The organism is Sulfitobacter sp. UBA1132 (assembly GCF_002311545.1).
In the GTDB taxonomy this organism is placed as follows: Bacteria; Pseudomonadota; Alphaproteobacteria; order Rhodobacterales; family Rhodobacteraceae; genus Sulfitobacter; species Sulfitobacter pontiacus.
On the sequence record NZ_DCAN01000019.1, the window covers coordinates 379,754 to 436,731 of the forward strand.

A 56,978-nucleotide genomic window follows, 5' to 3' on the forward strand; every position below is an offset into this window, starting at 1 on the left:
CATTTCGGCTTCGCGGGCTTCCTGTCCAAGGATGCGATCATCGAAAGCGCCTGGGGCGGCGGGTCCATGTATGGCTTCTGGATGCTGGTGATCGCCGCTGCGATGACAAGCTTCTACAGCTGGCGCCTGATGTTCCTGACCTTCTTTGGCAAGGCGCGCGGCGACAAGCATACCCATGACCACGCACATGAAAGCCCGATGGTCATGCTGGTGCCGCTTGGCGTGCTAAGCCTTGGCGCGATCTTTGCGGGTATGATCTGGTACAACAGCTTCTTTGGTCATGCCGAGGATGTGGGCGAGTTCTATGGCATCCCCATGGCCGAGATGGCCGCCGGTGGTGAAACCCATGTTGAAGGGGCGGAAGACAGCCACGCCGACGCAGGCGACCACGCTGAAGACGGCCAAGGTGCCGATGCCGGTCACCACGGTCCCGCCTTCGCCGGTGCACCGGGCGAGGGGGCATTGTATATCGCACCGGACAACCACGTTCTGGACGACGCCCACGCCGCACCGGCATGGGTCAAGGTCAGCCCGTTCATCGCGATGGTCTTTGGCCTTGTGATGGCCCTGTGGTTCTACATCTGGAACCCGACCCTGCCGTCGCGTCTGGCGGCGAACCAGCGGCCGCTTTATCTGTTCTTGCTGAACAAGTGGTATTTCGACGAACTTTATAACGTGATCTTCGTCAAACCCGCGATGGCCATCGGTCGCTTCTTCTGGAAGCGCGGGGACGGCAATGTGATCGACGGCACGCTGAACGGTGTCGCTATGGGGATCATCCCGTTCCTCACCCGACTGGCAGGGCGCGCGCAGTCCGGCTATATCTTTACCTACGCCTTTGCCATGGTGATCGGCATCGCGGTCCTTGTGACCTGGATGACGATGAGCGGGGGGGCACACTAATGGATCATCACTTGCTTTCCATCATTACCTTCATGCCCAGCTTTGCGGCGCTTATTCTGGCTGTGTTCCTGCGGGGCGATGACGCCGCAGCGGGGCGCAATGCAAAGTGGCTCGCACTGATCACGACGACGGTCACCTTTCTGATCTCGCTGTTCATCCTGTTCGACTTCGACCCGTCCAACACCGGGTTCCAGTTCGTCGACGAGGCGCAGTGGCTGATGGGCCTGAAATATCGCCTGGGCGTTGACGGGATTTCGATCCTCTTCGTGATGCTGACCACCTTTATGATGCCACTGGTCATTGCCGCCAGCTGGAACGTAGAGACGCGGGTTAAGGAATATATGATCGCCTTCCTGCTGCTGGAAACGCTGATGCTCGGCGTGTTCATGGCGCTGGATCTGGTGCTCTTCTACCTCTTCTTCGAAGCGGGTCTGATCCCGATGTTCCTGATCATCGGCATCTGGGGCGGGGCGAACCGCATTTACGCTTCGTTCAAGTTCTTCCTCTATACCTTCCTCGGCTCTGTCCTGATGCTGGTGGCGATGGTGATGATGTACGCGGATGCCGGCACGACCTGTATCGGCGGGTGCGAGGTCAGCTTGCTGACCCATACCTTTGCCTCCGACAGCTTCTCGATTGCGGGGATCACGGTGGTCGGCGGGCTGCAGACCATGATGTTCCTGGCGTTCTTTGCCAGCTTTGCGGTGAAAATGCCGATGTGGCCGGTGCACACATGGTTGCCTGACGCACACGTTCAGGCGCCGACAGCCGGTTCCGTGGTGCTGGCGGCGATCCTGCTGAAAATGGGCGGCTACGGCTTCTTGCGCTTCTCGGTGCCGATGTTCCCTGTGGGGGCAGACGTGATGGCCCCGCTGGTGCTGTGGACGTCGGCGATCGCGATTGTCTATACTTCGCTGGTGGCGCTGGTGCAGGAAGACATGAAAAAGCTGATCGCCTATTCCTCGGTTGCGCATATGGGTTTCGTGACCATGGGTATCTTTACCTTTAACCAGCAGGGTCTGGATGGCGCGATCTTCCAGATGATCAGCCACGGCTTCATCTCGGCTGCGTTGTTCCTCTGTGTGGGCGTCATCTATGACCGGATGCACACCCGCGAGATTGACGCCTATGGCGGTCTGGTGAACCGGATGCCTGCCTATGCGCTGGTGTTCATGTTCTTCACCATGGCCAACGTCGGTCTGCCGGGGACATCGGGCTTTGTCGGGGAGTTCCTGACGCTGATGGGCACGTTCCAGGTGAACACCTGGGTCGCGGCGGTAGCTACCTCCGGGGTGATCTTCTCGGCGGCCTATGCGCTGTGGCTCTATCGCCGCGTGGTGATGGGCGATCTGATCAAGGAAAGCCTGCGCACCATCACCGACATGTCGCGCCGCGAACGCTGGATCTTTGCCCCGCTGGTGGCAATGACGTTGCTGTTGGGTGTCTACCCGGCGCTGGTGCTCGACATGATCGGGCCATCGGTTGCCGCCCTTGTTGATAGCTATGATACGGCCCTGGAGGCGGCAGGTGCCGCTGTCCAGACGGCCTCAGAATAAAGGACCGCGCGATGATTTCCGCTGATCTGAATGTCATCCTGCCCGAAATCCTGCTGGCGCTTTTCGCGATCCTGGCACTGCTTGGGGCGGTTTACACCAACAAGGACGCCGCCGCGGGGGTGATCGTCTGGGCCACAGCAATCGTGATGACGCTGCTGGCGATCTGGATCGGTATGACCAGCGGTGGCACCACGCGCATCGCCTTTAACGGTCTGTTCGTCGAAGACAGCTTTGCCCGTTTTGCCAAGGTCACCATGCTGCTCAGCGCGGCGGCGGTGCTGGCGATGTCCGAAGCCTATATGAAAAAGCGCGGGCTGCTGCGGTTTGAATATCCGGTGCTGATCGCGCTGAGCGTCGTCGGCATGATGATGATGGTCAGCGCGGGCGACCTGATGACCCTTTACATGGGCCTCGAGCTGCAATCGCTGGCGCTTTATGTCGTCGCCTCTCTGCGTCGTGACAGCGTGAAATCGACCGAAGCGGGTCTGAAGTATTTCGTTCTGGGCGCTTTGTCCTCAGGTCTGCTGCTGTACGGTGTGTCGCTGGTCTATGGCTACGCCGGTACCACGCAATTCGCGGGCGTCATGAGCCTTGCGAGCGCAGGGCAGACATCGATTGGCCTGTTGTTCGGGATCGTCTTTGTCGTCTCCGGTCTGGCGTTCAAGGTGTCGGCCGTGCCGTTCCACATGTGGACGCCCGATGTCTACGAAGGCGCACCGACGCCGGTTACAGCTTTCTTCGCCACAGCCCCCAAAGTTGCCGCGATGGCGCTGTTTGCCCGCGTGCTGCATGACGCCTTCGGCAATGCTGTCGCCGACTGGAGCCAGATCGTCGCGCTGCTGTCGGTCCTGTCCATGTTCCTTGGTGCCGTCGCCGCGATTGGTCAGACCAACATCAAACGCCTGATGGCCTATTCCTCGATCGCCCACATGGGCTATGCGCTGATCGGCCTTGCCGCCGGGACTGAGCTGGGTGTCAAATCCATGCTGGTCTATCTGGCGATCTACGTGACCATGAACATCGGCACCTTTGCCTTCATCCTCGGGATGGAGAAAGACGGCCAGCCGGTCACCGATATCTCGGCGTTGAACATGTATTCCAAACGCGCGCCGGGTAAGGCGCTGGCGATGCTGGTGCTGCTGTTCTCGCTTGCTGGTGTGCCGCCGATGCTGGGCTTCTTCGCCAAGCTGGGTGTCTGGCAGGCGGGTGTGGATGCGGGGCTGGTCTGGCTGGTTGTCGCCAGTGCCGTCGCCTCGGCCATCGGTGCCTATTATTACCTGCGTATCGTTTTCCTGATGTATTTCGGTGCCGAAGGCGATGACCGTCTGGATGAAGGCAAAAGCAGCCTGCTGTCGGGGTTCGTTGTTGCCTCTGCCGTGATCATGGTCGTGGGGATCCTGAATATGTTTGGCGTCGAAACTGCTGCGATCTCTGCAGCGGCGACGCTGATCAACTGATCTGCCGGTGACATCGGTGAACAATGGCGCTTCCACCGCGGGAGCAACGGGGGCCAAGGCGCAGAACGCGTCTTGGCCCGATGGCTATGGGCGGCAGGTTTTCGATAGCGTCGATTCCACGCTGAGCGAGGCGGCACGCCAAGCGAGCGAGCTGACGGGGTCCACATGGATCCTCGCGCAGGAGCAGACCGCCGCACGCGGTCGGCGCGGGCGGTCCTGGGCCACGCCACGGGGCAATTTTGCAGCGACGCTGATGATGCGCCGGTCCGAAAGCCCCTCGACCGCGGCGCTGCGCAGCTTTGTCGCCTCGCTTGCCCTGCGCCGCGCCTTTGTCGCCACCACGCGGGACGAGGGGGCCTTTACCCTGAAGTGGCCCAACGACGTGCTGCTGAATGGCGGTAAGGTCGCGGGCATCCTGCTGGAAAGCATCGGTGATTTTCTGGCCATCGGAATCGGGGTGAACCTTGCCCATGCGCCCGGTGCCGATCAGGTCGAGGCAGGGGCCCTACGCCCCGTTTCCGTCGTGGCAGAGACCGGCAAGGTGGTCCCGCCCGAGGTCTTTCTAGATGCGCTGGCGGCGGAATACGCGCAGTTGGAAACCCAGTTCCAGACCTATGGTTTTGCCCCCATCCGTACCGCGTGGTTGTCCCATGCCGCGCGTTTGGGCGAAGAGATCGTCGCGCGCACCATGAAGGACGAAACCCGTGGTGTGTTCGAAGACGTGGACGCGCAAGGCAACCTGATCCTGCGTACCCCCAAAGGCCGCGTGCCCATCACTGCGGCGGATGTATTTTTCTAAGCGCGAGCGGAGGGATGTGCCATGCTGTTGGCGATTGACTGCGGAAACACCAATACAGTCTTTTCGATCTGGGACGGGGCGCGGTTCCTCGGGACGTGGCGGACCTCTACCGAATGGCAGCGTACCTCTGACCAATATTACGTCTGGCTCAGCACCTTGATGAAGTTTCAGGGCGTCGAGGCAGATATCACCGATGTCATCATCAGCTCGACCGTGCCGCGGGTGGTGTTCAACCTGCGCGTTCTGGCGGACCGCTATTTTGACACGCGGCCCATTGTGGTGGGCAAACCCGATTGCCTGCTACCGGTGGATGTCCGCGTTGACGAAGGCACCGCCGTGGGGCCTGACCGTCTGGTCAACACGGTGGCGGGGCATGATCTTTATGGCGGTGATCTGATCATTGTCGATTTCGGCACGGCGACGACCTTTGACGTGGTCGATACGGACGGGGCCTATATCGGCGGGGTGATTGCCCCCGGTGTAAACCTGAGCCTTGAGGCATTGCATAACGCCGCAGCGGCCTTACCTCATGTAGACATCTCGAAACCACAGGCGGTGATTGGTACAAATACCGTCTCTTGCATACAATCGGGCATTTTTTGGGGTTATGTTGGCCTCGTCCGTGAGATATGTGCCCGAATAAAGGCTGAGCGCGGCCGCGAAATGCGCGTGATTGCCACAGGCGGGCTGGCCCCGCTCTTTCAACAGACAGTCGATCTGTTTGATGCATACCAAGATGATTTGACGATGCACGGCCTGACCGTGATTTATAACTATAACAAGGATACCGCTTAGTCATATGAGCAGCGAAAGATTGATCTATCTGCCCCTCGGTGGGGCAGGTGAAATTGGCATGAATGCCTATGTCTATGGATACGGGAAACCCGGTAAGGAGCGGCTGATTGTTGTCGACCTTGGCGTGGCCTTCCCCGACATGGACACAAGCCCCGGCGTGGATCTGATCATCCCCGATATCGCCTGGCTTGAAGAACGCCGCGACCAGATCGAGGCGATTTTCATCACCCACGCCCACGAAGACCATATCGGTGCCGTGGCCCATACCTATGACCGCCTGCGCGCGCCGATCTATACGCGGAAATTCACCGCCAATATCGCCAAGCGCAAGATGGACGAATACGGCCACCCCGACGATGCGGTGACCACCGTGGCCCCTTGGCCGCAGCAAACGACCGTAGGGCCGTTCAAAGTGGGCTTCCTGCCCATGTCCCACTCCATCCCTGAATCGTCGTCGCTGGTGATTGACGTGGCCGGCGATCGGCTGATCCACTCGGGCGACTTCAAAATCGACATGACACCCGGCGTTGGTGAACCCTACGACCCCGAACTTTGGGCCGACGTGTCCAAAGACGGCGTCAAGGCGCTGATCTGTGACAGTACCAACGTCTTCTCGCAGCATGCCGGTCGGTCCGAAGCGACCGTCGGGCCAGAGATTGAAAAGCTGCTCGGCACCGCGCAGGGTATGGTCGTCGCGACGACCTTTGCCTCTAACGTCGCGCGTGTGAAGACGCTGGCGGATGCGGGCGAACGGGCAGGGCGGTCGGTTGTGCTGCTGGGACGCGCGATGAAACGCATGGTCGAAGCCTCGCTTGAAACCGGCGTGATGAAGGACTTCCCCCCGGTCGTGAGCCCGGAAGAAGCCCGCGGCATCCCGCGCGAGAACCTGATGCTGCTGGTGACAGGCTCGCAAGGGGAGCGCCGTGCGGCGTCGGCACAGCTGGCACGCGGCAAATACATGGGGCTGGAGATGAAGGAGGGGGACATGTTCCTGTTCTCCTCCAAAACCATTCCGGGCAACGAGCGTGGGGTGATCAAGGTGATCAACGCATTCTCCGAGATGGGCGTTGATATCGTCGACGACAGCTCGGGTCTGTATCACGTATCGGGCCACGCCAACCGTCCCGATCTGGAAACGCTGCATGACGTGGTCAAGCCGCAGATCCTGATCCCGATGCATGGTGAGCACCGCCACCTGCGTGAGCACACCAAAATCGCCAACGCCAAGGGGATGAAGGGTGTTCTGGCCGTCAACGGCATGATGATCGACCTGTCGGGCAACGAGCCCAAGGTCGTTGAATATGTCGACAGCGGGCGGACCTACCTTGACGGCTCGACCCAGATTGGCGCGATGGATGGCGTTGTGCGCGACCGTATCCGCATGGCGCTGAACGGCCACGTCACCGTGACTGTCATCATGGACGAGAATGACGAAGCCTTGGGCGATCCTTGGGTCGATGCCATGGGTCTGCCAGAGCAAGGGCGATCCAAGACGTCGCTGGTTGACGTGCTGGAAGCCGATCTGGCCCAGTTCCTTGGCCGTGCGAATGCCAAGACCCTGCGCGACGACGACAAGCTGCACGACGGTCTGAAGCGCACTGTGCGTCAGTCCGCCAACGATGAGATCGGCAAAAAGCCCGAGGTTACCATCGTGGTCAGCCGCCTGAGCTAAAATGCTCTCACGCTAAATAGAAGCGCCGCGCAGCCCTCTGCGCGGCGTTTTGCGTTTGTGGGGGCAGGGTGTGGCGCGTCGGAGCGGCTGCAAGGCAAAGCGGTAACCATAAAGAAAAAGGCGCAGAGGATGCTCTGCGCCTTTAATCGTTTCAGTCAGTTGGTGCGCGGGGTTATTCGCGACGCTCGGCAAAGCTCAGGCCGATGAACTCGGGCGTGTGATCGCCCAGACCGACGACGCGGTTGTCGTTGCGGTTGTTCTGCTGACGGTTGTTATCACCGCGCCCGCCACGGCCACCGCGACGGTTGTTGGGTTTGTCGTCTCGAGCAGCGTCTGCCTTTTGGGCAGGGGCCTTGTCTGCGGACTCCTTGGCTGGTTTGTCCGACTTTTTGTCTTGCGGCTTTGCATCAGATTTGGCGTCCGCTTTGGCATCGGGTTTGTCAGCCTTAGGGCTGTCCGCCTGCGCCGTCTCTGTCTGTTCAGCGTCAACCTTAGCCGCATCAGGCTTTTTGCGGCTGCGCGTGCGGGTGCGTTTGGGCTTTTCAGATTTGGCTGCCTCATCGGATTTCGCAGCGGGGGCATCGGTTGTCTTGGCCTCTGCCGCGGTGGCCACTTTTGCCTCCGAACCGCCCAAGGGGTTGTCGAGGCGCGGGATCTCGCGCTGTACCAGACGTTCAACGTCTTCGAGGTTCTTTTCGTCCCGCGGGACGCAGATCATGATAGCCTTGCCATCACGTCCCGCGCGACCCGTGCGGCCGATCCGGTGCACGTAATCCTCGGCATGGGAGGGCACGTCGTAGTTATACACGTGGCTGACCGACGGCACATCAAGGCCGCGCGCGGCCACGTCAGAGGCAACAAGGAAGCGCAGATCGCCGTTGCGGAACCCTTCCAGTGTTTTGGTCCGCTGGCTTTGATCAAGATCCCCATGGATCGGAGCCGCGTCATAGCCGTATTTTTTCAACGACTTAGCGACCGTATCCACATCCATCTTGCGGTTGCAGAAGATGATCGCGTTGGTGCATTTGTCGCCTTCGGCGTCGATCAACGCGCGCAGCACTTTACGTTTTTCCGTCGCTTCGCGGTCCTTGCGCGAGGCTTTGAACATCAGCACGCCTTGCTCGATATTCTCGCTCGTGGTGGCCTGACGGGCCACTTCGATACGCTCGGGCGCAGAGAGGAAGGTGTTCGTAATCCGCTCGATCTCGGGGGCCATCGTGGCCGAGAAGAACAGCGTCTGACGGGTAAAGGGCGTCATCTGGAAGATGCGTTCGATATCGGGGATGAACCCCATATCCAGCATACGGTCGGCCTCGTCTACGACCATGATCTTCACGTCGGACAAGATCAGCTTGCCGCGCTCAAAGTGGTCGATGAGGCGGCCGGGCGTGGCGATCAAAACGTCAACGCCCTTGTCGATCAGCTTGTCCTGCTCTCCGAACGACACGCCGCCGATCAGCAGCGCTTTGGTCAGTTTCAGGTGCTTGGTATAGGTGTCGAAGTTCTCGGCCACCTGTGCCGCCAGTTCCCGCGTGGGGCACAGCACCAGACTGCGCGGCATCCGGGCGCGGGCGCGGCCACGGGCAAGCAGGGTGATCATGGGCAGGGTAAAGCTGGCAGTTTTGCCGGTGCCTGTTTGGGCGATTCCCAAGACATCCTTGCCTTCAAGGGCAGGGGGGATCGCGCCGGCCTGAATTGGCGTGGGGGTTTCATACCCGGCCTCATCAATGGCTTTCAGGACTTTAGGATTAAGGTTTAGATCAGAAAATTTTGTCATGTGTGTCCGATGATAGCGGACATACACTTGGCCCGCGGCAGCATTCATGTCGGCCCGCATGGCCCAAGGGGCGGAGGCTCTCCGCGACATGTTCTGCACCCATTAACAAAGACTCCCCGTCGCGTCAAATGGATGCGCTAAAGCCCTGTGAAACGGGGGAAATGTGTTGCCAGTTGGTTGGGCAGCGCCAGATCAACCTCGCGTAGCAGCCCGTGGTCGCGCAGGCGGCTGCGCAATTCCGGTGTATCTGCGCAGACTTCGTCGAAAAACGCGCGCAACCCGTCCTCTCCGCTTTCACTCTCTATCATCGAGAAAAGGTCGTTGAGCGACAGACCGCCTTGGTCATAGGGGCGGTTGGGGCGCAGTTCGGGGCGGTAGCTGCCCTTGGTGACGCGGTAGCGGTAAGCGGCGATCCAGTCGTCCCATGTTTTCGCATGGGCATGGGCCAGCGTGATGTCGGGCGGGGCGTCGTGACAGTCCAGCATCTCGCCCTTTTGAAAGACGTTGTGGATGCGCAGTTGCATATTCGGCAGCCCCGTGCGGACAAATACCTTGCCCGCAAGATGGCTGAGAAACCCGCCCTTCAAATAAGTGCCATAGGTCGGATAAAGCTCTGCCACAATGCGCGCGCGGTCGGGGCCGGCGGGGATGAACCCCTTGAACGCCGTCGGATCGCCTGAAAGCTGCTCCATCGGGCGGATGCGGGTGGCGGGCGCAGCTTGCGGGATATCGGCCAGAAGGCCAGCGATCGGGCGGTCTGCGACCAGATACTCGTCCGCATCCATGTGGATCAGCCAGTCTACCTCGCGGCGGCGGTTGTAGGCATGGGTCGCATTTGCCGTCTGGCGTTGCTGGTGGGCGTCTGGTCGGTCGCGTTTGCGCTGCTTCCAATAGCGCGCGTCGCAGGTGATGACACGGATCTTGGGATGGGCGTCCAGATGGGCAAAGGCCTCCTCATTGGGCGCATCCAGATAGATGTACAGCCGCTGCGCGCCCGCCGCCAGATGATAGGCGGCGAACTGCAATATGTCGCGCGTCGGTGCCAGAATGGTAGAGGCGATGCCCCATGTCACATCAGTCATGGGGCCAGTTTGCGGTGCGTCGGTCGGGCTGGCAAGCCCAAGTCAGACCATCATTTCCTTGGTCGCGGTCAGGCGCACATCGGGGTAATCGCGGTCCACACGGTCGATATCCCATTGCAGCCGCGTCAGGTAAACGATGTCGCCATCGTGGTCATGGGCGATATGCTGTTTATTGGCTTCTGTAAATTTATCAACGGCTTGTCGGTCACCGTTCACCCATCGCGCCGAGGTGAACTGCGATTGTTCGAACCGCACCGGCAGCCCGTATTCCAGCTCGATCCGGCTGGCGAGCACTTCGAACTGTAGCTGCCCGACGACGCCCACAACAAAGCCCGAGCCGATGGCGGGTTTAAAGACCTTCGCTGCACCTTCTTCGGCGAATTGCATCAGCGCTTTCTCAAGGTGTTTCGATTTCATCGGATCGCCCGCGCGCACGCCCTGCAACAGCTCTGGCGCGAAGGACGGGATGCCACTGACGCGGATCGCCTCGCCCTCGGTCAGGGTGTCACCGATGCGCAGCTGCCCGTGGTTGGGGATGCCGATGATGTCACCGGCCCATGCTTCCTCGGCCAGCTCGCGGTCGGCGGCAAGGAACATCACGGGGTTGGTGACAGACATGGTTTTCTTGGACCGCACATGGGTCAGTTTCATGCCACGGGTAAAGTGGCCCGACGCCAGACGGACAAAAGCCACGCGGTCGCGGTGCTTGGGGTCCATGTTCGCCTGAACCTTGAAGACAAAGCCGGAAACCTTTGGTTCTTCAGGTAAAATCTGTCTTGGCTCTGCCGATTGAATTTGCGGTTCGGGGCCGTAGGTGGCGATGCCGTCCATCAGCTCCTTGACGCCAAAGCTGTTGATCGCAGAGCCGAACCAGATCGGTGTCAGCGACCCTTCGGCCATCAGCGCCGCATCCAGCGGCGGCATCAGCTCGCGCACCATCTCAAGGTCTTCGCGCAGTTTTTCAAGCAGGGCGGCGGGCACGTGTTCGGCCAGCTTCGGGTCATCCAACCCTTCGATTGCGATGCTTTCAGCGACCTTGTTCCGGTCCGCACGGTCCATCAGTTCAAGTCGGTCACGCAGGATGTCGTAACAGCCGATAAAGTCGCGGCCCACGCCGATGGGCCAGCTTGCAGGGGTCACATCAATGGCAAGGTTTTCCTGAATTTCGTCGATGATCTCGAAGACATCGCGGCTTTCGCGGTCCATCTTGTTACAGAATGTCAGGATCGGCAGGTCGCGCATGCGGCAGACCTCGAACAGCTTTTGCGTCTGGCTCTCCACGCCTTTCGCGCCGTCAATCACCATCACGGCCGCGTCAACGGCGGTCAGCGTGCGGTAGGTATCTTCGGAAAAGTCAGAGTGGCCGGGCGTATCCACAAGGTTAAAGCGGAAATTCGTACCCTTGTTCATGAAATCGAACGACATGGCCGAGGCCGAGACAGAGATGCCGCGATCCTTTTCCATCGCCATAAAGTCAGAGCGGGTGCGACGTGCTTCACCTTTGGCGCGGACCTGTCCGGCCATCTGGATCGCCCCGCCGAACAGCAGGAATTTCTCTGTCAGCGTGGTTTTCCCCGCATCGGGGTGGGAAATGATCGCAAAGGTGCGACGCCGAGCGATTTCGGCAGGCAAAGCGGGGCGGTTTGAGGGGGTATCCAACATGGATTGGCATATATCCACGCCCGAACACACGCGCAAGTCTGCTTGGATCAGGCGGGTGGTGGCATTTTCTTGGGGGGTGGCGCGAAACTGCGGTATGATGGGGGCAGATGAAACCTGAGGGGGTGTGACAATGGAATTGAAAGAGATCGCAGATGCGTTGGTAAAAGGCTGCCGCGAGGGCCATGAGGTGGCGAACCTTGATCGGCTTTACGCGCAGGACGCCGTGTCGGTTGAGGGGATGGACCACGGAAACGAGCGCGAGACGCAGGGCCTTGAGGGCATCAAGGGCAAGCATGCGTGGTGGGACAGCGCGATGGAGGTGACGCGTCAGACTGTCAGCGACCCGATGTTCCACGGCGATGACCGTTTTGCCGTCATCTTTGATGTTGCGGCGCGCGAAAAAGACAGCGGCACCGAGATGGAGATGAAAGAGGTCGCCATCTACCACGTGGCCAATGGCAAGATCGTGCGCGAGGAATTCTTTGGCTGATCAGCGCATGCTGGCGCGGCGCAGCAGTTCAGCTGCGTCGGGGCGGTCCAGCAGCGGCTCCGATACATCCAGCCCCGCATGGGGCAGGTCGGAATGGCCGGGGATGACATCGCCCATGGCGTCCGACAGCTCTTGCGGCAGCACGCCTTTGGTCCGGCTGTCGATCAGCATGGATTCCGCCGCGATGCCTTCGGCATAGATGATCTGGTGCCCGTCAAACAGCAGTTGGAAATAGTCGACAAAGCCGCCGTCCTGCACCCGTACCGTATCGCCGTTGACCAGATGGCGGACCTTGACCAGCAGCTCTGACCGGCCGGCACCCAGACGGTCTTCGCGTTGGTAGATGAACAGGCGGTGATCGGGGCTGACGATCAGGTCATTGTCGTTGTTCAACGTGCCCGCGTTGATGCAGATCGGGGCGAATTCGCCAACCGCGCGCACGGTGCTTTGCCCGATCCAGCGGATCGCCTGCACGCCGTCATCGCGGGTCAGGACCTTGTCCCCGACGCAGAGTTCTTCGATCGGGCGCTGCTCACCGGTGGCCATGGTAATGTGCGTGCCGCGTGTGAAGGACACACAGGCGACCTGCGCGAACTTCTGGCGCATCGTCTCGGTGTCGATGCCAACCAGCCGGTATTCCACTTTCGACGACAGCGCGCTGAGCGGGATGAGATAGATTGCTTCGGCATGGCCGTCATCGGCCACTTCGACCAGCAGGATCGCATCGTTGATCTGCCCGTCAGGCGACATGAAGGTCAGTGCGCAATCCAGATGCAGGGCGGCCCCGCTGGTGCCGGTTTGCGTATCGGGCGCGATCGACAGGCTGCCATCCGGTGCCGTCTGGATCGACAGGCGCACTGGTTCCGCCCCATAGGACAGCTCGTACACATCATCCAGCAACAGTTCCGAAGCAAAAGACAGCGCGTCGCCCATATTCGCACCATCTGTCGCCGTGAATTGCGTCGCACGAAAGACAGGGACACTTTGCGGAGGGGAAGGGCGGGGCGAGGTCATGGGGCGGGCCTTTGCGCGCGAAAGGTGAATGATATCGGGGTCGGCAGTCACACAACTGCCGGTGGTTCTTGTGTCCTTGCCATAGGATTGTGTCCCATTCGGGTCAAGCCTTTGGCCTTTTGCTGGCATTGTCCGCAAAGACAGTGCTACGACTTGCGCGAACACTAACCGGGAGAGATCGCTATGGATCTGGGAATCAAGGGAAAACGCGCATTGGTTTGCGCATCGTCAAAGGGCCTCGGCCTGGGCTGCGCAGAGGCGCTGGCCGAAGCGGGTGTGGATCTGGTGATGAACGCACGCGGTGCCGCTGATCTGGAAACAGCCGCCGAACGCATCCGTCAGGACTATGGCGTCGAGGTCACCACCATCGCTGCCGATATCGCCACGGACGAAGGTCAGAAGCTGGTGCTGGAGGCCGCGGGCCAGATCGACATTCTGGTCAATAACGCAGGCGGCCCACCCCCCGGCATGTGGAGCGATTGGGACCGCGAGGATTTCATCAAGGCGCTCGATGCGAACATGTTGGCCCCCATCGCGATGATCAAGGCGCTGGTGCCCGCGATGATGGACCGTGGCTGGGGCCGCGTCGTCAACATCACCTCGCAATCCGTGCGTGCGCCAATCGGCGTTCTGGGGCTCAGCAACTCGGCCCGTACCGGTCTGACCGGCTATGTCGCGGGCACCTCGCGTCAGGTCGCGGGCAAGGGTGTCACGATCAACAACCTGCTGCCCGGCATCCACGCCACCGACCGCGCCGATGCACTGGATGGCGGCGTCGTCAAACAAAAGGGCATCACGCTGGACGAGGCCCGCACCGAGCGCGCATCGACGATTCCCGCAGGGCGCTATGGCACGCGGCATGAATTCGGCGCGGCCTGTGCTTTCCTGTGCTCGCAACACGCGGGATTTATCGTCGGGCAGAACTTGCTGCTGGACGGCGGGGCGACCAATATCACGATGTAAGTGCGAGGGCCGGGCGCTGTGATGTCCGCGCGGCACACGCGCCCGTCTGACATATTTCATCACGTTTACGACAGACCGCCGCGCAACAGATAGCGCGGCGGTTTTTGCTAGGCTACCCATGGACGTTACTGTCCCTTTCAAAGGTATTCCCGGATGTCCTCCATTGTTCTGTTTGTCCTCTTCGGTGCCATCATCGCCGCAAGTCTGCTGGCCGCACCGCGCCGTGCCTCGGTCGAGGGGTTCTTTGGCGGGATGACGGCCCAAGGCGGTGCGCCGGGGCTTTGGACGCTGGTGCTCAGCCAGGTCACCACATGGATTTTCGCGCGCAGCCTGATGAACGCGGCGATCCTGGGATATTATTACGGCATCGCGGGCACGCTGGCCTATGCGGCCTATTACGGGTCTTTCCTGACCGGGGGCTTTATCGTCGGACGTCTGCGCCAGAACGGAGCCATGTCGGTGCAGGATTGGCTGGGCGCGCGCTTTGGCGGGGCGGGCAATGCCTGCTATAATCTGGTCATCGCGTTGCGGCTCTTGTCCGAGGTGTTTGCCAATCTGCTGGTGGTGGGGCTGATCTTTAACGCCGTGCTGGCGGGCAGCGGCACGCCTGCGATCCTGATCGTGGCGCTCGTGGGGCTGGGCTATTCCGCTTGGGGCGGGCTGAGCGCTGCGCTGCGCACCGATGTGGTGCAGATGGTCGTGTTCCTCGTGGTTTTCGGTGTCGCCTTTGTGGCGCTGGTCGTGTCGCCGGGCTTTGATCTGGGGGCGGTTGTCACGGCACCGGGGACAGCAGGGGCCTATAACGGCTGGGTCTTGCTCGCCGTGGCGCTGTTGCAAGTGTTTTCCTACCCCGCGCATGATCCGGTGATGATGGACCGGGGCTTTATCGCCGACCCGGAGGTGACTCGCCGGTCCTTTCTGCATGCCTTCTGGATCTCGACCCTGTGTATCATCGGCTTCGGGTTCTTCGGCATTCAGGCGAGCCTTGTCGGTGCGGCCTACGAGGGCGAGCTGATCGGCACCTGGGCCACGATGTTTCCTGCGTGGGTGTTTGTGGCGCTGATGATTTCGCTGCTGGTCTCAGCGCTGAGCACGCTGGATTCCGCGCTCTCTTCTGCCGCGCGTCTGGTGGTTGAAGAGCTGAAGCTCGCACCGCGTAGCCTGAACGGCGGGCGGATCGTGATGCTGGGCTTTATGGCCGCGGGCACGGTGCTGACGCTCTGGGGCAATGCGACGCTGTTCGACGCGGTGGCTGTGTCGGGTACTGCGTCGATGTTCCTGACGCCGGTGCTGGTGGTCGGGCTGGTGATGCAACGGCAGATCGCCCTATGGGCCTATCTGGCGGCCTTCGGGGCGGCGATGATCGGGGCCTTTGCCTATTTTGCCCGTGCGTGGCCCGCCTTTGCCGCGGTGCTGCCAGAGGGGCATAAATACGAACAGCTTTTGGTGATTTGTGTGGTCGTTCTGGTCGCAGGCTTCGCGGCGGTGCTTGCGGGCGCGCGGCGGGGCTGATAGCGGTCGATCCCGAGCGAATTGATCGGATTAGACTGCGCCCATGACTGAAGTGACTGACGTGCACCCGAGACTGGAAATCAAGAACCTACAGCGCGCCTATGGCGGGCGGGCCGTCGTGGATGATGTCAGCCTGAAAATCATGCCGGGGCAGGTGACCTGCCTTCTGGGGCCATCGGGCTGTGGCAAGTCGACCACCCTGCGGATGATCGCCGGCGTCGAGATGCAGGAGAGCGGTACGATCCACGTTGATGGCAAGCTGATCTGTGACACGGTCTTCCGCGTGCCCCCCGAACGGCGCGAGATCGGGTTGATGTTTCAGGATTTCGCGCTGTTTCCGCATCTTAGCGTGGCCGACAACGTGGGCTTTGGCTTGAAAACCGGCACCAAGGCCGAACGCCGCGCCCGTATCGAGGAACTGCTTGAACGTGTGGACCTGCTGCGATTTATCGACGGCTACCCGCATCAACTGTCGGGGGGCGAACAACAGCGTGTCGCGCTGGCGCGTGCCTTGGCCCCGCGGCCCAAGATCATGCTGATGGACGAGCCGTTCTCGGGTCTTGATAACCGGCTGCGCGATGATATCCGGGACGAGACTTTGGGCATCCTGAAAGAGGAAGGTACCGCCGTCTTGCTGGTCACCCACGAGCCCGAGGAAGCCATGCGCATGGCGGACGAGATCGCCTTGATGCGCGATGGCAAGATCGTGCAGCAGGGGGCCCCCTATAACGTGTATACGCGTCCCGTTGACCGCGCGTCGGTGGCGTTTTTCTCGGACGCGAATGTGCTGCGGGCCGAGGTGTCTGGGGCGCTTGCGCATACGGTCTTTGGCCGGTTTCTGGCCCCCGGCGTGCCGGACGGGACACAGGTGGATATCGTGTTCCGCCCCCAGCATTTGCGCATCGACTTTGACCGTGCGGGCAAGGGGCCGTTGCCAACCTCGACCGATGGCACCGCAGCCCGCGCCGTTGTTGCGCGTGCGCGTTTCATGGGGAATGAAAGTCTCGTGGAGTTTGTCATGGACCATGACGGCAGCACCCTGCGTGCCACCGTGCCCAATGTCTTCTTGCCGCAGCCCGGGGCCGTCATGTGGCTGACCGTGCGCCGCGATCGTTGTTTTGTTTTTCCGGTGCATGCGGCAGGGTAGACCGCTGGCGGCTGCCCCTGTGGCACCGCGGGATGCCTTCGGCGAGGATTTATTCCATTTGGAAGGCGGGCGGCGCGGTGAATAGCGCGGGCAGCGGGTGTGTCGCCTCGATCAGGTCAAGCCGCAGGGTGGTGTTTTGCCCTTTGGTTTCATCCCAACCTGACAGGGTCCAACTGCGGGCGGCATGGCTGAGCCTGTGGGGGTGGAGCACCAGCGTATCAAGCGAGCCATCGTCGGCGTTATAGACGATCCTGAGTTTCTGGCGCGCGCGGATTGCGGCGCGCAGCACGGGCAGATGCCCCATCCCCCGCGCGGCATTGGCGAAAGGGTGTTCGATGCGCTGCCAGTCCTGCGTTGCGGGCTGTGCGGTTTCGGGCAAGGCCGCGTCGATCTTTTGCGCCAGTGAGGTCGCGGCGGCCTGTAGGTCGGGGTCGGTTGTTTCAAGCACAACGGCGAGGGCGAGTTGAAGCGCCTCAATCTCTTCGGGGGAGAGGGATAGCGGCGACAGCACCGTCGCCGGTGTCAGCCGGTAGCCTGCGCCACGGGTGCCGGTGATCGCAACGCCCGACGCCTGCAGCCGCGCAATGTCGCGGTAGAGCGTGCGCAAGGACACGCCCGCTACCTGCGCCATATCCTCGGCCCGGTGAAGCTGGTGGTCGCCCAAGAGGGAGAGCAGGGAAAACAATCGGTCGCTGCGGCGCATGGTTTCTGTTTGCCACGCAGGGGGTCAGGGCGCAAGGCAACTGCCAAAAAACTGTCAGGAGTGTTGGGGCGGTCGTCGGAGGGCGTAAATTTTGCGGGGCCACGCGGCGGGGGAAACGCTTTGGCCCTTCAAGCTGCCAGAGCAGGGGCCTAAAAAGAGACAGAGTTTACCGGCGGGGGCAGTCCCCCTGCCTCACATTCGGATTATGGAGTTGAGACTATGTTGAACAATATCGGCCTTCCGGGTCTTTTGCTGATTGCAGTTGTGGTGCTGGTCCTGTTCGGGCGCGGCAAAATTTCCAGCCTGATGGGCGAAGTCGGCAAGGGCATCACCAGCTTTAAGAAAGGCATCAGCGAAGGCGAAGATGATGTGAAAAACGGCGACAAGGACACTGCCGAGCTGAGCGATGACACCGTTGTTGTCACTGACACGAAGACCGACAAGGACCGGGTGTAAGCTCTCATGTTTGATATGGGGTGGTCAGAGCTGTTGGTCGTTGGCGTTGTCGCGCTGATTGTGGTGGGTCCCAAGGACCTGCCCGTGCTGTTTCGCAAGGTCGGCCAGTTTGTGGGCAAGGCCAAGGGGATGGCGCGCGAGTTCAGCAATGCGATGAATGACGCCGCCGATGACACGGGCATGCGCGAAATGTCGTCCAGTTTGAACAAGACGCTGAAAACCGCGACGAACCCGCTGGGGTCGGCGATGGACGAAGTAAAATCAGCGACCAAATCCCTGTCCAAATTCGACCCCGAAAGCGAGACGGGCAAACTGGCCTCGCAGCGGGCCGAGGATGTCAAGAAGATCCAGGCCGCCACCGCCCGTGCCGGTGCCGAGCGCAAACAGCGTGAAGCTGCCGAAGCGCTGGCACAGGCCGACGCCGCAGAAGCGAAACTCGCGACACCCGCCGCCGCGCCGCAGATCGAGAAGCCGGCGGCGAAAGCTCCTGCCAAGAAAGCGCCAGCCAAGAAGGCAGCCGCCGCCAAAGCGCCAGCCAAAGCCACGCCCGCCAAGAAGCCTGCCGCCAAGAAACCTGCCGCAGCGAAACCTGCGGCCAAGAAAGCCGCGTCCAAAGCGCCAGCGGCCAAAAAGAGTGACACATGAGTGCATCAGACGATATTGACGACAGCGCCGCCCCGCTGATCGAGCATCTGGCCGAGCTGCGCACGCGGCTGATCCATTCGGTGATCGCGTTTATCATCGGCATGATGATCTGTTTTACCGTTTGGAATCCGATCTTTAACTTCCTGACGAACCCTTTGTGTTCGGCTATGGCCGAGCGTGGGCAGGAAGACTGCGGGTTGATCCTGATCAAGCTGCAAGAGGGCTTTTTCGTCGCCATCTCTATCTCTTTGCTGGGCGGGCTGGTGCTGGGCTTTCCGTATATCAGCTACCAGCTGTGGCGCTTCGTGGCACCGGGCCTTTACAAGAACGAGAAGGGCGCGTTTCTGCCCTTCCTGATCTCGAGCCCGCTGATGTTCTTTTTGGGCGCGTCCTTTGCCTTTTATGTCGTGACGCCGCTGGCTTTCGATTTCTTTCTTGGGTTCCAGCAGGCGGGCACGCTTGTCGGCGAGGGGACGGATAACGCAGGCGGGATCGCGGCCATCGCGTTCCAGGGGTCGGCTCAGGAGTATCTGAGCCTGACGATCAAGTTCATCGTGGCCTTTGGCCTGTGCTTTCAGCTGCCCGTATTGCTGACCTTGATGGGCAAGGCCGGTCTGGTCAGCGCCGAAGGGCTTGGCAACGTACGCAAATATGCGGTGGTTGGTATTCTGGTCCTGGCCGCACTTGTCACGCCGCCGGATGTGATCACCCAAGGGATCCTGTTTGTTGTGGTCTACGGGCTTTACGAAATCTCTATCTTTCTTGTAGGGCGGGTTGAACGCAAACGAGAAGAGCAGCTGCGCGCAGACGGGTATTATGACGAGGAATATGATGACCCGATCCTCGCAGAGTTCGAAGAGGATGAGGACGACCTGAAGTGAACCGTGACCCGATGGACCGTATTGCAGCGGCGTTGGAGAGGATGTCTCCTCCGCCGCTGAAAACCCCGGATTTTGATGTAGCGGGGGCCTTTGTCTGGCAGACAGGTCCGGACCATCTGGCACCGGTCGAAACGGTCAGCAAGGTTGATCTGTCGCTGCTGGTCGGGGTGGATCGCGCGCGCGACACGTTGCTGGCCAACACGATGCAATTCGCCGCCGGTCTGCCCGCCAACAACGCCCTGCTGTGGGGCGCGCGGGGGATGGGCAAGTCGAGCCTTGTGAAAGCCGTGCACGCCCATGTCCGAGAGACGCACGACCGTCTGCGCATCGTGGAACTGCAACGCGAAGACCTGCCATCGGTCGGCCGTCTGCTGAGTCTGCTGCGCGGTGCGCGGCAACGGTTTATCCTGTATTGTGATGATCTGAGCTTTGGTCATGACGACGCGCATTACAAATCGCTGAAGGCGGTGCTGGATGGCGGGATCGAGGGGCGGCCAGAGAATGTCGTGCTTTATGCCACGTCGAACCGGCGGCATCTGATGCCCCGTGACATGATCGAGAACGAACGTGGCTCTGCCATCAACCCTGCCGAGGCGGTGGAAGAGAAAGTCTCGCTGTCGGATCGGTTCGGGCTGTGGCTGGGGTTCCACCCCTGCGACCAGAAGCAGTATCTGGATATGATCCGCGGTTATTGCGATGCCTATGGGGTCGAGATTGACGCCAAGACCCTGCACGCCGAAGCGATCGAATGGCAAGCGACCCGTGGCGCGCGGTCGGGCCGTGTGGCGTGGCAGTATTTCGTTGATCTGGCAGGGCGGCGCGGCGTCGCGCTGTAAGCGATAAGCGGCCTGCACAAAAGCAAGCGGCCCCGAAAAGGGGCCGCGTGTTAAAACTGTTCAGCTTTCCAGTTGGTTTAGTTCAGGTAGGGCGTCGGATCGACGCTATCAAAGCCTTTGCGCACCTCGAAGTGTACGAATGAATCATCGCCCGGGCGCAGCTTGGCGATGCTTGCGCCTTTAGAGACGCTATCCCCTTTGGCGACCGACACATTGGCGACATTGGCATATACGGTCAGCAGGTTGTCAGGGTGGCGGATCACGACAATCGGCACGCCCTCGGCGCTTTTGGTGATCGCGGCAACTGTGCCGCTATCGGCGGCTTTGACCGCAGCGCCCGGTGTGCCCTTGATGTTGATGCCCTCGTTCTTGCCCTTGGAATAGGCGCGGATGATGCTGCCCTGTACGGGGGGCGACATGCGGCCGGAAGAGGCGGGCTGCGTCGTCTTGCCCACATCGGCGACAGGCTTGGCTGCGGCGGGTTCAGGCTTTGGCGCGGCGGGCTTTTCATCCACCGGCGGCAGCGGCTTCGCGGCGCTTGGCGGGGTCGGCGTTGGCGATCCGGTGCCGGGCAAGCTGGTCGTTGTCGGCGCGGTGGCCGTCGCGGCGGCTGGCACTGCAGCGCTGCGTTTCGGGGCGGCCTGCTGCGCCACGGGGATCAGCAGGAACTGCCCTTCGCGGACAGAGAAATCAGCGCCAAGCCCGTTCCATTCGGCCAGCGTTTCAACCGGCACGGCATAGAGACGCGCGATGGTATAGGCGGTTTCCCCACGTTCCACCTTGTGGCGCACAGGCTCGATCCCGGTCTGTTTCGCGGGGTTCTCGCGGGTCGTGGTCTGCGCCGAGGGCAGGGTGGTGGTCTGCACGCCGGGGGTGGCGGGTGCCCGGTTGATCGCGCCGCCTGCGATGGTCTGGATATCGACCGCAGCGGTGGTAATCGGACCGGTGCCCGACGCGCCAGTCGCGGGCGAGGGTTCGGCGACGCGGGTCGGTAGGGCGATGATCTCTCCCTTGCGGAGGGGGACAGCGGGGTCGATGCCGTTGTAGCGCGACAGGCTGCCCACATCGGCGCCCACGCGGGTGGCCACGTCAGACAGCGTATCGCCACGCCGCGCCACGGCGACCTGATAGTTGGGGTAGGAAATCACACCGCGGTTGTCCGGTGCGGGGCGTTCATCCAGCGGGCCGGTGGCTGCGTGGGCGGTGGTGAAACCGTCGCCAAAGCCGCCGCGCAAATCCATATCAAGGGGCTGTTCACACGCGGCGAGCAAAAGCGCAGAGCTGCCCGCCAGTACCGTCAGCCTGAGGGTACGGGTCACGTTTGGTTGGGTCATCTGCTCGTCCTCGTCTTCGGTGCCGTCAGCGCCTTGGGGTCCCCGTTCGGGCGGAGTTCCCCTTGCTATACTGCATTTAGCCGTCTTTTCCCAGCCCTTCAAGCAAGGGAACAAAGCGGACCTTGCGCAGCTCGTCATATTCCAGCCCGGTCTCGGTTTTGCGTACACGTATGAGGTGTTGAACCGTGTCCGACTGGCCCACGGGCACGACCATGATGCCGCCCACCTTGAGCTGGGCCAGAAGCGGGCCGGGGGGGTCTTCGGCGGCGGCGGTCACGATGATCCGGTCAAAGGGGGCCTGTTCGGGCAGGCCAAAGCTGCCGTCGCCAATGATCGCCGTGATGTTGGACAGGGCCAGATCCTCGAAGATCTGGCGGGCCTCTACCACCAGCCTGCGGTGGCGGTCGATGGTATAGACGCGCCGCGCTAGTTTGCTGAGGATCGCGGCCTGATAGCCTGATCCGGTCCCCACCTCGAGCACCTTGTCACGCGACGACACATCCAGCGCCTGCGTCATCAGCGCCACAACCGAAGGCTGGCTGATGGTCTGACCGCAGGCGATCGGCAGGGGCATGTCCTCGTAGGCGCGGGACGCGAAAAGGCCGCGGATGAAGGGACCACGATCGATCTGCTCCATCGCGTTCAGGACACGGGCATCGGTGACGCCCTTGGAACGGAGTGCGTAAAGAAATTGCATCTTGCGTGTCGCGTCTGTGATGTCTTCTTCGTCGTTCATGTATTGATGGCTTTTAGCGCGTCAAATGTATCATGAGCGGTGAGGTCGGCGCGCATGGGCGTGACCGAGATATAGCCGTCAAGGTTCAGCGCCGCGTCGGTGCCGTCGTCCGTCGGGATCTGCTGGTCCGCGCCCTTGATCCACAAGAACCGCCGCCCTGACGGCGACAACTGCGGGATCGTGGAAAAGCTGGTATCGCGGCGCATCCCTTGGGGAGCCAAACGGATGCCCTGAACCTCTGCCGCTGCGACGGGCGGGAAATTCACGTTATAAAACAGACGGTAGCCATCCCCATGCGCCGGTGTCGCATCCAGAATACGGCGGATCACATCGGCCCCGTGGCCGGCGGCGGCCTCGAACGGATCATCCAGATCACGGTTGGCAGGGCCGTAATATTGCGACAGCGCCACGGCGGGGATGCCTTGCAGCGCCGCCTCCATCGCGCCACCGATCGTGCCGGAATAGAGCGTGTTTTCGGCCGCGTTGTTGCCGCGGTTCACACCCGACAGCACCAGATCAGGGCGGGCATCCAGCATACAGTCATGCAGTGCCGCCATCACACAATCGGCCGGGCTGCCCTCGACTGAAAAGCGCCGGTCGCTGACCTTTTCGACCATCATCGGCTTGGTGTAGCTGATGCAATGCCCGACGCCGGATTGTTCATAGGCGGGGGCCACGATCCAGACCTCGCCATCGGGTCCGGCCAGGTCGGTGGCAATGCCTTGCAGGGTCTTCAGACCCGGAGCGTGAATACCGTCGTCGTTGGTGATCAGAATGCGCATAAATTCCCCTTTGCGCCTTGATAGGCGACGGGGCGCGGCGCGGCAAGGCAGGAGCCTTCACCGCATCATGTTTTAAGGCTGGGAAACAGCCAGTTGCGCCAGAATTTCAGCGGCTTGCGACTGTGGCGTGTTCAGCGCCTCGCGGTCTTCACCGGGGTGGAAACGCGCGCGTGTCGCGGTTGGCATAGGGGCGGGCGTCATGATGTGGACGCGCGGGCCGATTGCCACGGCTTCGGACTGCCAGCTTTTGGCCAGCGCGATCTGTGCGGCCTTGGTGGCCCCGTAGCTGCCAAAGAACTTGGTTGCCACAACCGGATCGTCAAAGAACACGGCCTGACCCGATTGCCCCAGCAGCGGTGCCACATAGGTGATCAGGGTCGAGGTGGCGGTGACGTTACAGGCGACCGATTTGGCCATGTCTTTGGCGTCGATGTGATCGGTCGGGGCCAAGGGGGCGGCATGGACAGCGGTGTGCAGCCAAAGATCAAGGCTGCCCCAGCGGTCATAGATGCCACGGCACAGGGTCGCCATCGCATCGGCATTGGTGATGTCCATCGGTGCCAACGTCGCGCTGCCGCCGCGGGACTGGATGCGGTCGTCCAGCTCTTCCAGGGCACCGGTGGTTTTGGCGACTGCAATGATGTGATGCGTGTCGCAAAGTGCTTCGGCCAGGGCGGCACCAAGACCGCGGGACGCGCCAGTGATAAGAGCTGTTTTTGTCATGGGGTGGCTTTGCCTGAGCCACCGCGCCCCGTCAAGAGGGGCGCGGCACCCGTGGTCATGTCGCGGGGCGTTTCACCCTTTGGGAAGTTTGAGCGTCACCGTGCGCCCGCGCTGCGCCAGAACTACGCTGTCGTCGCCAATGGCAGCGACGATGCCGTCGCTGATCTTGTCGTTCAAGGTCACGCGGTGGATGCGTCCGCGGCCATCGCGGATCAACGCGCCGGGGTCGGTCAGGCTGCCGAAGGTCCCAATCAGGGCGAGCTTGGGCAGGGACGCCTGCTGCGTTGCCAGATTAAGTGTTTTCTGCGGGGTCGGAGTGCCTTTTTCGTCAGTCGACATGGGTGCCTCTTGCTGCGCTTAGGGGGGCAAAGAATGGTTAGACCGAGGGGCTAACAAAGCTGCCTGACAGCCGAAAGAGGGCGCGGGGGAAGCTGGCAAAGACTGGCTTGCACGTCGGCAAAGCTTTGCCAGCGGCACGTGGGGGCGAAATAGCAAAAGGGCGGGCGAGGGGTTGAACCCTGCGCCCGCCCTTGCGGAACTTGTCGGAAAGCGGCGGCCTTATTCGGCGGCTGGCTTCATCTCGAACCCTTGATTGATCTGGTCGGCAGGGGTGACGGGGTAATCGCCCGAGAAGCACGCATCGCAATATTGAGGGCACTTGTTGTTGCGCCCCTCTGCCTCGCCCACGGCGCGGTAAAGCCCGTCGAGCGAAATGAACTTGAGGCTATCCACTTGCAAATGCTCGCGCATTTCTTCTTCGGACATGGTGGCCGCCAGCAGCTTTTCACGTTGCGGCGTGTCCACACCGTAGAAACAGGGCCACGCGGTGGGGGGCGAAGCAATGCGGAAGTGGACCTCTTTCGCGCCGGCATCAAGGATCATCTCTTTGATCTTGCGGCTGGTGGTGCCACGCACAACCGAATCGTCGACCAGAATGACCCGCTTGCCCTTGATCAGCGCGCGGTTCACGTTGAGCTTTAGCCTCACGCCCATGTTGCGGATCTGCTCGGTCGGTTCGATGAAGGTCCGGCCCATGTATTGGTTGCGGATAATCCCCATCGCATAGGGAATACCCGATTCGAGGCTGAAACCGATGGCCGCAGGCGTGCCGCTGTCGGGGACGGGGCAGACAAGATCCGCCTCTACCGGCGATTCCTTTGCCAGCTCGCGCCCGATGGCTTCACGGGTTTCATAGACCGAACGACCGCCAAGGATGCTGTCGGGGCGGCTGAAATAGACGTGTTCAAAGATACAGAAACGCGATGCGACACGGCGGAAGGGGAAATGGCTTTCGACGCCCGAAGGGGTGATCACGACCATCTCGCCGGGCTCGATCTCGCGGACGAATTCGGCACCGATGATATCCAGCGCGCAGGTCTCGGAGCTGAGCGCCCAACCGTCGCCAAGCTTGCCCAGAACCAGCGGGCGCACGCCCAAAGGATCGCGCACGCCGATCAGCTTGGTGCGGGTCATCGCCACCACCGAAAACGCGCCTTCGACACGGCGCAGCGCATCTTCCATGCGTTCGGGAATGTTGCGTTGCAGGGACCGCGCCATCAGGTGGATGATACATTCGCTGTCCGACGAGGACTGGAAGATCGACCCGCGTTCAATCAGCTCGCGGCGCAGGGCGTTGGCGTTGGTGATATTGCCATTATGGGCAATCGCGGCACCGCCCATGGCGAATTCGCCAAAGAAGGGCTGCACATCGCGGATCGCTGTCGGGCCTTTGTGACCAGAGGTCGAATAACGCACATGCCCGATAGACAGTTCGCCGGGCAGCGTCTCCATCACCTTTTGCGAGGTGAAGTTGTCTCGCACATAGCCGAAGCGGCGGGCGGACTGGAAACCGGCAGCGGGGTCATAGCTGACGATCCCGCCGGCTTCCTGACCACGGTGCTGCAACGCGTGCAGGCCGAGGGCCACAAAGTTCGAGGCGTCTGCAACGCCGATCACGCCGAACACCCCGCATTCTTCTTTGAGTTTATCCCCGTCATCTGCATCACGCAGATAGGAGGAATCAAACGGGTGCGCGGGGGGCATGATCTTGGACAACGGGGCAACTCCGAATCCGATGAAGGGATAGGGGCTATGTAGGACTTTGGGCGGGCCTTGTCACCCCGCCGTTACATTTTGCCCCCGCATATGCTGCGATGCAACATATGGCAGAAACGCAAACGCCCCCGAAAACGGGGGCGCGTGTTTAACTTTTGGCAGCCTCAGTGGCGATTAGGCACCGCAAGCACCAACCAACGCCTCGTAGCGGGTGGTGATCCAGCCCAATGCGGCTTCGGGGTTCTGCTCTTCGATCTGGCCGGTAAAGCGCCCGAAGACCTGTGCCGACCGGCTTTCGTCCACCATGGTGAAAGTCTGGCCGGTGATCACTGTGTCATAGACAAAGAAGGCGATGGCGACCAAAAGAATGCCGCGCGCCACGCCGAATAGAAACCCGAGCCCCTGATCCAGACCACCCAGAACAGAGCGCTGCACCAGCGACGAAAACAGCGGGGTGAACAGCGAGACCACAATCAGCGCGATGGCAAAGACGATGGCAAAGGCCCCGATAATCGATAGTTCACAACTGTCGGCAAGGAATTCGCCTACAACAGGGATCTCTGACACCAGCGGTTCAACCTGCGGCGCGAAGAGGAACGCAAGGATGGCGGCGGCAATCCAGCCCACGATCGCCATAAATTCGCGTACAAGCCCGCGGCCATAAGCCAGCAAAGCCGACAGAACGATGACAAGCGCCACAACCCCGTCAATGATGGTAAAACCTTCCATGGTCGTCTTGCCTTCCTTGAAGGGGCGGTTAGCCAGCCCCGAATATTTCGCCTACAAATCCGGTGAGATCGCTCATGGTGTTAAGCGTTATGCCGTTCTTGCCAACCGGTTTTCCGCCCGCGGGCGCGATGGCGCTGGTAAAACCAAGTTTTTGCGCTTCTTTCAACCTGTTTTCGGTCTGACTGGCGGGGCGTAGCGCACCGGATAGGCTGATTTCGCCGAAAACAACGGTTTCCGCGGGCAAGGCCACGTCTTCGCGCGCGCTGAGCAAGGCGGCCGCGACCGCCAAATCCGCCGCCGGCTCCGAGATTTTCATCCCGCCCGCCACGTTGAGGTAAACATCAAGCCCCGCGAAGGGGATGCCGCAACGGGCCTCTAGCACGGCGAGGATCATCGCAAGCCGTCCCCCGTCCCAGCCCACAACCGTACGCCGCGCCTGCGAATGAGGCGACGGGGCCACAAGGGCCTGAAGCTCGCATAAAACAGGGCGGGTGCCTTCGATACCTGCGAAAACCACTGACCCCGCGGCGGGCGTGCCGCGTTCGGACAGAAACAGGGCAGAGGGGTTGGTGACCTCTGCCAGCCCTTCGCCGGTCATCTCGAACACGCCGATCTCGTCTGCGGGGCCAAAGCGGTTCTTGACCGCGCGCAGAATACGGAACTGGTGGCCGCGCTCGCCCTCGAAATACAGCACGGTATCGACCATATGCTCGACCACGCGCGGCCCCGCGATCTGCCCGTCCTTGGTGACATGCCCCACAAGAATCACGGAAACGCCGCGCCGTTTGGCAAAGCTTGTCAGCTCGTGCGCGGCGGCGCGGACCTGACTGACGGACCCGGGGGCGGAATCGACGTTATCGGCCCACATGGTCTGAATCGAATCGATGATGACCAGATCGGGCTTCACCTCTTCAAGCGTGGTCAGGATATCGCGCAGATTGGTTTCGGCGGCCAACTGCACCGAGGCGTCGGACAGCCCCAAACGCTGCGCACGCATACGGACCTGCGCCGAGGCTTCCTCTCCGCTGACGTAGATTGTTTTCAAACCGCTGCGGGCAAAATGGGCCGCTGCTTGCAGCAAAAGGGTGGATTTCCCGATGCCCGGATCACCGCCCACCAGAATGGCAGAAGACGGTACCAGCCCGCCGCCCAAAACGCGGTCCAGCTCGGCAATGCCGGATTGGCTGCGGGGCGGGGGCGTGTCCTTGGTGGTGAGGTCGGTCAGCACCATCGCCGCACCGCGACGGGTGCCAAGCGATTTGCTGGGCGGGCCGGATGAAATGCCCTTGTCCTGCTGGATCGTATTCCATTCGCCGCAGGCATCACAGCGCCCGGACCATTTGTTATAGGTCGCACCGCAAGCCGTGCACGAAAATGTAACGGGAGATTTAGCCATGCGTCTTTCTGGCCGAACAAAGGGGAAACGTCAAAGCAAAACCTTGGTGCCTGCGCGGGGTTACTCCGCTGCTTTGGGCGGCAGCTCTACCACGCGTGAATCGCGGGCCATTTCATCCGCCGATACGGTACGTTCGATTCCCAGTTCGGGCATGATCTCGCGCATTTCGGCGCGCAGGCGGTCCAGCTGTGCTGCGGCCACGCTTTCTTCCAGCTCGACCTCGTGCAGCCAGTGCTTCATTTCGGACGTGATGCCTTTGGCCTGATCCAGACGGCTGTTGAACAGGTTCACTTCTTCCTGACGCTGCTTGAGGAAATTGCGCGCGCGTTCGATTTTCTCGTCGGCATAGACGGTCGCCAGCTCTTTCGAGATGTGGCTCATCTGCGCGGCGACTTCCAGAAGGGCGGGTTCAAGGGTGCTGAGATCAGGGTGATCGCGCAGATAAGCCAGCCGTTCGCGGACCGAGTCGAATTCGGAAGACATGTGAAAAACGTCACCCCGATCCGCCGCATGCACCGCCCCGTAGGCGCGGGTGATGTCATCCATGTTCAGCGCAAATTTGCGGTGCGATGTCTCAAGCTGCATGATGCGGCGGTTGGTGGGGATGAAAAAGCAGATGCCCACGGCCAGAATGGTCAGGCCGATCTGCGCATACATCCCTGCATTCTCAACGGGTTGCCCGTCATAGTTGAGCGGCAGTTCAATCCAGGCCCATTGGCTAAGCGCGGCCATAACGGTACAGACGGTGATCGCCACGGCGGCAACAGCGAAAACCGCGAATGCGAGTCTTTGAAAAAGATACTGAATAAGTGCCGTCAACGCGTTCATCTGTCTCACCTTGTGCTTGAGTTGCTGTTGTAAGCAAGAATATGCCGATGTTGGCAAAAGGCGAAGAAAATCTTGAATTTTCCGTAAATGAATCGATTTTACTTGGGAAATTCCGAGTAATTCTACCCAGGCGGGTGGGTTGGTCGCGTGAAAACACCAGCTTGCTTAGGCGATTTTCTGCGCGCGGTGCCCGATAAACAGGGATGCGAGGATGCAGCCTGTGAACAGGTATAGCCCCCAAGCCGTCTCGATCCGCCCGATGCCTATCCCCTTTGACAGGGTCACATAAAGCGCGATCAGAAACACATCCGCCATCGCCAATTTGCCGATTGTCTGCAAGACGGGAAGGGCGCGTGGGCCGATCAGGTGGAACTGAACCAGCGTCAGACCGACGGTCTTTACATAAGGCGCGACAAGCGCAAAAATCGCGACGATCAGCGCCAGAAATAGGTCGGTGTCCCAGAGGGATTTCAGCCCGCTCAGGACAGAGATTTCGGTGAGCCCGAACAGCGGCAGCACGCCCGCCCGCAACAAGGGCGCGGCCCATGCAACGGGGTAGAGGATCAGCAGAGACAGGTTTGCGACGCGCAGCAGCATATCACAGCGATCTGCGCGGGGGCGTGCCCCATCACTCCACATAGACCCGGTCATAGCGCGCGCCAAGCGCGGTCAGCACCTCGTAGCCGATGGTGCCCGCAAACCCGGCGACCGTATCAACAGACTGATAGTTCCCGATCAGCTGCAAATGCTCTGGCACCTCTGCCAGGCTGGTCACATCGACGGAGATCAGATCCATAGAGACACGGCCAACAACGGGCAGTTTGCGCCCCTCGTGGGTCAAAGTGGCCCCGTTGCCCAAGGCGCGGATCAACCCGTCGGCATAACCCGCAGCAACCGTGGCGACCAATGTCGGGCGGGGGGCCGTCCAGGCGCAGCCATAGCCGACGGTCTGGCCCGTGGCGACTTCGCGCACCTGGATAACAGGCACATCCAGCGTCACCACCGGCATCGCATCGGCGAAGGGCAATCCGCCGTAGACCCCGATGCCCGGGCGGGTCAGGTCAAAGTGGTAGTCACGGCCAAGCATGATCCCCCCCGTCGCGGCCAAGGATCGTGGCACGTTCAACCCATCCGTCATCTCGCGGAAGGTCTTGAGCTGGCGGGCATTCATCGGGTGGTTCGGTTCATCCGCGCAGGCCAGATGCGACATGATCAAGGTCGGGTTCTGCGCCAGGGCGATGTCGCGCAGCGCGGCCCATTCCGCAGGGTCCATGCCAAGGCGGTTCATGCCGCTGTTCAGTTGCACCCCGAAACGATGGCCGGGCAGGGCTTCGACATGGGCGATCATCTGGTCGACCGAATTGATCATTGGCGTCAGGGCGGCGCTCCGGATCATATCGGCGTCACCGGGCATATGCCCCGCAAAGACGTTGATCGCAGGGCCGGGCCCCAACACGCGACGCAGGGCCACGCCCTCTTCCGCGACAGCGACAAAGAACTTGCGCGCGCCTTGGGCGGCGAGAACCGGCGCCACGCGGTCAATGCCCAGACCATAGGCATTCGCCTTGATCACGGCACCGGTGTCGCAGCCGGTCATTTTGTTCAGCGCCTGCCAATTGGCGGCAATCGCATTGAGGTCGATAGAGAGGGTGGCTGTTGTCATGGGATTTGTTTTGACCGTATGCCCGCCAAGGTCAAGCCACGAGCAGGGCCACCGACCAATAATCCCTCGCCTTGCGGGGAGGGGGGCGGAGTGTTTGGTCCATTTCCCTAACGTAACGAAACCTTCGCATGATGCTTGCATGGTGGCGCGAACGCGATAGCTTGGTTCCTGACAAAAGACAGGCTGCGCGCAGTAGCCGGATATAAAACGGGAGAGAGTTCAATGCGAGTTTCAACAATGACAACGGGGCCCGTGCTGGCGGTGGTCACGGCGATGACCGCGCCTATGGCGCTGGCCGAGAACCGGATCGATACCCAGATGCCCACAGCCCCTGATATGGCGGCCTATGGCGACGAAGCGATCGGCGTGCGCCAGCTTGATCTGGTGCATAAGGACCAGATCGATATCCTGTCCATCGATCCCGCAGCGGACAAACCTGAAACCCTGCCGCGCTATGATCGCCCGCTGACGGTCGAGGTCTGGTACCCCGCCGCTGATGGGGCTACCGGCGACACCGCGATCAAGGCGTTCATCCGTGATGGCAAGACCGAGGTCACCTTGCAAGGCAAAGCCATGCGCGACGCGGATCCCGCACAGCCCGACGCGGCCTATCCGCTGGTCATCGTTTCCCACGGCTATCCCGGCAACCGCTTCCTGATGTCCCATCTGGCCGAGAATATCGCGTCAAAGGGCTATGTCGTGGCGTCCATCGATCACCTGGATTCCACCTATCGCACGCAGGCGGCCTTTGGCTCTACGCTGGTGAACCGGTCGCTGGACCAGCTTTTCGTGCTGGATGAAATGGCGCGTCTGTCGCAAGACGAAAGCTCTTTTCTCAATGGGTTGGTGGATGCGGATAACACCGGTTTGATCGGCTATTCCATGGGCGGCTACGGCGCGGTGATCACCGCAGGTGGTGGTGTGACCGAAGCGTCGGTCGGCTATGGCTGGGGCGGGCCGCATGGCACCTTGGGCATCCATCAGGCGGGGTCCGAGACGCATAACAACCTGCCCGATCCACGTATCAAGACCGCCATCGCGATCGGCCCCTGGGGCATGAACACAGGTTTCTGGGATGCCGAAGGCTTGAAGGGCGTGCAGATCCCCATGCTCTTCATGGCCGGGTCCGAGGATATGGTATCGCTGTACGAAAAAGGCGTGCGCGCCATTTGGGAAAACGCCAGCAGCGTCGACCGCGCCTTGCTGACCTTTGAAAACGGCGGCCATAATGCGGCGGCCCCGATGCCTGCGCCTGCGGAATCCTTTCGCGATGACGCTGATCTGGGGTTCAACGTGTCGGGCCACTATACCGATCCGGTCTGGGACACGGTGCGCATGAACAACATCGCGCAGCATTTCGCCACCGTCTGGATGGCGCAGCACCTCAAGGGCGATGCCGAGATGGGGGCCTATCTTGATCTGGTCGAAAACTCCAACGACGGAGTCTGGTCGATGAACGAGGATGGCACCCCGAAGGAAGATCACAGCTATTGGAAGGGGTTCGACAAGGACACCGCCAAAGGGTTGCGCTATGAAACCCTGTCGCCCGAGTAAGGAGCACCGCTGATGATGCGCTTGCGTATCATGTTCTCGCATGCGGCCGTCGTGGTGATGGCGGTCGCCTGTGGGGCGGGGCTGGTGGGATTGGCGCTGTTCGCGCCGCTATGGGTCTGGGCGCTGATCCCCTTGGGGGTCGCCGCGCAGATGCTGAATGAATACAACCTGCACCGCTATGTGTTCCACCTGTCGCCCCCGCGGGCGCAATGGGCATTCAACCTGCTGTATATGGCGCACTACGGTCATCATGATTTCCCGACCAACACCAAACTGTTTTTCGTGCCGATCTGGGTCGCTTTGCCGATGCTACTGGTGAACGGAGGGGTGCTGTGGGGTGTTCTTGCCCTATTGGGTGTGCCGCAGGCGGGCTGGATTGCCGTGGCCATCGTGCCAGTGGGCGGGGTGCTGACCTTTCTGGTCTATGAGTGGTTCCACATGACCGCCCATGTGAACGTGTCAAAAACGCGGGTAGAGCGTTATGTGACCACGCTCCACAACCAGCATCACTTCCGCGATTTCAGCAAATGGTTCCACGTCAGCCCCGGCGGGGCCGTGATTGACCGGGCTATGGGGACGGCGATTGACCGCGAGGCGCTAAAGCACCAGCAACGGATTGAATTTATTCGTACTTTGGAGATGCGGCCCAATGACCCAAGGCTGATCGCAGCGCGGGAACGCTTTGCCGCGAAATACAATCTGTCAGAGGCAGAGATCGCCCGCGCGGCGGTTGTCTGACCTCCGCACAGGGCGTGTATTCATCAAATTAACGGGGTGTGGCGATCAGAACTCCTGATCGCCGCCGCCATTTTCACTCTGCCACGGTTTCACAAGGTTACCAAAGCGGGTGTAGCGCCCTTCAAAGCTGAGATCGACAGTACCAATCGGGCCGTGACGCTGCTTGCCGATGACCACTTCGGCGCGACCGTGCAGACGCTCCATCTCTTCTTGCCAGATCGCCATTTTATCCAGCTCGTGATCGCCGGGCTTTTCGCGTTCCTTGTAGTATTCCTCGCGGAACACGAACATCACGACGTCGGCATCCTGTTCGATCGACCCGGATTCACGCAAGTCCGACAGCTGCGGACGCTTATCTTCGCGGTTTTCCACCTGACGCGACAGCTGCGACAGGGCGATCACGGGAATGTTGAGCTCTTTCGCGATGGCCTTGAGGCCCATGGTGATTTCCGAGATTTCATTCACCCGGTTTTCGCCTTTGCCCGTCCCGCGCACCAGCTGGAGATAGTCGATAATCAACACGTCCAGCCCGTGGGTCCGTTTGAGCCGCCGCGCACGGGCGGCCAGCTGGCTGATCGGCAGGGCGGGCGTGTCGTCGATATACAACGGGCAGGCTTCCAGCGCTTTTGCGGCATCGACGAAACGGCGGAATTCGGTCTCTGTCATATCACCCGACCGGATCTGGTGAGACGGGATCTCGGCCGCTTCGGACAGGATACGCGCGGCCAACTGCTCCGCGCTCATCTCGAGGCTGTAGAACCCGACAACGCCACCATCTACAGCGCCTTCGGTGCCGTCATGCAAGGTGCCCCGGCGGTAGGCTTTGGCGACGTTGAAGGCGATGTTCGTCGCAAGCGAGGTTTTCCCCATCGACGGACGACCGGCAAGGATCAAAAGGTCAGAGGGGTGCAAACCGCCCAGCTTTTTATCCATATCAATCAGACCGGTAGAGACACCGGATAGGCCACCGTCGCGCTGGTAGGCCGCATTGGCCACGTTGACCGCATCGGTCACGGCTTTCAGAAAGCTCTGGAAACCGCTTTCGGTCTGACCCTGCTCGGCGAGCTTATAGAGCTTTTGTTCGGCCTCGACGATCTGTTCGCGCGGCTCTGACGCGACATCGACCTGTGCGGCTTTGGCCGCGATGTCACGGCCCAGCTGGATCAGGTCGCGGCGCACCGCCAGATCATAGATCATCTGCGCATAGTCGCGCACGGCAAAGGCGCTGATCGCGGCACCGGCAAGGCGCACCAGATAGGCGGGGCCACCCAGCTCTTTCAGCCCTTCGTCATCCTCCATAAACGCCTTGAGCGTCACGGGGGAGGCAAGGTTGTTCTTGGCGATCCGCGCGGCGGCGATCTCGAAAATACGGGCGTGAACGGGGTCGTAGAAATGCTTGGGACCGATGACAGACGCCACGCGGTCGTAGATATCGTTGTTGGTCAGGATCGCGCCCAACAACTGCTGTTCCGCTTCGATGGAATGCGGCATTGTCTCGGCCGCTTGAACCGTTAGCTGGTTACCGTCGATGCTTGAAATCTCGTTCATGCTACGTGTTGCCCCACTGATTAATGACCCGAGGCTTATCTACCCGAGCCGCCCGTCATCCCGCAATCTTTATAAGCTGTGGATAACCTGATCTCTGCGCTAGCGTAGCATATGTCGCGTGATTTTACACCACGCGACACAATATCATGTGGATTGCTTAGGTTTTTTTCCGCGCATCCTGCCACGCTTCGGGCGCGTTCAGGAAGGCTTCGACTTCGGTCAGGGTTTCTGTGTCAAACGCGTTCTGCGCTTTGGCCTCTGCCAGCACATCCCACCAGGTGCACAGGCTGTGCAACGTAACCCCGTGATCGCCCAAGGTCTTTTCTGTCTGCGGAAAAATGCCGTAGTAAAAGATCACCGCCGTATGCGCGCAGGTTGCACCGGTATCGCGAATCGCGTCGACAAAGCTGATCTTCGAGCCGCCATCGGTGGTTAGATCCTCGACCAGCAGAACGCGTTGGCCTTCGGTCATCTCACCTTCGATGCGGGCGTTGCGGCCATAGCCTTTGGGCTTCTTGCGCACATAGGTCATGGGCAGCGCCATGCGCTCGGCCACCATCGCGGCAAAGGGGATGCCCGCGGTTTCACCGCCCGCGATATTGTCAAACGCCTCGAACCCCGCTTCGCGCATCACTGTGACGGTCAGGAAGTCCATCAAGGTGGCGCGGATGCGCGGATAGCTGATCAGCTTGCGGCAATCGATATAGGTCGGGCTCGGCAGACCAGAGGCGAGGGTAAAGGGCTCTGCCGCGTTGAAATGAACGGCCTTGATCTCCAGCAACATCCGCGCGGTCAAGCGCGCCATTTCGGTAGAGTCGGGGTAGCTGGTGGGGATCATGTCATGCGTTCCTTTTGGGGCCTTGGCGTTGAGGGCGGTGGTGGCCGGTCTCATCCTGCTGCGACCGGTAAACTGTCTTTGGTAGGGGGGCGTCAGTCGGTGACGGACCAGTTCAGCGGCATCATCGGATCGAACACGGTGACCGGCCCGTCGGGCGTCTCGATGTGATCGGGGTAGGTCGCCGGTGCGCGGGTCAGCGTCATCGTCGCGTCGTTCGGGGCCAGCCCGTAGAAATCCGGCCCGTTCAGCGAGGTAAACCGTTCCAATTGGTCCAGCGCGTCTTCCTGTTCAAAGACCTCGGCCAGGATCGACATCGTATTGGGCGCGGTAAAGCAGCCGGCACAGCCGCAGGGCAGCAGCTTGTTCGCGTCCGTGTGAGGCGCGGAATCCGTGCCCAGAAAGAAGCGCGCGTCGCCCGAAGTCGCGGCAGCACGCAGGGCCAGACGGTGGCTTTCGCGTTTGGCGACGGGCAGGCAGTAGTAATGCGGTTTGATCCCACCGGCGAGGATATGGTTGCGGTTGATCACCAGATGGTGCGTGGTGATGGTCGCGCCCAGATTGCCGGTGCTTTCCGTGACATATTGGGCGGCGTCGGCGGTGGTAATATGCTCCATCACGACTTTCAGCCCCGCATGACGGGTGCGGATCGGGTCAAGCACGCGGTCGATGAACACGGCCTCGCGGTCGAAAATGTCGATCTCGGGGTCGGTGACCTCGCCGTGGGTGCACAGGGGCAGGCCGATCTCGGCCATGCGTTCCAGCACGGGTGCAACAGTGTCAAAGTTCGACACGCCGCTGGCTGAATTTGTCGTCGCACCGGCGGGGTAGAGCTTGACCGCGGTGATCAACCCGCTGGCATGGGCGGCGGCCACATCGTCGGGATCGGTATCCTCGGTCAGATACAGGGTCATCAGCGGCTTGAAATCCGCGCCCTCGGGCAGTGCCGCCAGGATACGATCGCGGTAGGCGGCTGCATCGGCACCGCGCACCACCGGGGGCACCAGATTGGGCATGATGATGGCGCGGGCAAAATGCGCGGCGGTATGGGGCAACACGGCGTCCAGCATCGCGCCGTCGCGCAGGTGCAGGTGCCAATCATCGGGGCGTCGAAGCGTGAGGGTCTGTGTCATGGGCTCCCCGCTAGCACAGGGCGTGCGGGCGCGCTAGTCTCGGGTTGCTCAAAGGGACCGCAGCAAACGTCAGCCGGTGGTTTTGGCTGCATCCTGCGATTGCGTATCCTGTTCCTCTGCGGTCCCGTTTTCCTGTGCGACGCGCAGGGCCAGTTCGGCCTCTAACTGCTTTTTGCGCCGGACAAACCGAGGGGCCGACATGTGCCCTGTCACGAAATTGCAAAGCGTGAGCGTCAACGGATCGCGCTGCTCGCGTTCCAGCGCGGCAAGCAGGCCCTTCAGATAGGGGCGGTGATCGCGGCGCGCCCGGGCGATGCGTGCAAAGCTTTCTATTGTCAGCTCGCCATCGGCTGCAAGGGTCAGCAGGTTTTCGAACTGGTCAAGCTCCAGCAGTTTCGATTGCAACGCCGTGCCCATCCGCCGCATCCGAAGTTTGGTCACATTGGGGCGGGTAAAGAGGCTGGCATGCATCGCGTCCAGCGGCACAGTCGGGTCATAGATCACAAAAGCGGCCTCGGCCGCGTCCAGCATATCGGGGGCATATCCGAACCGGGAGGTGAAATCCGTGCGCCGCATCTCGACAAAGCGATCGTCCCATTCGGTCACGCTGGGGTCCAGCGTCGCTTGCGGCTGGATGGCAACGACCTTCGCCCCCGGTGCCGCGACAGAGAATGCCGCAGCCGCATAGCCGCCCGGACCGGCGCCATAAAAGACCACGCGGTCAAAGCCGTCGAAAAAGCCATCGTCGATCAGCCGGTCGAAAAACGCGTAAACTGGCGCGTCGCGGAACCATGTATCCCCTTCTGACGCCAGGCAAAGATGCGACCAACCTTCGCTGCGCACCATTTCCCAGCCCAATGGATGCGCCATCGATGACAAGGCGCGCATCCCGTTGATGGTTTCAAAGCTGACCAGCAGGGTAGAGGATTTTTCCAGAAACATCGCGTGGTGTCGTGACCCGAGCGCTTCATAGAACCCGCCATTCTGCGCGACCTGCTTCACAGCATCCATCCACTCGCTTTTGGAATAGTCCTCAAAAGACGTGTCGAGCGTTACGGCGGTATCGATCATGGTAAACTTCCTCAATCGTATCTGGGCACAGGAAACCCCCTGGCTTTTGGTCTGAGGTATCGGCGCATTAAGGCGAAAATGCGGAGATTTGAAGCACATTTATAGCACATTCTGTGGTCGCTCCAAGGCATAGAGTCTGCTGAACCCCGTGCAGACCCCTTGACCGCGCGGGATCAGAATGCACCACTCGTCCCAATCACAACCGGAGAATGCCATGCAACTGCCCCCTTCGATCGACGCCGTGCAAGAGCTGCTTGCGGGGCAGGGATATGTCTGCGGGCGGCCTTTGGCCACGGTGGTGTTCCTGAGCCTGACCTTGGGCCGGCCGCTGTTCCTCGAGGGAGAGGCAGGCGTCGGCAAGACAGAGATCGCCAAAGCATTGGCGCTGGCCTTGGACCGCAAGTTGATCCGGTTGCAATGCTATGAAGGGCTGGATGCCGCCACGGCGGTCTACGAATGGAACTTCCCTGCCCAGATGGTGGCAATCCGCACGGCCGAGGCCACGGGCGATCGCTCGCGACAGCAGCTCACAACAGAACTCTTTAGCGACGACTTTCTGATCGAACGCCCCCTGCTTGAAGCGATGCGCCCTGACGGACGCGGCGCCCCCATCCTGTTGATCGACGAGCTTGACCGCACGGACGCCCCGTTCGAAGCCTTCCTGCTTGAGGCGCTCAGCGATTTTCAGGTCACGATCCCCGAACTCGGCACGATCAAGGCTCCTGAGCCCCCCATTGTGATCCTGACCTCGAACCGCACGCGCGAGGTGCATGACGCGCTCAAACGCCGCTGTCTTTATCACTGGGTCGATTATCCCGATTTCCCCCGCGAGATGGAGATTCTGGCAGCCCGCGCCCCCGAAGCCTCGGCCGCGCTCAGCCGCGAGGTCGTGGCCTTTGTCCAGCACCTTCGGACCGAGGACCTGTTCAAGAAGCCCGGCGTGGCCGAAACCATCGATTGGGCAAAATGTCTGCTGGCGCTGGATGTGATCAACCTCAGCCCCGAAACCATTGCGGATACGCTTGGGGCGATCCTGAAATACCAGGATGACATCGCCAAACTGCAAGGATCAGAGGCGAAACGCATCCTCGATCAAGCCAAAGCCACGCTGGACGCGACCCCTTGACGGATACTGCCGCTTCCAAATGGTCTAAAATCCTCGGGGGTCCGGGGGCCGACAGCCCCCGGCGGCGGCCGAGCTGATGGAACATCTGCCCCTGGATCTGCCCGATAACCCCAAACTCGCCGGCAATATCACCCATTTCGCCCGTGCCCTGCGTCGCGCCGGTTTGCCTATTGGCCCCGGTCGCGTGATTGACGCAATCCGCGCGGTAGAGGTGGCGGGGTTCACCGATAAAACCGACTTCTACTGGACCCTGCACGCCTGCTTTGTGAACCGTCCTGAACACCGGACCATCTTTGCGCAGCTCTTCCGGCTTTATTGGCGCGACCCGCGGTATCTGGAACATATGATGGCCGCGATGCTGCCCGCGATCCGTGGCGTGCAGGAAGACCGCCCCGCCCAAGCCGCCGAAAAACGCGCGGCAGAGGCGCTGCTGGACGGTGCCGAAGCGCCGGAACGCGACCGCGAAGAACCGCAAGACGAGCGCGAGACAGAGATCGAGGTCGATGCCAGCCTGACCATGTCCTCGCAAGAACGGCTGCGTAGTCTTGATTTCGAATTGATGAGCATCGGGGAGGTGGCGGAGGCCAAAAAGATGCTGGCGCGGTTGCGCCTGCCGGTCAAACCCGTGCCGTCCCGCCGTGCCATGACGTCCCCAAGGGGGCGGATCGACGCGGGGCGCAGCCTGCGGGCCGCGCTGCGCCGGGGCGGAGAGATGGACAAGCTGGTGCTGAAAACCCCGCGCCCACGCTATCCCAATCTGGTGGTGCTGTGCGATATCTCCGGTTCCATGAGCCAATATTCCCGCATGGTGCTGCATTTCCTGCATGCGGTGAGCAATGCCAAGGGCGCGGGGTGGGCGCAAGTGCATGCGTTTACCTTTGGCACGCGGCTGACCAATATCACCCGCCATCTGGCGACGCGCGACGTGGATGCAGCGCTCAAGGCGGCGGGGGCAGAGGCGCAGGATTGGGAGGGCGGCACGCGCATCGGGGCCTGCATAGAGGCGTTCAACCGCGATTGGTCGCGGCGGGTTATGGGGCAGGGTGCGGTTGTGCTGTTGATCACTGACGGGCTGGACCGCGATGCGCCCGATGATCTGGCGCGACAGATGCAGCGGTTGCACCTGTCCGCACGTCGGCTGATCTGGTTAAATCCGCTGCTGCGGTGGGACGGGTTCGCGCCCAAAGCGGCGGGTATCCGTGCGATGTTGCCCTTCACCGACAGCTTTCGGGCCGGTCACTCGATTGCGTCGTTGCAAGAACTGGCAGAGGTGATCTCCCGCCCCGATGACCGGGGCGAGAAACCGCGTTTGATGCAGATGATAGGGGCGACCCCTTAGGCGAAGGTTTCAGCAAAAGCCCCGCGATAGGTCGCTGACAGGTCAGCCAAAGGCGCTTTGACGCCGCCGAAGTTGACTTGATCCCCGCCGAACTTGCCGACGCTTTCCAGATGCAGACCGGCGTTTTGCGCGGCGATCATCAGGGCTTCGGCCTGATCGAAGTTACAGGCGATCAGATAGCGGGCTTGATCCTCGCCAAACAGAACCTGCGTATCGGCAGAATCCAGGGTCACGCCGACGCCGGCCTCGTCCGCCAGTTCAAAGGCTGCCAGTGCCAGACCGCCATCCGACAGGTCGGTGCAGGCTTTGATCAACGCGCGGTTGGCACGGATGAATTCACCGTGGGCCTTCTCCAGCGCCAGATCGACATGGGGGGCGTCGCCATCGCGGCGGTTGAACACTTCAAGCAGCAGGGCGGATTGTCCGATGTGACCTTCGGTGGCCCCCAGAACCAAAGCGACATGGCCCTCGCGGACCTCTTTGCCGATGATCTCGTCCGTGTGCTTCAGCAGGCCGACCGCGCCAATGGTGGGGGTGGGCAGAATGCCTTTGCCGTCGGTTTCGTTATACAGCGACACGTTGCCCGATACGATCGGCATGTCCAGCGCGGCAACCGCTTCGCCGATGCCTTTCAGCGCGCCGACGAACTGGCCCATGATCTCGGGCTTTTCGGGGTTGCCGAAGTTGAGGTTGTCGGTGGTCGCTAGCGGCAGCGCCCCCACGGCGCAGAGGTTGCGGTAGGCTTCGGCCACGGCCTGTTTGCCGCCTTCGACAGGGTTCGCCTTGACGTAGCGGGGCGTCACATCCGAGGTAAAGGCGATCGCCTTGTCGGTGCCATGCACGCGCACGATGCCTGATCCCAAACCGGGGGTGCGGGCGCTGTCGCCCATGACCATCGTGTCGTATTGTTCAAACACCCACGCTTTGGACGCGTAGTTCGGGCTGGAGATCAGCGCGCTCAGCCCGTCGATGGGGTCGATGCCGGGGACATCCGACAGCGGTTCGGCTGCTGGTGTCTCGACATAGGGGCGGTCGTATTCGGGCGCATTGCCCGACAGCGCTTTAAGCGGCAGGTCGGCTTTGACCTCGCCATTGTGCACGATCAGGAAACGGTCCTCGGCGATTGTTTCGCCCACGATGGCGAAATCGAGGTCCCATTTGTCGAAGACGGCTTTTGCCTCTGCCTCAAGTTCGGGACGCAGGACCATCAGCATCCGTTCCTGGGATTCCGACAGCATCATCTCATAGGCGGTCATGGCGTGTTCGCGGGTCGGTACTTTCTCAAGATCAAGGCGCACACCAAGGTTGCCCTTGTCGCCCATTTCCACGGCCGAACAGGTCAGGCCTGCGGCACCCATATCCTGAATGGAGATCACGGCACCGGTCGCCATCAGTTCGAGCGTGGCTTCCATCAGGCGTTTTTCGGTGAAGGGGTCGCCGACCTGAACGGTGGGACGTTTGTCTTCGATGGTGTCGTCGAACTCGGCCGATGCCATCGTCGCGCCGCCCACACCGTCGCGGCCGGTTTTCGCACCAAGGTAAACGACCGGCATGCCAACGCCGGAAGCGGCGGAATAGAAGATCTTGTCGGTGTCGGCCAAACCCGCAGCAAAGGCGTTCACAAGGCAGTTGCCGTCATAGGCGGTGTCAAAGCGCACTTCGCCCCCCACCGTCGGCACGCCAAAGCAGTTACCATAGCCGCCAACGCCTGCAACGACGCCATGCACCAGCTGGCGCGTCTTGCGGTGGTCGGGCGACCCGAAGCTAAGAGAGTTCATCGCCGCGATCGGACGCGCGCCCATCGTAAAGACGTCCCGCAGGATGCCGCCCACGCCAGTCGCCGCACCCTGATAGGGTTCGATGTAGGACGGGTGGTTGTGGCTTTCCATTTTGAAGACCAGCGCTTGGCCGTCGCCGATATCAACGATGCCCGCATTCTCGCCCGGTCCGCAGATCACCTGTGGGCCTTCGGTCGGTAGGGTACGCAGCCATTTCTTCGACGACTTGTAGGAACAGTGTTCGTTCCACATGGCCGAAAAGATGCCCAGTTCGGTAAAGGTGGGTTCGCGCCCGATGATATCCAGAATACGCTGATATTCTTCGGCGTTGATGCCGTGGCTGGAAATCAGGTCTTGGGTGATGGCTGGTTCGGTCATGGTGCGCGTTTTCCCCTAGCAATATGCCACACCTCTTAGATCAAGCGCAGCGCGGGGAAAAGACCTAAGGCTCGTGAAGGGCCGTAGCCAAAAAAAAGGCCGAGCACGAAGCTCGGCCGAGTCCAACAGGGAGGTATGAAGTAGCGGCGCGAAGCCGCCCGTCTTCATACCGCCCAATTAAGTGGCGTTCGTGCACGGTTCAAGGATGGAATCGTTAATCTATGACATGCCCGTTATGCGGTTTTCGCATAGCTAGTGGGACTCTTTCTCGCGCAGCAGTTTGCGGTGGGTAATGATCTCGTCCTGCACGAAGTCTTTAAAGGCCGCGACCCGCTTGGAGGCGCGCAATTCTTCGGGGTAGGCAAGGAATACGGGCACATCCGCCGACTCGGTCTCTGGCAGAACTTGCACGAGATCGGGGAAGTCTTGGATGAGGTAGTCGGGTAGTACGCCGATCCCGAGGTTGTTGATCACCGCTTGCAATACGCCAAAGTAGTTGTTCACCGTCAGCATCGACCGCACGTCATGCATCATCAGCTGCTGGATCAGGTTCAGACCCGCATGCACCTGGTTGCTGTCGGTGTTCTGGCAGATCAGGCGGTGGTCCGACATATCCTCAAGCCGCTGGGGCGTGCCGTTCGCCGCAAGATAGGCGGGCGAGGCGTACATGCACATCTTGATCATCATCAGCTTCTTGCGCACCAGATCGGCTTGCGACGGCTCTTTCATGCGGATGGCGACATCGGCTTCGCGCATGGGCAGGTCAAGGACGCGCTCTTCGAGCATCAGGTCGACCTTGAGGTCGGGGTATTTCTCGTAGAGCTTCGGCAGACGCGGGGCCAGCCATAGGGTGCCAAAGCCCGTGGTCGTGGTGACACGCAATTCGCCAAAGACTTCTTCCTCACTGTCGCGGATGCGCGCAGCGGCGGTATCAAGCCGTTTGGACATGGCGACGGTGGCGTCGAACAGCAGCTCGCCTTGTTCGGTCAGGATCAGGCCGCGTGCATGGCGGTGGAAAAGGTTGGTATTCAGCTGCTCTTCCAGTCCGCGGATCTGGCGACTGACGGCAGATTGCGACAAATTCAGCTTGTCGCCCGCATGGGTCAAGCTGCCCGCGTCCGCCACGGCGTGAAATATTCTGAGCTTGTCCCAATCCATGAGGACTACCTTTATAATGAGCGCAGTGTTCGCAAGAACGGTCATCTTTGCGCGTTTTGCAGTTTAAAAACAACCCTCCGACGCGGCGCATCGGTATATGTGCGGTTATCTTATCACGGATAGATCGGGCGAAGGGGCAAAAGATCAAGCCCCGCGTCTTGGCGCTTTATGACCTAGGGTCAGACACAACGCTAGACAGGTCAGCTTTTGTGACCTAGTGTGATGCCATAGCTATTGATTGCACGTAGGGGAGGACGCGCTATGGGTACGCAAAAAATTTCACTAACTGACCGGTATGACCTCGAGAAATCGCCCGTGTTGCTGAACGGCACACAGGCGTTGGTGCGCCTGACGATGATGCAGGCGGCACGGGACAAGGCGGCAGGGTTGAATACCGCCGGATACGTGACCGGATATCGTGGATCGCCACTGGGGGCCGTTGACCTTCAGATGGACCGCGCCGCCAAGACGCTGGCCGCGCATAACGTCGTGTTCGAACCAGGCCTGAACGAAGACCTTGCCGCTACGGCCCTATGGGGCAGCCAGCAGGCAGAATTGCGCGGTGAGGGGAAGTACGACGGTGTGTTTGGCCTGTGGTACGGTAAGGGCCCGGGTGTGGACCGCTCTGGCGATGTGATGCGTCACGCGAATATGGCGGGCTCGTCCGCGAACGGTGGTGTTCTGATGGCCATGGGGGATGACCATACGGGTGAATCCTCTACCGTGTTGCACCAGTCAGAATGGGCGATGGTGGATGCCTATATGCCCGTCGTCAGCCCCGCCGGTGTGCAGGAGATCCTTGATTACGGTATCTACGGCTGGGCGCTAAGCCGTTTCAGCGGACTATGGGTCGGGCTCAAGACGATGAAGGACACCGTAGAGGCGACATCGGTCGTGAATGGTGACCCGAACCGAATGAAGCTGGTCACCCCGCAGTTCGATATGCCGGACGGTGGGCTGAACATTCGTCTGCAAGACACGCCGCATCTGCAAGAAGCGCGGATGATTGACCATAAACGATATGCCGCCGAAGCGTTCAGCCATGCCAACAAAATGGACAAGCGCATGTGGGGCAAGCGCGGGGCCAAGATCGGCATCGCGGCAGCCGGTAAGAACTGGCTGGATGTGATCCACGCCATGAGCTTGCTTAACATCGACGAGAACGAAGCCGAACGTCTGGGGATCACGCTCTATAAGATCGGGCAGACCTTCCCGCTGGATATGAAGGGGTTCCATTCCTGGGCCGAAGGGCTCGATCTGGTGATCGTCGTGGAAGAGAAGCGCAAGCTGATCGAGGTGCAGATCAAAGAGGCGCTGTTCTCGGATACGCATCGCCGCGTCTATGGCTGGCACAAAGGCGGTGGTGCCGGGATGGAGCATGGCGAAGAGCTGTTCCCCACCCGTGGCGCACTGGACCCGATCTGGATTGCCGAAAAGCTGGGCGGTATCTTTATCGAGGAAGGCCGGACGACCGATGGCATCAAGGCGGGTATGGAAGCGCTGGATACCGCGCGTCGTGCCGACAACGCCGAAGACATCGCTGCGCGTGTGCCCTACTTCTGTTCGGGCTGTCCGCATAACTCATCAACCAAGCTACCAGAGGGGAGCCGCGCCTACGCCGGGATCGGTTGCCACTATATGGTGCAGTGGATGGATCGCGAGACAACCGGCTTTACCCATATGGGAGGGGAAGGTGCGAACTGGATCGGTGAATCCAAGTTCTCTACACGCGACCATGTGTTCCAGAACCTCGGGGACGGGACATACAACCATTCGGGTAATCTGGCGATCCGTGCGGCCATCGCGGCCAAGACGAACATCACCTACAAGATCCTTTATAACGATGCCGTTGCCATGACCGGTGGCCAGCACAATGAAGGCGATCTGGACGCTCCGCGTATCGTGGCAGAGGTGAAGGCCATGGGCGTCAAGAATATCGCAGTGGTCTATGACGAGAAAGAAGACGTAGACGAAAAAGCCTTTGGCGGCGTGCCGATGTACGAGCGCGCAGACCTGCAGACCGTGCAAGAGAATTTCGCCAAACATAAAGGCGTCAGCGTTATCGTCTATATCCAGACCTGTGCCGCCGAGAAACGTCGCCGTCGCAAACGGGGGCTGTTCCCTGATCCCGACAAGCGCGTATTCATCAATACCGATGTCTGCGAAGGCTGCGGGGATTGTGGTGTGCAGTCCAACTGCGTCTCGATCGTGCCCGAAGAAACAGAATTGGGACGCAAACGGGCGATTGATCAATCCTCGTGCAACAAGGATTTCTCGTGCGTCAAAGGGTTCTGCCCGTCCTTCGTGACGCTGGAAGGGGCCAAGATCCGCAAGGATCCCACGACAGAGGTCAAGACCCCCGACCTGCCCATGCCGACCCTGCCTGCGATCAATGGCACGCATAACGTGGTGATCACCGGTGTCGGTGGGACCGGCGTTGTGACCATCGGTGCCGTGCTGGCGCAAGCCGCGCAGATTGACGGCAAGGGCGCTGGGATGATGGAGATGGCAGGCCTTGCCCAAAAGGGCGGTGCCGTACATATCCATTGCCGTATTGCGAACCGTCCCGAAGATATCAGCGCCATTCGCGTGGCAACGGGTGAAGCGGATGCGTTGATCGGGGGCGATCTTGTTGTCTCTGCCGGGACCAAGACGCTTGGCCTGACGCGCGCTGGGCGGACGGGGGCGGTTGTGAACTCGCACCAGATCATCACGGGTGAGTTTACCCGCGATACCGAGTTCCAGATGCCCTATGACCGGCTGACCCTCGCGCTTGAGGCGCGGCTGAAGGATGACGTCGCGCTGTTTGATGCCTCTGATCTGGCGAAGGCGACGCTGGGGGATTCGATCTATTCAAACATGATGATCTTCGGCGCGGCCTGGCAGCAGGGGTTGATCCCGCTGTCGCTGGACAGTTTGCAACAGGCGATCACGTTGAACGGTGCCGCGGTCGAGCGGAACCTGCGTGCGTTTGAACTGGGCCGTTGGGCCGTGCTGCACCCCGAAGATGCCAAGCGCGTGATGACGCCCAATGTTGTCGCCCTGCCGAAGACGCTGGATGAACGGATCGCCTTCCGCAAGGACCACCTGATCGCCTATCAGGGCACGCGGCTGGCGAAGCGCTATGGCACCATGGTGGACGGCATTACCGACGCGCGCCTGAAAGAGGCCGTGGCCTTGGGCTACCACAAGCTCCTGTCCTATAAAGATGAATACGAGGTCGCGCGCCTGTTGAAATCCACCCGCGCCAAAGTGGCAGAGGCCTTTGAGGGGGATCCCAAGCTGACCTTCAACCTTGCGCCACCGATCCTGTCGAAAACCGGCGCGGATGGCCGTCCGATGAAACGGACCTTTGGCGCGTGGATGGAGGGGCCGTTCAACATGCTGGCGCGGATGAAATTCCTGCGCGGCACGCCATTCGATCCCTTCGGTCGTACCGACGAACGCCGGATGGAGCGGTCGTTGATCACGCAATACGAGGCCGACATGAAGGATGTTCTGCCCAAGCTGACCGACGCAACCCATGACGCGATTGTCGCCTTGGCGGAGCTTCCCTTGCAGATCCGCGGCTTTGGTCCGGTGAAACAGTCGAATGAAGCCAAGGCCGCAAAGCGGCGCGAAGAGCTGCTGGCCGTCATCCGGTCAGGCGGCACGCAAAACTCGCGCGCGGCTGAATAGGCTGAATAGGCTGTCTGTCACGCGACTGTCATGATCCACTGCTAGAGGGCAAGGCAAAGCCCGTGAAAAGGAACCGACCTTGACCCTCTTGCAGCCCGATCTTCGGCCGCTGACAGCGCGTGACATCAGCTATGCCTATTCCGCCAAATCGCGGCCCGCGCGTGCCTTCATCCGCCTGATGGAGAATAGCACAGGGCGGTTGGGGCTGATGAAACGCGCAACCGGCTATGAAGACGACATGGCGCGCGGGATGGGGTTCTTTGACGTGATGGTGCAGCGCTACGGGCTGACGCTTGACGTCGTGGGCGGCAGTCTGGCGAATATCCCTGAAACGGGGCCTGTCATCGCGCTGGCGAACCATCCTTACGGTATTCTGGACGGGTTGATGCTGGGGCATATGCTGTCGCGCCGCCGGGACGGGTTCAAGATCATGGCGCATTCGGTCTTTAACCGCGCGCCCGACCTGAACCGCCATTTGCTGCCGATCAGTTTTGACGAGGACAAGGCCGCGCTGGCGCTGAACCTGCGCACGCGCAAGACCGCGCTGGAGTATCTGGGGCAGGGTGGCGCGGTTGGTATCTTTCCGGGGGGCACCGTCAGCACCAGCGCACGGCCGTTTTCGCGCCCTATGGACCCGGGCTGGCGCAGCTTTACCGCCCGCATGATCGCGAAATCGGATGCCACCGTCGTGCCGATCTACTTCGACGGCCACACCAGCCGCCTGTTCCAGATTGCCAGCCATCTGCATCACACCCTGCGCATGGGACTGCTGATCAAGGAATTCCGCAAACGCGTCGACACGCCCGTGCGCGTGGTCATCGGCGAACCCATCGGCAGAAACGTGCTGGACCCCATGGCAAAAGACGCAAAAGCTATGATGGATTTCCTGCGCAAAGCGACGTATGAGTTGTCACCAGACCCGGCAAAATCCTTTGATCTGGGGTTTGAATTTGAAGATCGGCATCGTGCCGACAGGTGACGGCAAGGTGTTATGGCAGTTGGTATTTTCGATTCTGGGCTAGGCGGGCTGACCGTTTGGGATGCCGTGCAGGCACAGCTACCGGATGTGGATTTCGTGTATTTGGCCGATAGCGCCCATGCGCCCTACGGTGTGCGTAATGCGGATGACATTTATAACCTGACCACTGCTGCAACCCAGCGTCTGTTCGATGCGGGCTGCGATCTGGTGATCTTGGCGTGCAACACGGCCTCTGCCGCGGCGCTACGCCGGATGCAGGAAGGGTGGATCCCGTCGGACAAGCGTGTGTTGGGCGTCTTTGTGCCGCTGATCGAGGCGATGACAGAACGCCAATGGGGCGACAATTCCCCCCCGCGCGAGGTGGATCTAAAGCACGTGGCGCTGTTTGCGACGCCCGCAACAGTGGCAAGCCGTGCGTTCCAGCGTGAACTGGCCTTTCGGGCGATCGGGGTCGATGTCGAAGCGCAGGCCTGTGGGGGGGTCGTCGATGCGATCGAGGACGGTGATTTCATCCTCGCCGAAGCGCTGGTGCGCAGCCATGTGGACGCGCTGAAACGCAAGATGCCCGCGCCCGAAGCTGCCATTCTGGGGTGCACCCATTACCCGCTGATGCAGGAAACCTTTCAGGACGCGCTTGGCCCCGATGTCAAAGTGTTCAGCCAGGCCAATCTGGTCGCCCATAGTTTAGGCGACTATCTGCAGCGTCACCCCAATATGCTGGGCACGGGTGAGGCGGCTTTCCTGACCACGGGCGACCCCAAAAAGGTCAGCAGCCGTGCCACGCAATTCTTGCGACGACCCTTGACCTTTCAAGCGGCCTAACACGTATTTGCTAACACTTTCCGAACGGAACCCGACATGACCCATAATATCGCCATTCTTGGTGCCTCCGGCTATACCGGAGCCGAGCTGATCCGGCTGATCGCTGGCCATTCCTCTATGCAGATCAAAGCTTTGGGGGCAAACTCCAAGGCGGGGCAAACCATCGCAGAGGTGTTTCCACACCTGCGTCATCTCGACCTGCCCGCATTGATCACCATCGAAGAGATCGATTTCTCGGACATTGACCTGTGCTTTTGCGCCTTGCCGCATAAAACCAGCCAAGAGGTCATCGCGAACCTGCCTAAAGACCTGAAAATCGTCGATCTTTCGGCAGATTTCCGGCTGCGCGACCCCGAGGCCTACGCCAAGTGGTACGGCAACTCCCATGCCGCGCTGGAGCAGCAGAAAGAGGCGGTCTATGGCCTCACCGAATTCTACCGCGAAGAGATCAAATCCGCGCGTCTTGTGGCCGGTACAGGCTGTAACGCCGCCACCGGCCAGTTCGCCCTGCGCCCCTTGATCGAAAAAGGCGTCATTGATCTGGACGACATCATCCTTGACCTCAAATGCGCCGTGTCCGGTGCGGGGCGGTCGTTGAAGGAAAACCTGCTGCATGCAGAGCTGTCCGAGGGGTACCACGCCTATTCCCTTGGCGGGACGCACCGCCATCTGGGTGAGTTTGATCAGGAGTTTTCCGCCATCGCCGGCCGTCCGGTCAAGGTGCAGTTCACCCCGCATCTGGTGCCCGCCAACCGCGGGATTTTGGCGACCGTCTATGTCAAAGGCGACGCCGAGGTGATCCACAAAACCCTTGCCGCGGCCTATGATGCCGAGCCCTTTATCGAACTGCTGCCCATGGGGGAGGCCCCGAGCACGCGCCATATTCGCGGGTCGAACTTCTGTCACATCGGCGTGGTGGCAGACCGGATCGACGGCCGCGCCATTGTGGTTGCCGCGCTCGATAATCTGACCAAGGGCTCCAGCGGGCAGGCGTTGCAAAACGCCAACCTGATGTTAGGTATTGACGAGGTCGAGGGGCTGATGATGGCTCCGCTATTTCCCTGAGGGCGCATGAAAAGTCTTAAAAAGCAACGGCGTATCCAGATTATCGGCGTCGCGGTCGTGGCGCTTGTGCTGTCCACGGCGCTGATTGGATATGCCATGCGCGACGGGATAAACTTTTTCCGCGCGCCCAGTCAGGTGATCGCCGAACCGCCCGGCCCGGCAGAGGTTTTCCGCATCGGTGGCCTCGTTGAAGAGGGCAGCCTTGTGCGCGGGGATGGTCTGACGATCCGCTTTTCCGTGACCGATGGCGGCGCGGCTGTGCCTGTGACCTACAGCGGTGTATTGCCCGATCTGTTCGAGGAAAATCAAGGCATGGTGGGGACAGGGCGTTACATAAACGGCACCTTCGAAGCGACGGAAATCCTTGCCAAACATGACGAGACCTACATGCCGAAAGAGGTCGTCGACGCCCTGAAAGAGCAAGGCGTTTATGTTGCCCCCGAGGGGTGATGCGTACGGGCCTGCCGGGTTTCGTTAACATCTGAGACGTCATTCTTGCAGCAGTGCAACCTGCAGGAAGGGCCAATTTGATGCAAACTGTTGAGGAAATTGCAAAGTCCATCGTCGCGCGTGAGGGGGGCTTTGTGAATGACCCCGATGATCCGGGCGGGGCAACGAACCACGGCGTCACCATCCACACGCTGCGTCGGCTGGGGCTGGATGTGAACCGTGACGGCGCAGTAAATCTCGCCGATGTTCAAGAGCTTACTCAAGATCAAGCGACCGAGATATTCATCACCCATTACTTCCACAAACCCAAGATCGCGCAGCTGCCCCGTCCGCTCCAGCCCTCCGTTTTCGACATGTACGTGAATGCGGGGGCGAATGCGGTGAAGATTCTTCAGCGATTGTTAAGAGATATGGGGTTTGATGTGGCCGTGGACGGGGTGCTTGGACCGCAAACGCTTGGCGCTACGGGGCGCGCCTATGCCGCTGCACCTGCGCAGATGGTGGACGCCTACGCCGTGGCGCGGCGTAACTATTACTTTGGGCTGGCGGATCAGCGCCCCGCAAGTCGCAAATACGCCCGCACAAGGGCAGGAAAGAAGGGAGGATGGATCAAACGGGCAGAGGAATTCATGTCGCCGCGGTACCATCTGAGCATCCGTGACTTTAACGAAAGGGTCGCGGCATGGGGATGATTGATACCGCGCTTGCGTTGGTCTTTGGTGACGGCCGCAATGTGGTGCGCGACACGGTCGAGGTATTTCGCCCCAATGCGGAAAAGACGGCCGGCCGTGATGCGACCGCGCGGGAACAGGCTATGGTGCAATTTGGGGCGGAATTCGCTGTGCCCCGCAAGGGACGGTTTGACCGTTTCATGGACGGGCTGAACCGGCTTCCGCGTCCAGCGCTGGCGCTTGGTACCTTGGGCTTGTTCATCACGGCGATGGTCGACCCAGTCTGGTTTGCCAGCCGGATGCAGGGCGTGTCGCTGGTGCCAGAGCCGTTGTGGTGGCTTCTGGGGGTTGTCGTGTCCTTCTACTTTGGCGCGCGGTATCAGGTGAAAACACAAGAGTTCCAACGCTCTATCGCGCGCACCATCGCGCAGACACCAACGGTGATGCGACATATCGAAGAGCTGGAAACGCTACGTGTTAATGGTGTTGAAGAAGGGGCCGTGCGGGATCTGGAAGGCGTATCTAGCGCAGTGCGCGACAGATCGGACAACGCGGCGCTTGCGGACTGGCGCAGGGCTGCGGGGTAACTGGCGCAGAGTTGCTGGGTAAGGGGGGACCCTGCGACGCTTTGCTGCGCACAGTCGTGTGATTTCGCGGTGAATCGGCATGGTATGGGGCGGTGCTCCGCTCTATGATCGGGGTATGATTACAGAGCTCGGACATTTCGCCCTTATCCTCGCCTTCGGCGTTGCCATCGTTCAGATGGTCGTGCCCCTGATCGGTGCCCATAAACGCTGGCCCGGGTGGATGGCTGTGGCAGAGCCCGCCGCCGGGGCGCAATTCGCCCTGACATTGCTGGCGTTTGGGGCGTTGATGTGGGCCTTTGTCACCTCTGATTTCTCGCTGCGATTGGTGGTGTTGAACAGCCACTCGATGAAGCCGCTTTTGTATAAAATCAGCGGTACTTGGGGCAATCATGAAGGCTCAATGCTGCTGTGGGTGCTCATTGTCTCGCTATTCGGGGCGATGGCCGCGTGGTTCGGGGGGAATCTGCCGCCGACTTTGCGGGCGCGGGTTCTTTCTGTGCAAGCCGCAATCGGTGTGGCGTTTTTTGCCTTCATCCTTTTCACATCCAACCCGTTCTTGCGGCTGGCGACGCCACCTTTTGACGGGCAGGATCTGAACCCGCTTCTGCAGGACCCCGGGCTCGCCTTCCACCCGCCGTTTTTGTATTTGGGGTATGTCGGCCTTTCGATGACCTTCAGCTTTGCCGTTGCCGCCTTGATCGAAGGGCGGATTGATGCCGCTTGGGGCCGGTGGGTGCGCCCTTGGACCTTGGCGGCGTGGGTGTTTTTGACGATTGGCATCGCTCTCGGGTCCTGGTGGGCCTATTACGAACTTGGCTGGGGCGGGTTCTGGTTCTGGGATCCCGTTGAAAATGCTAGCTTTATGCCCTGGCTTCTGGCGGCGGCGCTGCTTCACTCCGCCATCGTTGTGGAGAAACGAGAAAGCCTGAAAAGCTGGACGATCCTGCTTGCGATCCTGGCTTTTGGCTTCTCGCTGATCGGGACGTTTATCGTCAGGTCCGGGTTGCTAACCTCGGTCCACGCCTTTGCGAATGACCCCGAACGCGGCGTGTTTATCCTGATGATCATGGCGTTTTTCATGGGCGGTGCGCTGGTTCTGTTCGCGGCGCGCGCCAGCGCGTTAGAGGCGAAAGGCGTGTTCAGCATGGTCAGCCGAGAGTCGGCTTTGCTGGTAAACAACGTATTGCTCGCCGTTGCGTGTTTCGTCGTGTTCATTGGCACGATGTGGCCCTTGCTGGCCGAAATGTTCTTCGACAGAAAATTGAGCGTTGGCCCCCCGTTTTTTAACGCCGCCTTTACACCTTTCATGATTATGCTGGGGCTGATCCTGCCGATCGGGTCGGCGATGCCTTGGAAGCGTGCGGTGATTTCGCGGGCGCTAAAGCCGCTACGCTACGCCTTCGTATTGGCGATTGCGATTGGGGGGCTGGCCTACGCGATGCAGTCGGGGCGTAGCTTGCTGGGTCCGCTCGGGTTGTTCTTGGGCGCGTGGATCGTGATGGGCACCGTTGTTGACCTGTGGGGGCGCACGGGGCGCGGTAGTAACCGGCTGCGCCGGCTTGGGCGGTTGCCGCGCGCGGATTGGGGCAAGATGGTGGCCCACGCCGGTCTTGGGGTTACCATGGCTGGGGTGGCTGGCCTGACGGCGTGGTCGATTGATGACATCCGCGCCGTTCCGCTGGGGGAATCCTACGATGTGGGGCGCTATACCGTGCAGTTGGACGATGTCACCCAGGGCCAGGGTCCGAACTATACGGCGACGACCGGCAGCGTGACATTGTTCCACGACGGGGAAGAGATTGCGCAGTTGCGACCGGAGAAACGCTTCTATCCCGTGGCGCAGATGCCCACGACCGAAGCGGCGATCGACTATAACCTGCTGCGCGATGTCTATGTCGTGATCGGGGATGAACAGGCAAATGGCGGATGGGTGGTGCGCACCTATGTCAAACCGCTGACCAACTGGATATGGATCGGCTGCGCACTGATGGCCCTAGGCGGCGTTTTAAGCCTTTCGGACCGACGCTACCGCGTTGCGGCAGGGGCGGCGAAATCAAAGCCGGTGCCTGCGGAATGAGGGCGCTAATACTCGCCCTAATGTTGTTCGCGGCCCCTGTACTGTCGGTTGCGCCGACCTGGGCCGTGCAGCCGGACGAGGTGCTCTCGGATCCGGCGCTTGAACAACGCGCGCGGAGCTTGTCGAAAGGGTTGCGTTGCCTTGTGTGCCGCAACGAAAGCATCGACGAAAGCAACGCCAGCCTTGCGCGCGACCTGCGTATCCTGCTGCGCGAACGTCTGGTGGCCGGCGATAGCGACGAAGAGGCGGTCGCTTATATCGTCGACCGCTATGGTGAATATGTCCTGCTGAACCCGCCTGCGCGGGGATCGACCTGGGTGTTATGGGCGGCAGGACCGCTCATGCTGTTGATTGCGGCAGGGGTCGGGTTTGGCTACCTGCGCGGTCGTGCGAAGGCACCGTCCGTCGAACAGGCCCCGCTCAGCGCACAAGAACAGGCTCGGCTGGACGACATTCTGAAGCGATAACGCGGGGTTTCACTGGCGGTGGCCTGTCGTATGGGTAAGGTGCGGGGGAAATCTAGATGAGGAACCCGCGCCATGGACTATCAAACCCTGACCTATGAACTGACCGACGGGCTGGCCGTGGTCACCATGAACCGCCCCGACAAGATGAACGCGCTGACCACGCAAATGCGGGCAGAGATCGAGCACGCGTTTACCCAAGCGGGCAAAGACGCGCGTTGTGTGGTCATCACCGGTGCCGGTCGTGCGTTTTGCACCGGTCAGGATCTCAGCGACAGCAGCAGCAAGGGCTCGCTGGATCTGGAACGCACCCTGCGCGAGGAATACGGCCCCATGCTGCGGGCGATCACCAACTGCCCTGTGCCAACGATCGCCGCGGTCAATGGTCCTGCGGCGGGGGCAGGGGCGAACCTTGCACTGGCTGCGGATGTGGTCTTTGCGACGGAATCTTCTTATTTCCTGCAAGCATTTACGCGCATTGGACTGATGCCCGATGCGGGCGGCACCTACACGTTGCCCCGCCAGATGGGCACGGCCAAGGCTATGGGCGCGGCCTTGTTCGCGGATAAAATCTCTGCCCGTCAGGCGGATGACTGGGGGATGATTTGGGAAGCCGTGGCTGATGCCGCGTTTGACAACCATTGGCGTGCCAAGGCGGCGCATCTGGCGCAAGGACCGACCGCAGCCTATGCCGCTGCCAAGAACGCCATTCGCGCCAGCTGGGACAATACGCTGGAGGATCAGCTGTCGCTAGAGGCGCAGGAACAAGGCAAATGCGGGCAATCACGTGATTTCAAAGAGGGCGTGATGGCCTTTATGCAGAAACGCCCCGCGAGCTTCGAGGGCCGCTAATCCCGCTAGACCGAGCGTTCGACCAGCAACACGTCATCGGGGTTGAGGGTCGGACGCGAGGCGCTGGCAACCACGGCCACCGCTATCCCGTCTGCGAGCACCGTGTGAACGCTGCCTGACACTTGCTTTACCGTGATCCGCGGCGGCGTCTGGCCCTTGTCATAGACCACCGCGATCTGGTCACATTTCTGTTCGATATCATGCACGAACGATCCCTGCGGCGCGGGATGATGTCGTGCGGTCTTGCAGCTTAGACTGGTCGCGTTATCCCATTGCAGGCGAGGCCGAGGGTCGTTCATCCGGTCATCCTTTCCGCGGGGGGCAGCGGGCGTATTGGGGTCTGCTGTGCATCGCACAGGGTAAACCTGCGCTGAATTGACGATGAATCTGGGATGATCGGGGCAGTTGGTCAATCAATTTTGACCATTATGCCCAGCTTGGAAACAACAACACAAAACTGCCATATTTCGGACCCTATGGTTTCGAAATGGGGAAAAGTGAGTTGAAACAGTGGGCTGGAAAGAGGCGCTTTGATCACGGGGCGCTTTCTGGCGAGCTTTCAGGTGATTCTCTTTGTCCTGTGTTTCAGGCAGCGCCAACCCGCCCTGAAACGCAAAACGCCCCGCCGTGGGGGCGGGGCGTTTTGACTAATGTACTGACATTCAGCGCTTTTCGATATCCACATAGTCGCGTGGTGTTTCGCCAAGATACAGCTGACGGGGACGCCCGATTTTCAGCTGAGGATCGCTGATCTGCTCTTTCCACTGCGAGATCCAGCCAACGGTCCGTGCCAGCGCGAAGATCGGCGTAAACATCGACGTGGGGAAACCCATCGCTTCGAGGATGATGCCCGAGTAGAAATCGACGTTCGGGAACAGCTTCTTCTCTGCGAAGTACGGATCTTCCAGCGCCTGTTTTTCAAGCTCTTTCGCGACCTGCAGGATCGGGTTGTTTTCGACACCCAGCAGCTCAAGCACTTCGTCCGCGCTTTCTTTCATCACGGTCGCGCGTGGGTCGTGGTTCTTGTAGACGCGGTGACCAAAGCCCATCAGACGGAACGGGTCGTTCTTGTCCTTGGCGCGGGCGATGAATTCAGGGATGCGGTCCGGTGTGCCGATTTCTTTCAGCATTTCCAGACAAGCCTGGTTCGCCCCACCATGCGCCGGACCCCAAAGGCAGGCAATGCCAGCAGCGATACAGGCAAAGGGGTTCGCCCCCGAAGAGGACGCCAGACGCACGGTCGATGTCGATGCGTTCTGTTCGTGGTCGGCGTGCAGGGTAAAGATGCGGTCCATCGCGCGGGCGAGGATCGGGTCGACGACATAATCCTCGGCTGGAACGGCGAAACACATGCGCAGGAAGTTACCGGCATAGTCAACGTCGTTACGCGGATAGACGAACGGTTGACCGATGGTGTATTTATAGGCCATCGCGGCAATCGTCGGCATCTTGGCGATCAGACGGATCGTTGCCACTTCGCGCTGGTGCGCGTCGTTGATGTCGGTGCTGTCGTGGTAGAAGGCAGACATCGCGCCCACAACGCCGACCATGATCGCCATCGGGTGTGCATCACGGCGGAAACCACGGAAGAAGTTGATCATCTGCTCGTGGATCATGGTGTGGTTGGTCACCAGATTTTCGAACTCTTCCAGCTGCGCGGCAGAGGGCAGTTCGCCATACAGCAGCAGGTAGCACACTTCGAGGTAGTGAGATTCGCTGGCCAGTTGGTCGATCGGATACCCACGGTGCAGCAACACGCCTTCGTCACCGTCAATGAAGGTGATCGTGCTGTCACAGGCCGCTGTCGAGGTGAAGCCGGGGTCATATGTGAACACATTCGCCTGAGAGAACAGCTTGCGGATGTCCATGACATCCGGGCCCGCCGACGGGGAATAGATCGGCAGTTCAAAGCTGTTCCCGTCGATGGTCAACGTTGCGGATTTTGTACTTTCGGCCATGAAGTCCCTTCCTATCGTTTTATCGACGTGCGTTATGCCGTCGACTGGGGAGATACCGAAACGGTCCGCCCCTCAGTTATTGTTGAGCATATCAGGAATATGCTTTTGCATATCTTAGATA

At 60.8% G+C, this 56,978-nt stretch carries 53 protein-coding genes (2 of these 53 running past the window's edge); 28 read left to right on the forward strand and 25 right to left on the reverse strand.

Annotated features, from left to right (window positions below):
- The 6 genes in view from nuoL to B4F27_RS15640 are tightly spaced (at most 21 nt apart) and all read left to right on the forward strand, a layout consistent with a single transcriptional unit that may run on beyond the window.
- Positions 1-903 carry the 3' end of an NADH-quinone oxidoreductase subunit L gene (gene nuoL, locus B4F27_RS15615; RefSeq protein WP_286760088.1) on the forward strand. The gene continues 1,209 nt to the left of window position 1, outside the view, so 903 of the gene's 2,112 nt are visible here — the last part of the coding sequence; the start codon falls outside the window, past its left edge; its stop codon occupies positions 901-903.
- A complete protein-coding gene (locus B4F27_RS15620) occupies positions 903-2,459 on the forward strand; it encodes an NADH-quinone oxidoreductase subunit M (RefSeq protein WP_286760089.1) in 1,557 nt (518 codons plus the stop codon). Before nuoL ends, B4F27_RS15620 begins: the two co-directional genes overlap by 1 nt.
- Before the next feature lie 11 nt (positions 2,460-2,470).
- A complete protein-coding gene (nuoN, locus tag B4F27_RS15625; protein WP_005853955.1) occupies positions 2,471-3,916 on the forward strand; it encodes an NADH-quinone oxidoreductase subunit NuoN in 1,446 nt (481 codons plus the stop codon).
- 7 nt (positions 3,917-3,923) lie between these two features.
- Positions 3,924-4,715, forward strand: a complete 792-nt coding sequence (locus B4F27_RS15630) for a biotin--[acetyl-CoA-carboxylase] ligase (protein WP_081781252.1) — start codon at positions 3,924-3,926, stop codon at positions 4,713-4,715.
- Between the two features lie 21 nt (positions 4,716-4,736).
- Entirely contained in the window at positions 4,737-5,510 is a 774-nt protein-coding gene (locus B4F27_RS15635; RefSeq protein WP_009824851.1) for a type III pantothenate kinase, read from the forward strand.
- A gap of 4 nt (positions 5,511-5,514) precedes the next feature.
- Positions 5,515-7,182: a ribonuclease J gene (locus B4F27_RS15640; protein WP_064215545.1), complete on the forward strand. Its 1,668-nt coding sequence runs from the start codon at positions 5,515-5,517 to the stop codon at positions 7,180-7,182.
- A 172-nt stretch (positions 7,183-7,354) separates the two neighbouring features.
- Here B4F27_RS15640 and B4F27_RS15645 read toward each other — a convergent pair whose 3' ends face one another.
- The 3 genes from B4F27_RS15645 to B4F27_RS15655 form a co-directional block, all read right to left on the reverse strand.
- Positions 7,355-8,959: a DEAD/DEAH box helicase gene (locus B4F27_RS15645; RefSeq protein WP_286760090.1), complete on the reverse strand. Its 1,605-nt coding sequence runs from the start codon at positions 8,957-8,959 to the stop codon at positions 7,355-7,357.
- Between the two features lie 137 nt (positions 8,960-9,096).
- Positions 9,097-10,041, reverse strand: a complete 945-nt coding sequence (locus tag B4F27_RS15650) for a glycosyltransferase family 2 protein (RefSeq protein WP_286760091.1) — start codon at positions 10,039-10,041, stop codon at positions 9,097-9,099.
- Positions 10,042-10,083: 42 nt separating this feature from the next.
- A complete protein-coding gene (locus B4F27_RS15655; protein ID WP_005853943.1) occupies positions 10,084-11,703 on the reverse strand; it encodes a peptide chain release factor 3 in 1,620 nt (539 codons plus the stop codon).
- A 130-nt stretch (positions 11,704-11,833) separates the two neighbouring features.
- Here B4F27_RS15655 and B4F27_RS15660 point away from each other — a divergent pair, with 130 nt between their 5' ends.
- On the forward strand, positions 11,834-12,193 hold the full coding sequence (locus tag B4F27_RS15660; RefSeq protein ID WP_286760092.1) for a nuclear transport factor 2 family protein: 360 nt from the start codon (positions 11,834-11,836) through the stop codon (positions 12,191-12,193).
- Here the strand turns inward: B4F27_RS15660 and B4F27_RS15665 are convergent, their stop codons facing one another.
- Positions 12,194-13,207: a Hint domain-containing protein gene (locus B4F27_RS15665; protein WP_074634407.1), complete on the reverse strand. Its 1,014-nt coding sequence runs from the start codon at positions 13,205-13,207 to the stop codon at positions 12,194-12,196.
- Positions 13,208-13,390: 183 nt separating this feature from the next.
- Between B4F27_RS15665 and B4F27_RS15670 the strand changes: the two genes are divergently transcribed.
- The 3 genes from B4F27_RS15670 (at position 13,391) to B4F27_RS15680 (ending at position 16,829) form a co-directional block, all read left to right on the forward strand.
- Positions 13,391-14,170, forward strand: a complete 780-nt coding sequence (locus B4F27_RS15670) for an SDR family oxidoreductase (protein ID WP_286760093.1) — start codon at positions 13,391-13,393, stop codon at positions 14,168-14,170.
- A 153-nt stretch (positions 14,171-14,323) separates the two neighbouring features.
- Entirely contained in the window at positions 14,324-15,682 is a 1,359-nt protein-coding gene (locus B4F27_RS15675; RefSeq protein ID WP_286760094.1) for a sodium:proline symporter, read from the forward strand.
- 43 nt (positions 15,683-15,725) lie between these two features.
- Positions 15,726-16,829: an ABC transporter ATP-binding protein gene (locus B4F27_RS15680; protein ID WP_286760095.1), complete on the forward strand. Its 1,104-nt coding sequence runs from the start codon at positions 15,726-15,728 to the stop codon at positions 16,827-16,829.
- Positions 16,830-16,878: 49 nt separating this feature from the next.
- Here B4F27_RS15680 and B4F27_RS15685 read toward each other — a convergent pair whose 3' ends face one another.
- Positions 16,879-17,532, reverse strand: a complete 654-nt coding sequence (locus B4F27_RS15685) for a helix-turn-helix transcriptional regulator (protein ID WP_286760096.1) — start codon at positions 17,530-17,532, stop codon at positions 16,879-16,881.
- Positions 17,533-17,751: 219 nt separating this feature from the next.
- Here B4F27_RS15685 and B4F27_RS15690 point away from each other — a divergent pair, with 219 nt between their 5' ends.
- The 4 genes from B4F27_RS15690 to B4F27_RS15705 are packed head-to-tail and all read left to right on the forward strand — an operon-like array spanning position 17,752 to position 20,350.
- Positions 17,752-17,988 carry a twin-arginine translocase TatA/TatE family subunit gene (locus tag B4F27_RS15690; RefSeq protein WP_005853930.1) on the forward strand — a complete coding sequence of 79 codons (237 nt, stop codon included), beginning with the start codon at positions 17,752-17,754 and terminating at the stop codon, positions 17,986-17,988.
- Between the two features lie 6 nt (positions 17,989-17,994).
- On the forward strand, positions 17,995-18,633 hold the full coding sequence (tatB, locus tag B4F27_RS15695; RefSeq protein ID WP_286760097.1) for a Sec-independent protein translocase protein TatB: 639 nt from the start codon (positions 17,995-17,997) through the stop codon (positions 18,631-18,633).
- Entirely contained in the window at positions 18,630-19,514 is an 885-nt protein-coding gene (tatC, locus tag B4F27_RS15700) for a twin-arginine translocase subunit TatC (RefSeq protein ID WP_286760098.1), read from the forward strand. The genes tatB and tatC overlap by 4 nt, the downstream gene beginning before the upstream one ends.
- Positions 19,511-20,350, forward strand: coding sequence for an ATP-binding protein (locus B4F27_RS15705; protein ID WP_138058753.1), 840 nt, complete (start codon positions 19,511-19,513; stop codon positions 20,348-20,350). The genes tatC and B4F27_RS15705 overlap by 4 nt, the downstream gene beginning before the upstream one ends.
- 77 nt (positions 20,351-20,427) lie before the next feature.
- On the opposite strand, the gene B4F27_RS15710 is transcribed toward B4F27_RS15705, so the two are convergent.
- The 11 genes from B4F27_RS15710 to alr form a co-directional block, all read right to left on the reverse strand.
- Positions 20,428-21,684: a peptidoglycan DD-metalloendopeptidase family protein gene (locus B4F27_RS15710; protein ID WP_237279444.1), complete on the reverse strand. Its 1,257-nt coding sequence runs from the start codon at positions 21,682-21,684 to the stop codon at positions 20,428-20,430.
- Between the two features lie 76 nt (positions 21,685-21,760).
- Complete coding sequence (locus tag B4F27_RS15715; RefSeq protein ID WP_005853921.1) at positions 21,761-22,420, reverse strand: protein-L-isoaspartate(D-aspartate) O-methyltransferase; 660 nt, start codon at positions 22,418-22,420, stop codon at positions 21,761-21,763.
- Positions 22,417-23,202, reverse strand: a complete 786-nt coding sequence (gene surE, locus B4F27_RS15720; protein WP_005853919.1) for a 5'/3'-nucleotidase SurE — start codon at positions 23,200-23,202, stop codon at positions 22,417-22,419. Before surE ends, B4F27_RS15715 begins: the two co-directional genes overlap by 4 nt.
- A gap of 72 nt (positions 23,203-23,274) precedes the next feature.
- Positions 23,275-23,925: an SDR family NAD(P)-dependent oxidoreductase gene (locus tag B4F27_RS15725; RefSeq protein WP_009824837.1), complete on the reverse strand. Its 651-nt coding sequence runs from the start codon at positions 23,923-23,925 to the stop codon at positions 23,275-23,277.
- Positions 23,926-23,997: 72 nt separating this feature from the next.
- Positions 23,998-24,264 (reverse strand): hypothetical protein, encoded by a 267-nt coding sequence (locus B4F27_RS15730; RefSeq protein WP_005853915.1) that lies wholly within the window; start codon positions 24,262-24,264, stop codon positions 23,998-24,000.
- A gap of 219 nt (positions 24,265-24,483) precedes the next feature.
- Positions 24,484-25,968, reverse strand: coding sequence for an amidophosphoribosyltransferase (purF, locus tag B4F27_RS15735; protein WP_037944446.1), 1,485 nt, complete (start codon positions 25,966-25,968; stop codon positions 24,484-24,486).
- Between the two features lie 186 nt (positions 25,969-26,154).
- Complete coding sequence (locus tag B4F27_RS15740) at positions 26,155-26,709, reverse strand: CvpA family protein (protein WP_005853908.1); 555 nt, start codon at positions 26,707-26,709, stop codon at positions 26,155-26,157.
- 28 nt (positions 26,710-26,737) lie between these two features.
- A complete protein-coding gene (radA, locus tag B4F27_RS15745; protein ID WP_005853906.1) occupies positions 26,738-28,105 on the reverse strand; it encodes a DNA repair protein RadA in 1,368 nt (455 codons plus the stop codon).
- 60 nt (positions 28,106-28,165) lie between these two features.
- Entirely contained in the window at positions 28,166-28,933 is a 768-nt protein-coding gene (locus B4F27_RS15750) for a DNA repair protein (protein ID WP_286760099.1), read from the reverse strand.
- A gap of 165 nt (positions 28,934-29,098) precedes the next feature.
- A complete protein-coding gene (locus B4F27_RS15755; protein ID WP_286760131.1) occupies positions 29,099-29,572 on the reverse strand; it encodes a paraquat-inducible protein A in 474 nt (157 codons plus the stop codon).
- On the reverse strand, positions 29,562-30,596 hold the full coding sequence (gene alr, locus B4F27_RS15760; protein ID WP_286760100.1) for an alanine racemase: 1,035 nt from the start codon (positions 30,594-30,596) through the stop codon (positions 29,562-29,564). The genes B4F27_RS15755 and alr overlap by 11 nt, the downstream gene beginning before the upstream one ends.
- 237 nt (positions 30,597-30,833) lie before the next feature.
- Here alr and B4F27_RS15765 point away from each other — a divergent pair, with 237 nt between their 5' ends.
- Positions 30,834-32,150 (forward strand): alpha/beta hydrolase family protein, encoded by a 1,317-nt coding sequence (locus tag B4F27_RS15765; protein WP_260005540.1) that lies wholly within the window; start codon positions 30,834-30,836, stop codon positions 32,148-32,150.
- Between the two features lie 12 nt (positions 32,151-32,162).
- Entirely contained in the window at positions 32,163-32,888 is a 726-nt protein-coding gene (locus tag B4F27_RS15770) for a sterol desaturase family protein (RefSeq protein WP_286760101.1), read from the forward strand.
- 45 nt (positions 32,889-32,933) lie between these two features.
- On the opposite strand, the gene B4F27_RS15775 is transcribed toward B4F27_RS15770, so the two are convergent.
- The 4 genes from B4F27_RS15775 to B4F27_RS15790 all read right to left on the reverse strand — a co-directional run bounded on the left by B4F27_RS15775 (position 32,934) and on the right by B4F27_RS15790 (position 37,475).
- Entirely contained in the window at positions 32,934-34,436 is a 1,503-nt protein-coding gene (locus B4F27_RS15775) for a replicative DNA helicase (protein ID WP_005853895.1), read from the reverse strand.
- Between the two features lie 157 nt (positions 34,437-34,593).
- Positions 34,594-35,274 carry an orotate phosphoribosyltransferase gene (locus B4F27_RS15780; protein WP_005853893.1) on the reverse strand — a complete coding sequence of 227 codons (681 nt, stop codon included), beginning with the start codon at positions 35,272-35,274 and terminating at the stop codon, positions 34,594-34,596.
- Positions 35,275-35,366: 92 nt separating this feature from the next.
- On the reverse strand, positions 35,367-36,404 hold the full coding sequence (pyrC, locus tag B4F27_RS15785) for a dihydroorotase (RefSeq protein ID WP_286760102.1): 1,038 nt from the start codon (positions 36,402-36,404) through the stop codon (positions 35,367-35,369).
- A gap of 69 nt (positions 36,405-36,473) precedes the next feature.
- A complete protein-coding gene (locus B4F27_RS15790) occupies positions 36,474-37,475 on the reverse strand; it encodes a phosphoadenosine phosphosulfate reductase (protein WP_286760103.1) in 1,002 nt (333 codons plus the stop codon).
- Positions 37,476-37,689: 214 nt separating this feature from the next.
- On the opposite strand from B4F27_RS15790, the gene B4F27_RS15795 reads away from it, so the two are divergent.
- Together B4F27_RS15795 and B4F27_RS15800 are read left to right on the forward strand one after the other, a co-directional pair.
- Positions 37,690-38,601 carry an AAA family ATPase gene (locus B4F27_RS15795; RefSeq protein WP_037944437.1) on the forward strand — a complete coding sequence of 304 codons (912 nt, stop codon included), beginning with the start codon at positions 37,690-37,692 and terminating at the stop codon, positions 38,599-38,601.
- Between the two features lie 76 nt (positions 38,602-38,677).
- Positions 38,678-39,940, forward strand: coding sequence for a vWA domain-containing protein (locus tag B4F27_RS15800; RefSeq protein WP_074634390.1), 1,263 nt, complete (start codon positions 38,678-38,680; stop codon positions 39,938-39,940).
- Here B4F27_RS15800 and purL read toward each other — a convergent pair.
- Entirely contained in the window at positions 39,937-42,096 is a 2,160-nt protein-coding gene (gene purL / locus B4F27_RS15805) for a phosphoribosylformylglycinamidine synthase subunit PurL (RefSeq protein WP_005853882.1), read from the reverse strand. The two genes, B4F27_RS15800 and purL, sit on opposite strands and share 4 nt — an antisense overlap.
- 252 nt (positions 42,097-42,348) lie before the next feature.
- Positions 42,349-43,254, reverse strand: a complete 906-nt coding sequence (locus B4F27_RS15810; protein ID WP_005853880.1) for a LysR family transcriptional regulator — start codon at positions 43,252-43,254, stop codon at positions 42,349-42,351.
- Positions 43,255-43,515: 261 nt separating this feature from the next.
- On the opposite strand from B4F27_RS15810, the gene B4F27_RS15815 reads away from it, so the two are divergent.
- The 10 genes from B4F27_RS15815 to B4F27_RS15860 all read left to right on the forward strand — a co-directional run bounded on the left by B4F27_RS15815 (position 43,516) and on the right by B4F27_RS15860 (position 54,899).
- Positions 43,516-46,932: an indolepyruvate ferredoxin oxidoreductase family protein gene (locus B4F27_RS15815; protein ID WP_286760104.1), complete on the forward strand. Its 3,417-nt coding sequence runs from the start codon at positions 43,516-43,518 to the stop codon at positions 46,930-46,932.
- Positions 46,933-47,011: 79 nt separating this feature from the next.
- Positions 47,012-47,911 carry a lysophospholipid acyltransferase family protein gene (locus B4F27_RS15820; protein ID WP_286760105.1) on the forward strand — a complete coding sequence of 300 codons (900 nt, stop codon included), beginning with the start codon at positions 47,012-47,014 and terminating at the stop codon, positions 47,909-47,911.
- 12 nt (positions 47,912-47,923) lie between these two features.
- Positions 47,924-48,733, forward strand: a complete 810-nt coding sequence (locus B4F27_RS15825) for a glutamate racemase (RefSeq protein ID WP_286760106.1) — start codon at positions 47,924-47,926, stop codon at positions 48,731-48,733.
- A 36-nt stretch (positions 48,734-48,769) separates the two neighbouring features.
- Positions 48,770-49,798 (forward strand): N-acetyl-gamma-glutamyl-phosphate reductase, encoded by a 1,029-nt coding sequence (argC, locus tag B4F27_RS15830; protein WP_286760107.1) that lies wholly within the window; start codon positions 48,770-48,772, stop codon positions 49,796-49,798.
- Between the two features lie 6 nt (positions 49,799-49,804).
- On the forward strand, positions 49,805-50,248 hold the full coding sequence (gene ccmE / locus B4F27_RS15835) for a cytochrome c maturation protein CcmE (RefSeq protein ID WP_074634386.1): 444 nt from the start codon (positions 49,805-49,807) through the stop codon (positions 50,246-50,248).
- 80 nt (positions 50,249-50,328) lie between these two features.
- On the forward strand, positions 50,329-50,940 hold the full coding sequence (locus tag B4F27_RS15840; protein ID WP_074634384.1) for a holin-associated N-acetylmuramidase: 612 nt from the start codon (positions 50,329-50,331) through the stop codon (positions 50,938-50,940).
- Positions 50,931-51,506 (forward strand): holin family protein, encoded by a 576-nt coding sequence (locus B4F27_RS15845; protein WP_286760108.1) that lies wholly within the window; start codon positions 50,931-50,933, stop codon positions 51,504-51,506. Before B4F27_RS15840 ends, B4F27_RS15845 begins: the two co-directional genes overlap by 10 nt.
- 115 nt (positions 51,507-51,621) lie before the next feature.
- Positions 51,622-53,583, forward strand: coding sequence for a heme lyase CcmF/NrfE family subunit (locus B4F27_RS15850; RefSeq protein ID WP_286760109.1), 1,962 nt, complete (start codon positions 51,622-51,624; stop codon positions 53,581-53,583).
- Positions 53,580-54,050 (forward strand): cytochrome c-type biogenesis protein, encoded by a 471-nt coding sequence (locus tag B4F27_RS15855; RefSeq protein WP_286760110.1) that lies wholly within the window; start codon positions 53,580-53,582, stop codon positions 54,048-54,050. Before B4F27_RS15850 ends, B4F27_RS15855 begins: the two co-directional genes overlap by 4 nt.
- 72 nt (positions 54,051-54,122) lie before the next feature.
- Complete coding sequence (locus B4F27_RS15860) at positions 54,123-54,899, forward strand: enoyl-CoA hydratase-related protein (RefSeq protein ID WP_009824814.1); 777 nt, start codon at positions 54,123-54,125, stop codon at positions 54,897-54,899.
- Positions 54,900-54,904: 5 nt separating this feature from the next.
- Here the strand turns inward: B4F27_RS15860 and B4F27_RS15865 are convergent, their stop codons facing one another.
- From B4F27_RS15865 to gltX, 3 genes are all read right to left on the reverse strand, one after another.
- Positions 54,905-55,198 (reverse strand): hypothetical protein, encoded by a 294-nt coding sequence (locus tag B4F27_RS15865; RefSeq protein ID WP_005853859.1) that lies wholly within the window; start codon positions 55,196-55,198, stop codon positions 54,905-54,907.
- A gap of 363 nt (positions 55,199-55,561) precedes the next feature.
- Positions 55,562-56,857 (reverse strand): citrate synthase, encoded by a 1,296-nt coding sequence (gene gltA / locus B4F27_RS15870; protein WP_286760111.1) that lies wholly within the window; start codon positions 56,855-56,857, stop codon positions 55,562-55,564.
- Positions 56,858-56,971: 114 nt separating this feature from the next.
- Positions 56,972-56,978, reverse strand: the 3' portion of a protein-coding gene (gene gltX, locus B4F27_RS15875) for a glutamate--tRNA ligase (protein ID WP_009824811.1). The gene runs 1,394 nt beyond the window's last position; the window shows 7 of its 1,401 coding nt (coding positions 1,395-1,401); the start codon falls outside the window, past its right edge — the gene reads right to left on this strand; its stop codon occupies positions 56,972-56,974.

What these genes read in the sequence shown, in the direction of transcription:
- surE (WP_005853919.1), bottom strand. Translation starts at nt 23,202, where the DNA reads ATGCGCATTCTGATCACCAACGACGACGGTATTCACGCTCCGGGTCTG.
- B4F27_RS15620 (WP_286760089.1), top strand. Translation starts at nt 903, where the DNA reads ATGGATCATCACTTGCTTTCCATCATTACCTTCATGCCCAGCTTTGCG.
- B4F27_RS15865 (WP_005853859.1), bottom strand. Translation starts at nt 55,198, where the DNA reads ATGAACGACCCTCGGCCTCGCCTGCAATGGGATAACGCGACCAGTCTA.
- B4F27_RS15755 (WP_286760131.1), bottom strand. Translation starts at nt 29,572, where the DNA reads ATGTGGAGTGATGGGGCACGCCCCCGCGCAGATCGCTGTGATATGCTG.
- B4F27_RS15675 (WP_286760094.1), top strand. Translation starts at nt 14,324, where the DNA reads ATGTCCTCCATTGTTCTGTTTGTCCTCTTCGGTGCCATCATCGCCGCA.
- B4F27_RS15690 (WP_005853930.1), top strand. Translation starts at nt 17,752, where the DNA reads ATGTTGAACAATATCGGCCTTCCGGGTCTTTTGCTGATTGCAGTTGTG.
- B4F27_RS15850 (WP_286760109.1), top strand. Translation starts at nt 51,622, where the DNA reads ATGATTACAGAGCTCGGACATTTCGCCCTTATCCTCGCCTTCGGCGTT.
- radA (WP_005853906.1), bottom strand. Translation starts at nt 28,105, where the DNA reads ATGGCTAAATCTCCCGTTACATTTTCGTGCACGGCTTGCGGTGCGACC.
- alr (WP_286760100.1), bottom strand. Translation starts at nt 30,596, where the DNA reads ATGACAACAGCCACCCTCTCTATCGACCTCAATGCGATTGCCGCCAAT.
- B4F27_RS15770 (WP_286760101.1), top strand. Translation starts at nt 32,163, where the DNA reads ATGATGCGCTTGCGTATCATGTTCTCGCATGCGGCCGTCGTGGTGATG.
- argC (WP_286760107.1), top strand. Translation starts at nt 48,770, where the DNA reads ATGACCCATAATATCGCCATTCTTGGTGCCTCCGGCTATACCGGAGCC.
- B4F27_RS15845 (WP_286760108.1), top strand. Translation starts at nt 50,931, where the DNA reads ATGGGGATGATTGATACCGCGCTTGCGTTGGTCTTTGGTGACGGCCGC.
- nuoN (WP_005853955.1), top strand. Translation starts at nt 2,471, where the DNA reads ATGATTTCCGCTGATCTGAATGTCATCCTGCCCGAAATCCTGCTGGCG.
- B4F27_RS15640 (WP_064215545.1), top strand. Translation starts at nt 5,515, where the DNA reads ATGAGCAGCGAAAGATTGATCTATCTGCCCCTCGGTGGGGCAGGTGAA.
- B4F27_RS15775 (WP_005853895.1), bottom strand. Translation starts at nt 34,436, where the DNA reads ATGAACGAGATTTCAAGCATCGACGGTAACCAGCTAACGGTTCAAGCG.
- B4F27_RS15715 (WP_005853921.1), bottom strand. Translation starts at nt 22,420, where the DNA reads ATGAACGACGAAGAAGACATCACAGACGCGACACGCAAGATGCAATTT.
- B4F27_RS15670 (WP_286760093.1), top strand. Translation starts at nt 13,391, where the DNA reads ATGGATCTGGGAATCAAGGGAAAACGCGCATTGGTTTGCGCATCGTCA.
- B4F27_RS15665 (WP_074634407.1), bottom strand. Translation starts at nt 13,207, where the DNA reads ATGACCTCGCCCCGCCCTTCCCCTCCGCAAAGTGTCCCTGTCTTTCGT.
- B4F27_RS15750 (WP_286760099.1), bottom strand. Translation starts at nt 28,933, where the DNA reads ATGAACGCGTTGACGGCACTTATTCAGTATCTTTTTCAAAGACTCGCA.
- tatB (WP_286760097.1), top strand. Translation starts at nt 17,995, where the DNA reads ATGTTTGATATGGGGTGGTCAGAGCTGTTGGTCGTTGGCGTTGTCGCG.
- B4F27_RS15660 (WP_286760092.1), top strand. Translation starts at nt 11,834, where the DNA reads ATGGAATTGAAAGAGATCGCAGATGCGTTGGTAAAAGGCTGCCGCGAG.
- B4F27_RS15860 (WP_009824814.1), top strand. Translation starts at nt 54,123, where the DNA reads ATGGACTATCAAACCCTGACCTATGAACTGACCGACGGGCTGGCCGTG.
- B4F27_RS15840 (WP_074634384.1), top strand. Translation starts at nt 50,329, where the DNA reads ATGCAAACTGTTGAGGAAATTGCAAAGTCCATCGTCGCGCGTGAGGGG.
- B4F27_RS15825 (WP_286760106.1), top strand. Translation starts at nt 47,924, where the DNA reads ATGGCAGTTGGTATTTTCGATTCTGGGCTAGGCGGGCTGACCGTTTGG.
- B4F27_RS15790 (WP_286760103.1), bottom strand. Translation starts at nt 37,475, where the DNA reads ATGATCGATACCGCCGTAACGCTCGACACGTCTTTTGAGGACTATTCC.
- B4F27_RS15855 (WP_286760110.1), top strand. Translation starts at nt 53,580, where the DNA reads ATGAGGGCGCTAATACTCGCCCTAATGTTGTTCGCGGCCCCTGTACTG.
- tatC (WP_286760098.1), top strand. Translation starts at nt 18,630, where the DNA reads ATGAGTGCATCAGACGATATTGACGACAGCGCCGCCCCGCTGATCGAG.
- B4F27_RS15655 (WP_005853943.1), bottom strand. Translation starts at nt 11,703, where the DNA reads ATGTTGGATACCCCCTCAAACCGCCCCGCTTTGCCTGCCGAAATCGCT.
- B4F27_RS15725 (WP_009824837.1), bottom strand. Translation starts at nt 23,925, where the DNA reads ATGACAAAAACAGCTCTTATCACTGGCGCGTCCCGCGGTCTTGGTGCC.
- purF (WP_037944446.1), bottom strand. Translation starts at nt 25,968, where the DNA reads ATGCCCCCCGCGCACCCGTTTGATTCCTCCTATCTGCGTGATGCAGAT.
- B4F27_RS15800 (WP_074634390.1), top strand. Translation starts at nt 38,678, where the DNA reads ATGGAACATCTGCCCCTGGATCTGCCCGATAACCCCAAACTCGCCGGC.
- B4F27_RS15645 (WP_286760090.1), bottom strand. Translation starts at nt 8,959, where the DNA reads ATGACAAAATTTTCTGATCTAAACCTTAATCCTAAAGTCCTGAAAGCC.
- B4F27_RS15710 (WP_237279444.1), bottom strand. Translation starts at nt 21,684, where the DNA reads ATGACCCAACCAAACGTGACCCGTACCCTCAGGCTGACGGTACTGGCG.
- B4F27_RS15765 (WP_260005540.1), top strand. Translation starts at nt 30,834, where the DNA reads ATGACAACGGGGCCCGTGCTGGCGGTGGTCACGGCGATGACCGCGCCT.
- B4F27_RS15740 (WP_005853908.1), bottom strand. Translation starts at nt 26,709, where the DNA reads ATGGAAGGTTTTACCATCATTGACGGGGTTGTGGCGCTTGTCATCGTT.
- B4F27_RS15635 (WP_009824851.1), top strand. Translation starts at nt 4,737, where the DNA reads ATGCTGTTGGCGATTGACTGCGGAAACACCAATACAGTCTTTTCGATC.
- purL (WP_005853882.1), bottom strand. Translation starts at nt 42,096, where the DNA reads ATGACCGAACCAGCCATCACCCAAGACCTGATTTCCAGCCACGGCATC.
- pyrC (WP_286760102.1), bottom strand. Translation starts at nt 36,404, where the DNA reads ATGACACAGACCCTCACGCTTCGACGCCCCGATGATTGGCACCTGCAC.
- B4F27_RS15680 (WP_286760095.1), top strand. Translation starts at nt 15,726, where the DNA reads ATGACTGAAGTGACTGACGTGCACCCGAGACTGGAAATCAAGAACCTA.
- ccmE (WP_074634386.1), top strand. Translation starts at nt 49,805, where the DNA reads ATGAAAAGTCTTAAAAAGCAACGGCGTATCCAGATTATCGGCGTCGCG.
- gltA (WP_286760111.1), bottom strand. Translation starts at nt 56,857, where the DNA reads ATGGCCGAAAGTACAAAATCCGCAACGTTGACCATCGACGGGAACAGC.
- B4F27_RS15685 (WP_286760096.1), bottom strand. Translation starts at nt 17,532, where the DNA reads ATGCGCCGCAGCGACCGATTGTTTTCCCTGCTCTCCCTCTTGGGCGAC.
- B4F27_RS15650 (WP_286760091.1), bottom strand. Translation starts at nt 10,041, where the DNA reads ATGACTGATGTGACATGGGGCATCGCCTCTACCATTCTGGCACCGACG.
- B4F27_RS15795 (WP_037944437.1), top strand. Translation starts at nt 37,690, where the DNA reads ATGCAACTGCCCCCTTCGATCGACGCCGTGCAAGAGCTGCTTGCGGGG.
- B4F27_RS15810 (WP_005853880.1), bottom strand. Translation starts at nt 43,254, where the DNA reads ATGGATTGGGACAAGCTCAGAATATTTCACGCCGTGGCGGACGCGGGC.
- B4F27_RS15815 (WP_286760104.1), top strand. Translation starts at nt 43,516, where the DNA reads ATGGGTACGCAAAAAATTTCACTAACTGACCGGTATGACCTCGAGAAA.
- B4F27_RS15780 (WP_005853893.1), bottom strand. Translation starts at nt 35,274, where the DNA reads ATGATCCCCACCAGCTACCCCGACTCTACCGAAATGGCGCGCTTGACC.
- B4F27_RS15730 (WP_005853915.1), bottom strand. Translation starts at nt 24,264, where the DNA reads ATGTCGACTGACGAAAAAGGCACTCCGACCCCGCAGAAAACACTTAAT.